The organism is Streptomyces sp. NPDC002640, assembly GCF_053592575.1.
On the sequence record NZ_JBSFVZ010000027.1, the window covers coordinates 1 to 56,907 of the forward strand.

The following is a 56,907-nucleotide window of genomic DNA, read 5'->3' on the forward strand; positions in this document are numbered from 1 at the left end:
GGGACCCGCTCCGCGGGTCCCACATCGCTTCGCGATGTGCAAGCGAACACCCCTGCTTCGCAGGGGTGTTGCGCTCCTCGCTCCGCGAGGAGCGCTGGTTGGCCGCTGCGCGGCCAACTCAATCCCCCCGCTTCGCGGGGGGATTGATACTCCGTCCGCTGCGCTCCCGGAGTGGCGGGACTGCGTCCCGCGGCCGGCCTTCCGCTGCGCTCCAGGCCGGCAAGGGCGGGTCCGCTGCGCTCCCCCGCCCCGCGGTCCTTCCGGCTGCGCCTTCAGGACCGTGGCGCCTGTCACCGGGACTGCAAAGGCTGCCGATAGCGGGGTGGTCTGGGTGTGCGTGGAATTCGCTGCCCGTCAACCCTGGTCCTGGGGCCCCTGCCCCGCTCCTCGAAGTCGCGTCGTACTCCACCGCCTTCGTCTTCGACCAGGCCCGCATCGTCGGGGAAGTCCAGGACGGTGCCGCAGTGCCGGCACAGTTTCCCGTCCTCGGCCGGTGTCCCGCACGCCTTGCAGAACCGGTTGCCCGTCTCGTTCTCGGTCTGGTGCATCATGGACCTCCACTGCGGTCGGACAATGAGAGGCCGGGGTACCCGTCGGGTCGGTGCTGATTCACGTGCCGAGCATGCTTCTTTTTGCTGTCGCGATAGACTTTGGACGTATGGGGGCCACCTCTTTTTCAGGGTCACAGGGCGGTTTCAGCCTGATCCGGCGTCCTGATTTCGGAGACCGGTCCCCGTGCCCCGAAACTCGGCCCCTCAGCCAAGGTGGCTCGCAGCGGCAGGTGTTGCCGCGGTGTGTCGAGACACCTCTTCGTACGGCCTGCGGGAGAAGGAGACGGAATGACGACGAAGCAGCTTCGCCCTCACCAGCGGGAAGCGGTCGACGCCGTACTCCGGGCACTCGAACTCCCTGCACAATCCACCGCGCCGGGGCGGGGACTGCGCACCCAGGTGATCATGGCGACAGGATCAGGCAAAACCCTCGTCGCCGTGCGCAGCGCGGAGGAGCTTCGTGCGGGGCGCGTGCTCGTCCTCCTCCCCTCGCTGGACCTGCTCACCCAGACCGCGACCGCATGGCGTCAGGGCGGCCGCGGCGGACCGATGATCGGGATCTCCTCCCTGCGGGAAAAGGACGTGTCCTTCCCCAACACCACGAGCGTGGAGGAGCTGGTCGGCTGGGTGCGGCCGTTCGAGAAGGTCACGGTGTTCGCCACGTACGCCTCCCTGGGGCTCGGCACACTGGAGCGCGCGCACCAGGCTGGCCTACCGGGCTGGGACCTGATCGTGGTCGACGAGGCACACCGGACGTCCGGGCGGATCGGGAAACCGTGGGCGGTCGTCCACGACAACACCCGCATCCCGTCCCTGCGCCGCCTCTACATGACCGCCACCCCACGCCTGTGGCAACCGGACGACGACACCGACCAGGAACAGCGGAATGCGCCGGGCGAGCTGGTCGCATCGATGGACGACGATCCGGACGGGCCGTTCGGGGCCCGCTGCTTCACACTGACCTTGTCCGAGGCAATCGACCGGGGAATCTGCGCGCCGTACCAGGTGGTGTGCGTCGACATCACCGACACCCAGCTCCAGGCCGCACAGCTCCTGGGCGTTGAGGGTCGCTCCGACGAAGTTCGTGGGGCCCGGCTCGCCGCGCTCCAGACCGCGCTGCTCAAAGCGTCCTCGGAGGAAGGCTTCCGCAGGACGCTCGTCTTCCACCATGTGGTGAAGGAGGCCGAGGCGTTCGCGGCCGGCCTCCCCGACGTCGCCACACAGCTGCACACCACCGAACCCGAGCTCTACCCCAAGACGATCTGGGCCGAATGGCTGTGCGGCGACCACAAACCCGACCACCGGCACCGCGTACTCGGCCAATTCGCGTCCGGGACCACCACCGACGGCACCGTCGTGGAAAAAGGCTTCCTCGGCTCGGTGAAAGTCCTCGCGGAAGGCATCGACACCAAAAACTGCGACTCCGTCTACTGGGCCGACGTCCGCGGCTCCATGCCCGACCTCGTCCAAGCCGTCGGCCGCGCCCTGCGCATGCAACCAGGCGAGGGCAAGACCGCCTCCCTCGTCGTGCCCGTCCTCCTCGGACCCGGCGAAACCCCCGACAACATGCTCACCAGCCGGGCCTACAACGGCCTCGCGAAACTCCTGGAAGCCCTCAGGGCACACGACACCCGAGTAGTGGAACAACTCGCCGAACAACAGACCCAGAGCCGTGTCAGAGGCGTCCAGACCCGCAGCGGAGACCAGGACAGCCGGGGCGAGGCGAACGGGTCCGGGGGCCCGTCGGCACCGGCCCGGCAGCTGCTGAAGTTCAGCACGCCGCGCGACCCGGCGCAGCTGGCCGCATTCATCAACCTGCGCGTCCTCAACCCCGAACACACGCACTGGCGACGCGGCATCGAAGCCGCCGCCCTCTACCACCGGCTCCACAGCGACCTCAAAGTGCCCTACACCTACCGCGTACCCAACCACGACAACCAGGCGGTGGAGGGCGAAAGCGAGGGTGAGGGGTGGCCGGCCTCGCTCGCGAACTTCCCGTTGGGCCAGTGGATCGCCGACAACCGGCGCTTCCACGCCCGCGGTGACATGGACGAAGACCGCATCGCCCAGCTGGAGAAGCTGGGCATGGTGTGGTCGCACTACGACGTCGCCTGGGAGGAAGGCCTCGCCGCGGCACGCGGATGGGCCGAGACGAACGGCCACCTCCTGGCCCCGCTCGACGCCACCTTCCAGGGCTACAAGGTAGGCATCTGGCTCAAGAACCAGCGCGCCGCCGCCCGCAAGGCAGCCGACATCGAGCAGCGGCGTGCCGAGGGACAGCCCGCGCCCGCGGCCGGGGCACTCACCGACACACGACGCGAACAGCTCGACGACATCGACCCGTCATGGTGCCCCGCCTGGCCCGTCGAATGGCAGCGGTGCTTCCACCTCGTCCGCCAGCACCTCAAGGCCGGCCACCCACTGCCCACGGTGCCCGGCGAGGCCGTCCACCAAGGCGAAGACCTCGGACGATGGGTACGGGCGCAGCGGCTCGGCTGGGACAAAATCACCACCGTACAGCAATGGCTATGCGAACACGCCCTCGGCATCACACCCGCCACCGAAGACGAGAAACCACCCCCACGCCGCACACAAGCCGACAAATGGATGCTGAACTACCAAGCCGCCCAGCAGTACTACAAACGCGAAGGACACCTGCGCGTACCACGCAAACACACCGAGCGCCTTACCGTCCACGGCAACGACGGCCAGGAAGAGGAACGGGAGCTCAAGCTCGGCGCCTGGATCAACAACCAACGCTCCCGAGCAGCAACACTGACACCACAACGCACGGAACTGCTATCCACCATCAGCATGCGATGGACATGACGGCCGTGGCCATCACCACGGCCGCAGCGCTCCCGGCCGGCTGCCTGCTCGGGCGACTGCGCCCACGACAACGGGCAGGCGACTAGGCGGCCGATCAGGTCCACTTCACCGGAACGTGGGTCCGGAGCGGTGCCGGCCGTCAGGCCGTCGTCGTCCCGGTCCACGCCGTCACCGCGCCGAGCGCCAGCCGGCGCATCCTGCGCGCCCCGGCCCTCGAGGCGCAGGCGCCCATGCCCGTGCGCGATCCGGACTGGGCCGCCAACCGCGTCCGAGGACAGCACGAGCAGACACAAGGTCGCTGACTCCCTTACTGGCGGATAGAGGTTCGACAGGGCAAGACCCGGGCCAGGCGTCCGGGCCTTCGCCATGCCCCGGGAACTCTCTTCCCGGCCGCTGCTGTCCGGGGCCGGGCTTGCCGCCCTACGAGGTGGAGGGGGCCGTGCCCGGCACGACGAGACGCAAGCACCCGAGTCCTGTCACTGTCCCGCCCGTCATGTCGAACTCACGCCGGAGGCAGTAACGATGGCGACCCAACAGGCGCCGGGGGAACACCCACGCCGTTCTCCGCTACTCCGGACAACACGCCCACCCTGGGGCGGGCCGAGGCCCCACAGAGACGCTCTCAGGCACAGAGCCGCAGCAGGACCGCCGACCGCGCGGCGTACACCCCGCGGACGACCCCTACATGGGTGTCCACCAACCCTGACCTCTCTGCCCAGGAAGACGACATCATGACCCGGGACAACGATCCCGCGCGCGTTCACCCCGTCCAGCCGTCTGACACGGCCCCAGTCCCTCAGCAGCCCGCTGCCGCTACCGGCCTGCCCTCAGCCATGGCACGGGGGCCGCCCAGGGCGCCGCCCGGTCCATCACCGACCGGTTGGTGGACAAGGTCCTCACCGACCCGCCCGACTGGCTGGCTCAGAGGCCTGTGGCACGCACTGTCGTGCCTCTGGCAGCAGCCACCGGCGGCCGGCCGGGCAGGGAGAGTCTGCCCGGCCAAGGCCCCGGACACCGGCCTCCCGGACGTCAGGCTGCGCTGAACTCATGAGCAGGGCCACTGCGCCACTCCACCCACTGCGGGTCATCCCAGAGGGCTTCGGGTTCGGTGACGCCGGCGGCATCGAGGAACACGGCCACGTCGTCTTCGCCGCAGGCGACGCCGAGAACCTCATCCCGGCCGTGGCGGTGCACGGTGACTCTCCGGCCGCCCGTGGGGGAAGGCCGGTGCACAACGATCGGCGCGGTCGACGGCGAACCCGACCCCGGACCTGACCTCGGATCAGCTCCCGTAATCGAGCTCGATCGGCGTCCGTCCGGACACGGCGAAAGACCTCAGAGTGGCCCGGTTCCCTCTTCACACGGCGTGTGAAGGACGCGCGCGGCGAGTGAGTCCGCGGGTCAGAGTGCACACCGGCCCATTGGTGCTATGGCGTGGCACGGATGCCCGGAGCAAGGTGGTGGCCCAGGCAGCACCACCCCTGCGCGTCCCACGCACAAGGAGTCGTCATGCGCCGTAGTCCGGTTGTCCTTTCATCCTTGGTCCTCACCACCGTCGTCGGCGTCATGGGCGCAGCGCCCGCGTCCGCCGCAGGCGCGTCCTCGTTGGTGGACGTGACGTGCCCGCTGGGCACGCAGATCAGCACGTATCAGCCTGGCCTGACCTACACGCCGCGCCAGACGACGTTCACCGCTGAGGGGAGCCTGGCGCCCTGCGTGTCGCTCAGCCACCCGGAGATCGTTGGTGCGGAGTTCACCGCGGTGGGCCAGGGTGAGGCCAGTTGTACCGGCGCGGACTTCTCCGACGTCAGCATCTACCGCTGGAACACCGGGCAGACAAGCAGGGTTGAGGGACGGCTGACCATCAACCTGAAGCCCAGCGGCCAGACGGTTCTGGTCCGCGTCGGTGAAGTGACCAGCGGCCTTTTCGAAGGTGCGACCGTCACACAGACCAAGGTGCTCCCCGCGTTGAACCTGCTGGACTGCCTCACGGCCGACGGTCTGCAGAACGACAGCGGTGCGCTGAGTCTCACGGTCGCGCTGTGATCCGGCCCGAGCGACGAAGCAACGACTGCGAACAGGCTCCTGCCCTTCCGAGGGCCCGTCCAGGAAGGCACGTGATGACAAAATTCCACCGCCTCCTGGCCCCGTTGGCACTCTCCCTGGTCGCCCTCACCGTGCCGGCATCCTCCGCCGGCGCGGCCGAAGCGGCGGACCCACTGGTCATCAACTGCACCGCCGGTGCGACCCAGTACTACAGCCCGGGTCTGACCCTCATCGACAAGCCGACGCACATCACCGCGAGTGCCACCTACACCTGCGTCGGCGGCGGCGCGGTCAACTCGGCTCAGCTCAGCTTCGACTACACGGTGGAAGCCGGCTGCCTCCCCACCACGTCGCCCGTGACGACCGGCATCACGAGGCTGGACTGGAACGAGGGGCCGGACTCGGAGATCACATCGACCTTCGTGGTCACACGCCCCGTGGGACAGACCGTCGCCACCACGATCGGCACGGTCACATCGGGACAGTTCGACGGGTACATCGTCAACCAGACCGGGACCTACCCCGCGCTGGACCTCCTGCAATGTGCCACCCCGGCCGGCGTCACGTCGAGTCAGGGGCTGCTCGTCCTCACGCTGACCCAACCCTTCTGAGCAGGTCTCGTGCCAGTGTGCCAATCGTCCTGGCCGCGACCGGTGACAAGGCCTCTCGGCACGCCCGAGACGCATCGAGCGCCCGCCTGTGCACAGTCCTCTCCCTCGAGACAGGAGAACCAGTACCGTATGCGTTACCGACAGTTGCCTGCAGGAGCGGCACTCATCGCTGCTCTTGCGGTCGCCAACGCACCCTCCGCCTCCGCCCACTCCTGGACGTTTGCCGCTCCCGCCGCGGAGCCGGCACTCTTCGTGACGTGTGCGGGGCAGGAGACCACCGCCTTCACGCCAGGTCTGACGCTCGTGCCCCGGCAGACCGGCATTCACGCAGACGCCGGCTACCTGTGCGCGGGCGTTCCGGCGGGTTGGGAGGCCGCGACCAGCTCGACGAATGGGACGGCCGTCGCCTCGTGCCTGACGCTGAGCCTGCCGCAGGTGAGGGAAGTCGTACGGTTCGGCGGTGACGGAGCCGCCACGATCTTCTACGACATCGCGGTCGCCGGGCGGGTGGGCGGCGTCAACGTCGTCGTCCTCACCGGAGAGGTGCAGGACGGCCCGTACGCAGGCCGTACGGCGGTGAAAACCGTACAGCTCATCCCTGGAGAACCGACGACCCGGTGCGCGACCCAGGACGGCCTCAACATCAGCACCGGCCTGGCCGAGCTGCAGATTCTGCTCTGAGGCCCCACAGCGCGACCACGTGCCTGCCGACGACGGAACCCGTCCTCGGCAGGCACGTCCGGCTTTCGGCGCCCAAGGCGTACTGCCGCCGATCCTCAGCCTACGCCGACAGCACGGGAAGTGGCTCGCGAGCCGGCCGAGGGTGCCTGTCCCGCGCGCACCCTGCGTGCGGTCCTGCTCGTGATGCACACCGGCGTCCGGACAAGCGCGGACGGCCAGGCAGTTCGACCGGTCACAAGCGGTGCAGGGCACCAGCCAACTCAGGGCTGCTCAACTTCGACCGGCCGCTCCGGCACAGCCACACCCTCAGGCGCTGACCGAGCCGTCAGGCGGGTAACGGCGCGACGTCCAGGGCCGGGGACCATACGACACTGCACCAGCACCTGGTCGTGACAGCGGCGGATGCCGGGGGCCGCTCGTGCCGGCGGGCATCAGACCGAGACGAGGCTGAAGACGTCAACCCCGGTCAGCGACGTGAGTCCCTGAGGAGTCTCGCAGGCCAGAAGCGCGAGCGAGACGTTGGTGATGGTCCACACGACCGTCGCCCCCTGGAAGGTACCTGCGGTGACCGAACCGGTGAAGGTGTTGATGAGCTGTCCGTTGACCTTGGTCGCGGTCCGGACGACCTGCAGAGTGCTGGTGGAACCGTCCGACCAGTGAATCACGTTGGTCACCGAGGAGGAGCCGAGGAGTTCCTGGCAGGAGTACGTACCGGTCGAGGAGAACGTGATCGTTCCGGACGTGATGGACGTGTTGGGCGCGACGCACGGGCCCAGCTGGTTGGTCCCTGAAGCTGTCACGGTGGCGGGGGTGTTGGTGAGCCCGGGACTGTACTGGATGGTCTGCGTGCCGGAACACGTCACCAGGGTGACCGCCGCCGCGGACTGTGCTCCGGCGAGGACCGCTGCAAAGGCGAGAAGAAGAGTGGAGAGCGCGGCCAGACAACGGCGACCGGGCCTGAAGGACGAGAAGAGAGTCAAGGAACCTCCTCGGGCCGGGAACGGCTTGCGGAAGGCCGCTCCGACGGATGTGTTGCGCACTTGACTACTGCGGCTGCCGTTCCGGCGGCACGGGCCGCCAACGCGACTGAAAGGCGAGGCGGGCTGAAGCGAAGCGGAACACCTCGGCGTTGCCGGACTCATCACCCATTCCGGGAGTGCTCCCCTCACACTGCGGCACAGGCGCGCGTATGACAACACACGATGTGATGGCGGAGGTGGCTGGGGCGGCAGAGCGCGAAAGAGGCTGAGTGCCAGCCAATGCGCAGGCGCGTTAGCACCACCTGCAGGTCGTTACGGTCGTTGTCAGACCGTTGGCGGACTACGGTGTCTTCTGCCCCGTTCGGCCTGCATACGTCGCCGTCAAGACGGCTATGTCGGCGCAGCGATCAACAGGGTGCCACAGGCCCTGGCCTGGAGGTCGCGGATCGTGCTGGCGGGCTCGCACGGTGATACGGCACCGGACATGACCGGTCCGGCCGGGCGGGCGGCGCAAAGGCTGGATACGGTTGCCGACCCGACGGCAGGCCTTCTCGGGCCGGACAGCGTGACGGGGCGGCGGACTTGGGCGCCGCCCCGTCACGCTGTCCGCTGCGGGGACACTTCTTGGGGAACTCCAAGAGGTCCTGGTTGCACTACTCCTTGTCACCCGGCACCATGGCGATGCCGTGGGAGCCCTTGCCGTACACCTTGAGCTCGGCGTCCGGGATGATCGCGGCGGACTTGCGCCCCGTGGCGTCGATGGGGACGACCTGGTCGTCGTCGTGGACGACGAGGGTCGGGACGTCGAACTTCTCGAGGTCCGCGTGGAAGTCCGTGGAGGCGAACGCGTCGACGCAGTCCACGCCGCCCTCGATGGTCTGCGCCATGGCCATGTACCAGAAGGCATCCTTGTTCCCCTGGGTCACCGCGTTGCCCTCCCGGTTGGCCGAGAAGAAGCCGACCGCCGTGTCCTTCCAGAACTGCGAGCGCTCCTTCAGGATGCCCGCCTTGATGTCGTCGAAGACGGACTGCGGGACGCCCTCGGGGTTGTCCGGGGTCTGCAGCATCAGCGGCGGCACCGCGGACAGCAGCACGGCGGAGCGGATGCGCCCGGTGCTGCGGCGCAGGGCTGCCGCAGGCACGGTGGGGATGCCGTCGGGGAAGCCCTGCCCGAGGACGCGTCGGCCGGGCGCCGGCGGTCACACGGAGGTGATCTCCAGAGTGACGATGGAGTAGATGCTGGAGACGGTGCCCAGACCGAGGGTGCACAAGGGGACGTCGGTGGCCGGGCCGGTGATGGTGTGCAGGACGGTGTCGCCGGTGAACAGGCCGCTGGTGACGGTGCCGGTGAAGGTGACCCGGTTTCCCGGACCGACCCGTCGATCTCCTGTCGACCCGTCGTGCTGCCGGGCCTTGACCCCCGCGGACCTGAAACGTGCTGACGTTCGATTATTGGCACTCCACTGCGCGACGCGCCATGGCTCGTATGGACCAGCGCACACTGGCTCGTTTACGCACACCCCTTTCGCGCTGAAATGTGATGAAGCGACCCTGAGGCAGAACAGCCGCTACCGCCGGCCGTTGTGCCGTTGCCCCTCGCACCGAACCCGCCTTCACGCAAGACTCATGGTCACGTCTCCGCTCCAAGTGCCTGCACGAGATTGGATCCATACAGGCCGGTCCGCTGTTCTGGCTGGTCTTCACTCTTTCGTGCGGGACGGGCATCCGCACCCGTATGGGCAACGAATCTTGCTGTGGAGGTCCATGAACCGCTCCGGTCGCAGGCCTGCAAGCTGTCCACGGACTGAACCGCTCCGGGATCGGTGGAGGCTCTATGCGTCGGCTCCAGCCGCCGGTTGGGGCTGGTGTCGAGCGTGGTAGCTGGTTCGTGCTCGTGGGGCGGGATGCTCCCGATCGCGGTGTGGAGACGCTGGTCGGTGAACCAGTCGACCCGTTCGGCAGTCGCGAGGTCGACGTCGGGCAGGCCGTGCCAGGGCTTGCAGGCTTGATCAGCTCGGTCTTGTGAAGGCCGAGCTGGGACTCCATCAGGGCATTGTCCAGGGCGTCGCCGACGGTGCCGATCGAGGCGACGATGCCGGCTTCGACGAGGTGGGCGGTGAAGGCGAACGACGTGTACTGGCTGCCCGCACCGGAATGACGTATCAGCCCAGGTCCGGCCGGGTTCCCGGCTCGGTCGCGGCGCCATAACGCCATGTCGAGAGCGTCCAGGACAAGCTTGGCCCGCTTGCTGGTGGCCGCGGACCAGCCGACGATCGCCCGGGAGAACACGTCGACGACGAAAGCGACGTAGACGATTCCGGACCAGGAGGCCACCTAGGTGAAGTCGGCGACCCACCGCTCGTTCGGACGCCAGTCGGTGAGATCCCGTTGCAGCAGGTCATCGGCCCTGTCATGGCCGTCGTCGCGGACGGTGGTGTGGACGCCACGGCCGCGTCGGACGCCCTGGAGGCCGAGGTCGCGCATCAGCCGGGCGACGGTGCAGCGGGCCACCGGTATGCCTTCACGGCGCGGCTGTCTCCAGACCTTCCGCACCCCGTAAACGCTGAAATTGCCGGCGTGGACCCGGCTGATCTGCGTCTTCGGCTCCGCGTCCCGCACCGACCGTGCACTGGGCGCCCGCTTCCCGGCGGCGTAGTAGGTGCTCGTCGCGATCTCGAATCCGTGGCTGGTGAGGACTCTGCAGACCGGCTCCACCCCGAACACCTGCCGGTGCTCGTCGATGAACGCTACGAGCGCTTCGACGGCCGGTCCGGCTCGGCCGCGAAGAAAGCCGAGGCCGCCCTGAGGATCTCGTTGGCCCCCCGCAGCTCGGCGTTCTCGGCCTGCAGCCGCTTGATCTCCGCGGCTACCACCGAGGTCGCACCGGGGCGACGGCCGGCGTCGACCTGGGCCTTGCGGACCCAGGTCCGCACCGTCTCGGCGGCCCCGATGCCCAGCTTCACGGCGACCGCCTTCATCACGGCCCACTCGGTCGGGTAGTCGGGGCGGATCTCCGCGACCATACGCACCCCACACTCACGAAGCTCGGCAGGGTAAGGGGAAGGACAGGCCATGAGCTCGATCCTCTCTCACGGAATCGACCCTCCAACAGGCCCAGAGCGGTTCACTTCCTGGTACGCCCGGAGCGTCGGGCCTCACCGTGCCCCGGCGCGCTCCCGCTCGGCCGTGGCGGCTCCGGCAGGATGAGGAACGCATCGCCCGCGGCAGTTTCACGGTTCGCTGGAGCTTCCGCTCGGATAAGACCAAACCTCGGTCAGGTACTGGGGCGCTTGTGTCGGCCCACCTGATGAGAGCACCGCACTGCGGAGCCGGTTCGAGCCCACACGGACAACGACAAACAGCAGCTCAGGACACGAAATCCGACTGGAGCACTGGCGTACCAGGCGCTCCCCGCGCCTGCGAGCTCACTGGTGCACGTGCGCGCGCTGTCCGTCCCGGTCGAAGACCATGAGCAGCTCGGCGGGAGCGTCCAGGGCCGTGATCGCGTGCGGGACCATCGTCGCGAACTCCGCCGCCTCGCCCGTGCCGACGTCGATCTGCCGCTCGCCCAGCCACAGACGCACGCGTCCCTCCAGCACGAGGAACCAGTCGTGGCCCGGGTGTATCCGCTGGCACGGCGCGGCGTCGGACGGCTCGAGGCGCATCTTCACCGCGACCGTGCGCCCGTCTGGACGGCTCAGCGGCCAGGTCGTCCGTGTGCCGCTGCTGTGCGCGACCGGACGGATGACCACGTCGTCGTCCGTAGGGGCCTCGAACAGCACGTCCAGACTCATCTGCAGCGCGTTGGCCAGCAGCACCAGCACGTCGAGGCTCAGCGTGCGCTTGCCCGTCTCGACGCGGCTGATGGTCGACGCGCTGAGGTTCGTGCGCTCGGCCAGTTCGTCCAGGGAGTACCCCAGGGTGGTGCGCATGCTCCGCAGGCGGGACCGGGCCAGAGCTTCGACGTCGGCGACTCCGTTCATACGACCATCATGGAAGCGTCTTGCAGATTGTGCAAGTCTGTTTGCAGAAAACGCCGCGCCGCGTACCGTCGATCGCATGAACGAGCACCCCACCCACGGTCAGGAACAGACGACCCCGTCCGTGCCCACCGGGCAGGCCGGCCACACTCCGCACCCCACCATCGAGCGGCACTGCGACATCGCCGTGATCGGCGGCTCGGCTGCCGGTCTCGCCGCCGCCCTGCAACTCTCCCGCCAGCGGCGCGGCGTCGTCGTGGTCGACGACGGCACCCCGCGCAACGCTCCCGCCGCACACATGCACGGCTACCTGGGGCACGAGGGCGCCCCGCCCGGCGAGCTGATGGAGACCGGGCGTGCGGAGGTGCGCGCCCACGGCGGGGAGGTGCTCTCCGGCCGGGTCGTAGGGGTGCGTCGTCGCGACGACGGCCGGTTCCGACTCGACCTCACCGGTGGACACACGCTGGTGGCCCGTCGCGTCCTCGCCGCGACCGGCCTGTCCGACGACCTCCCGGCGATCGAGGGCATCGTCGAAGGGTGGGGACGCGGCGTGGTCCACTGCCCGTTCTGTCACGGCTTCGAGGTGCGCGACCAACGCCTGGTGCAGATCGTCACGCATCCCCTGGGTCTCCACCCGACCCCGCTCTTCCGGCACCTGACCGACCGGCTGACCGTCGTGCTGCACGACCCGGCCGGGCTCGACGAGGGCACCCTCGAAGCCCTTGCCACCTCCGGCGTCACCGTGGAGCGCAACGAGGTCCGCCGCGTCCTCACCGGGCCGGACGGCGAGGTCTCCGGGGTCGAACTCGGCGACGGCCGCGTCCTGGAGGCCGACGCCGTCGTGGTCGGCGCGCGCTTCCGGGCACGCGCCGACGTGCTGGCCGGGTGCGGACTCACCACCACCCCGCACCCGACCGGCGCCGGCGACGTCCTCGCCGTCGACGCGCGCGGTGAGACCGCCGTGCCGGGGATCTACGCGGCCGGCAACGTCACCGACCCGAGCCTGCAGGTGCTGCCGTCGGCCGCCCAGGGCAGCCAGGTCGGCGCCATGATCGCGTTCAGCCTCGCCGAGGAGGATCTGCGCGCCGCCGGCCGGTATTCGGGCGAGGAGTCCGACTGGGATCACCGGTACGGGGGTCCCGACCGGGCGTGGAGCGGCAACCCCAACGGCACCCTCGTCCGCGAGGCCACCTCCCTGGCCCCGGGCAGCGCGCTCGACGTCGGTGCCGGTGAGGGAGCCGACGCCCTCTGGCTCGCCGAGCGCGGCTGGAAGGTGACCGCCACCGACATCTCCGGCAACGCGCTCGCCCGGATCCGCACCGAGGCCGAACGCCGCGGGCTCGCCGTCACCCTCGTCCGCGGCGACGTCAACGATCCCGCCCCCTTCGGCACCAGGACCTTCGACCTCGTCTCCCTGCAGTACGGCTCGTTCAAGCGCACACCCGACCAGCGCGGCCTGAGCAGCCTGCTCGCCGCTGTCGCCCCCGGCGGCACGCTCCTGGTCGTGCACCACGACCTCACCGCCCTGGGCGATCCGGTGGACGGGGCGACCGGGACTCGGATGTACGACCCGGAGGCGTTCGTCGGCGTCGGCGAGATCGCCGCCGCGCTCGCCGCGGACCCCGGTACCTGGCACGTCGAAACGCACGAGACGCGCCGACGCCCCCCAGGCGCGGCCAGCACCCACCACGTCAGCGACGTCGTGCTGCGCGCGGTCCGACGCACGGCCTGAGGGTGAGGGCCCGGACGTGCGGCGGGTTCCACACGGACGAGTGATCCCGCCCCAGCCGGCATCGAACGTGCCGACCTCGACAGTCGGGCCAGAACAGGCCTCGGAGTATGCGAGCGGGTCCGCAGGGCGGCATCGGACAAGGGGGCCGCGCAGCGATGCGGCGGGGTGCAGATCGCACTGCGAGAACGTAGGCGCCCTGTCGGCGTCCGACGCGGCAGCCCGAGTGTTGCTCCGGCATGTTCGCCCCTGTGGGCAGGCTCAAGCGGTGTCGTGAGCTACTTGAGCTACTCCGGCTTCGGGAGCCTGATCGCCGCAGCCCTGTCGATCTGCTGGGCAGATCCGATCTCCTGGATGAGCGGGCAGCGACATCGGGCTGCGCTTCGGCGGCTCGACGTACCGCCGACTTGTCGATCCTGGCCACCTGCCGCCGCACGTCGTGACGCCGGCCAGAAGGTCACCGCTGTTCGACCTCGTCCACGGGCCCGGCCCCCGCTTCCCGGTCATCGGGGTCTCGTGCGTCCCGGCCGCCCTCGTCGACGGCCAGAGCTGAGCGCCGGCACTCTGGCTCAATCCCTCGCAGCCCGTGTTCCGCCGGTCAGCTCACCCAGCAGGTCGGAGCACGACGACGTGGGGGCGACGAGGCTCCTCAAAGGCCGAGTTGCACCGTCAGATCAGCACAGGACCCGCACGTGAACACAAGCAGCAGTGCGACAGGAGGGCACCTGCCGCACTGCTGCTTGCCCGGATCCTGTGCCACTCTTCTCTCGGGAAGGGATGTTCGGTGCGGCTCCACCGCACCGAAGCCTTCGCTACAGGCTTGTGTCGAACCCGGTTACTTGCGCCTCTTCGACGCCGCTACAGCGGCCCATGCCAGTCCCAGGACGAGGAGGCCGATCACGACCCACATCGGGGCTCCGCCCAGGCCCTTGTATGCCAGTACCGTCCAGTCGCCGGTCTGTCCCATCGGAGTCACTCCGCTCCTTCAGTGCTGCTCGGCTGCGCCTGCTGACTACTTCGTGGCTTCGTCGTACGCGTACCCGGTCACCTCGCCCGCTGCCATCCCCGCCAGGGCGCAACCGCCGGAACCGGCTCCCGCGGTCAGGTAGAGGCACCCGGCGGTCACGCCCTTGTCGACGGCGAAACTCAGCGCCGTTCCGAAGGCCTCCTGGTACTGGCCGTCCGCCATCTGTGCTCCGAACTCGCCGATCGCGGCGGCGTCGGTGATGGTGCCCAGCCCGTCGACCGCCTGGTTGAGCGCCGTTCCGACGGACAACAGACCGCTCGGGTCGATGCGGTTGACGGGGTCGCCCTCGGCGTAGAGGTAGGGGTTCTTCTCCTGGCCGGAGGGGTCGGGGCTGGTGAAGCGGCCGATGTTGGGGTCGTAGTAGCGGGCCTCGTAGTGGTAGAGGCCGGTGGGGTCCTGGTAGCCGCCGGCGAACCGGTAGGGCTGGGGGACCTGTTCGGTGGTGGCCCGCGTGACACCTCGGGGGCTGTAGCTGTAGGAGTCGACCTTGGTGCCGGTGTCGTCCGTGAGCGCGACGACGGAGCCGATGGCGTCGGTGAGGTAGTAGTAGCTCTTGCCCCCGGTCGTCATGGAGTTGAGGGTGCCCCCGGGTTCCCGGTTGAAGCCCATGTCGACGCCGCCGGTGGTCTTCGCGGACAGGCCCAGGGGGCCGTTGTGGAAGAAGGTGTCGCCGAGGCGGATCCGCTCGCTCTGGTCGGTCGAGCCGTACTGGCCGGCGTAGGCCGTGCCGCCGACGGTGAGCGAGGTGAGCTGGGAGTAGTCCGACCACTTCTCGGCGGTGCGGGTGCCCTCCGGGGTGGAGGCGCCGGCGGTCTCGTTGCCGAGCCTGTCGTAGGACCAGTTGGTGGTGTCGCCGTTCTTCGCGGTGATCTGCTGTGCGTCGTTGACCGTGTAGGTGGTGCCGCGGGGGCAGCCGGGGTCGACGCCCTGGGAGGTGAGGTTGCCGGCGAGGTCGTAGCAGTACTGCCAGGAGGAGTTGAGGGTGGTGCCCTTCTCCTCCTTGGCGTAGGAGAAGCGGCCGGCGCCGTCGTAGGTGTAGCTGGTCCTCATGCCGGTGACGGCGTTGGTGCTGGTGCGGATCTTGCTGCCGTCGCCGCCCGCGGTGGCGCCGGAGTAGGCGTAGGAGTAGGTGAGGTCGACCAGCGTGCCCTTCGGTGAGGTCGCCTTGATGCGCTCCGGCCGCGACGACTCGTCCAGCGTGACCTCCTGGACGGTGCCGCCGGGGTAGACGGTCTTCTTGCGGACGTCGTTGTTGTCGTACTCGTACGTGGTGATCTTGCCGGCCGGCGTCTTCAGTTCGACGAGGTTGTTGACGGCGTCCCAGGTGTAGTCGGTGAGACCGGCGGGGTCCTCGTAGGTGTCGACGTTGCCGGCCGGGGTGTACGTGAGGATGGTCCGGGACCCGTCCTGCAGGGTGCGGATCGTCTCCCGGTTCAGCGGGTCGAAGTCGTAGCCGACCACACCGGTCCTGTCGGAGCGCTGCACGAGGTTGCCGTCGCCGTCGTAGTGGTAGGTGACGGTGAGGTAGTTGGAGGAGTCCACCTTGACCACGCGGTCGCGCTCGTCGTAGTCGTACGTGACGGTCACCCCGCGCCCGTCGAGGGCGGTGCGGATCCGGCCGAGGTCGTCGTAGGTGTAGGTGGTGACGCCGAGGGGTGCGGGCGGGGTGACCTTGCGCAGGTCGCCCTTGGCGTCGTAGGTGAAGGCGGTGGACACCGACTTCGTGGAAGTCATCTTCGTGGTGGCCTTGCAGCGCTGGCCCTCGAAGCCGCCGCAGGTGGGAGTGGCCGAGTTGTAGTCGAAGGTCCGCGTGCCTCCGCCGGTTCCGGTCACGGCGACGGACTTGGTGTTGCCCGCGGTGTCGTAGCCGTACTGGGTCTTGTCGCCGTCCGGGGTGGTCAGTGTGCCGGGAAGATCGGCCCCCGAGATCGTCTGGTAGCCCGCGGCGGACGCCGTCGCCCCGGTGGGGAGCTCCGCGGAGGTGGGGTTGTTGCGGGCGTCCCAGCCGTACTTGGTGACGTTGCTGCCGACGCCCCCGGTGCCCATCGCGTCGGCGGCCTCGCTGACGTTGTTGTTGGCGTCGTACTTCTTGGAGCGTTCGTGGCCGAGGGCGTCGGTCACCTTGGTGACCCGGCCGTCGCCGTCGTGCTCGTAGCGTGTGTCGTGGTTCTCGGGGTCGGTGACCGTCGTGGTGCCCGCGTCGGACGCCCATTCGCCCGAGTAGTCGTAGGTGTAGGTCGGGCCGGTGTGCCCGGAGGCGTCGAACTCGGTTGCCCGCAGCATGGAGGTGACGCGGTTGCGGTCGTCGTAGGTGAAGACCGTGACCCGGCCCTCCGGTGTGATGATCTTCGTGAGCCGGCGGGAGGAGTCGTACCGGAACTCGGTCGTCTTGCCCTCGGTGTCCGCCGTCCGCGTCAGGTTGCCTTCGGCGTCCAGGTCGAACACGGCGGTACGGCCGGTGTGGTCCTTGGCCTGCCACTGGCTCGGGTAGGTCTTGACCAGGTCGACCCACCGGCCCGAGCGGGTCTCCGTGACCTTGAAGCCCTTGTGTTCCTCACCCTCGTCGTGCTGATCGACGGTGACGGCGCCCTTGTTGCGGTCGGTGACCTTGGTCAGGGTGCCGTTCGCGTCGTAGGTGTCCTTCGACCCCGACTTGCGGTGGGTCAGCGTGTAGGTGCCGTCGCTGTTCTTCCTCAGGTCCTTGGAGTAGCCCTTCGGCGTGGTGAAGGTGCCGTCCGGGTTCTTGGTGTACCTGACGGTGGCGCCGGTGGCGTCGTAGAAGATCGCCTCGGACGTGTAGAAGAGGTCGAGGTAGCGCTCGTACTCCTGCCACCACGGATCAGAGACCTTGCCCCAGGGGGCGTCGAAGGAGTTGTACGTGCGGGCCAGGCGCAGCTTCTGCCCGACGCCCGCGATCTCGAAGTCGGTCGCGGCGAGCATCAGGTTGCCGTTGGACAGGTTGATGCGCGCGACCAGCGAGTCGGTGATCCTGAAGTCGGAGATCTGGTGCCAGGGGACGTCGCCCTGGCCGTCCGGCACGTAGCTGAGAGGCGTGATGCCGGTGGAGGGCGAAGCGGCCCTCGAGCCGTCCGCCTTCTTTCCGGCGTGGGCCCGTTCCTTCTGCACCGCCTCCCAGGCCGCCTCACTCTTGGTGGGCTTCGCCTCGGCCTGCGAGTCCACCGGCTTGTTCGGGCCTACCTTCACCGGCGGCATCTCCGGCCGGTCCGTCTTCTTCCCCCACACCGACTCCGCCGCCGCTTCGTTCGCGACGGGCGGGGCGGCGACGGCCGGCAGCCCCGCCACCCCCACCGTGAGCACCGTCAGCGCGGCGACGACACCACGTCTCATGTTCTTGCGGGCACGCCGGAACGGCGTACCCGTGGCACGCGAATGCATGAACATCCCCCACAGAGACTCCGGTCGGTCCCAGCGACCGCCGGACGCCCCAGAAGCTGTCACGGGTTCCGCACATGCCACCGGTCCGTGCCCGCGAATTGCTCAAACTCACGGGCGAATCCAAGACTCTGTGAAACTCCCGGGGAATCGGGGGAGAGAGTGATTTCAGCGAAGAAAGGACCGATATGCCCGTGACAACGAGTAGTGCGAAGTGACCGGATGTCGACGCCATGAGTCACGCAGTCGTCACTCATGACCGGCGTCATCGTCATGGCGTCGGTGTCTTCTCGAGCCCGGCCTGCCGGTGGAGCGGGGCGTGGGCGAGGTGATGCTGGAGGTGGATGTGACGGAACTGGTAGACCGCGCCGGTCCGCCGCAGGACGCCTCGGTGGTACGCGTCCTTCAGGAACGCGTCGGTGTTCCAGGGCAGCCGGCCCCTGAGGGGCAGCAGGACGCGGACGAAGATCAGCCACTGTCCCCATGCGGTGAAGCACAGGGCGTACGACAGGCCGCCGCCGATGCCGCCCACCGTGCCGATGACGACCGCGTCCTGCGGCAGCCACACCAGAGGGCCGAGGAGCGGGTCCAGCACAGAGGTGATCAGCTGCCCGCCGAAGGCGATGGCCAGGGCGAGGGCGGGAGCGATGACGGTCAACTGGCTCCGTACCGCCCTGCGGTTGGCGTCCAGGAGGCTGTCGGGTGTGGCCGCGGAGGACACGTCCAGGGGGGCTTCCAGCATGGCGGTCAGTCCGAAGACCGTGCCGAAGGCGAGGCCGAAGATCAGCCCGAGCAGCAACGCGTCGGTCGCCAGGACCTGGAGCACCTTGGACGATGTGAGCGCCCAGTCGAGGTAGAGGACCCGCTGCAGTGTCGTGGTGCTGGAGACGCCGACGCCGAGGGCGAGCCCGGCCAGCAGCATGGCGCCGAAACGGGCGGCGAACGTGCGGGCGAGGGAGCGCCCGGTGCCGAGTCCGCCGGGTGGGCGCAGGCGCAGTCGCGTGCGCGAGGGGGCGAAGGCGCTGCCGCCCAAGGTGGTCATTCCCGCGTACAGGGCGCCGCAGGTGATCCCGGCGCCGAGTCCCAGGGCGGCCCCTTGGGTCATCGCCGGCACGAAGGTGACCTCCTCGACGAACACGGAGATGAGCGCGTTGGTCAGCCAGACCGTCAGGGCGACGCACAGCGCGGACACGGCCGCCACCGCCAGCGCACGGGTCGAGGTACGCAGCGACTGGCCGATCTGCCACCAGGCGATGTCCTGCCGCTGCCGGCCGGTGCGGGCCAGGTGGCGGGCGAGGTGGCCGAACCAGTGCCGGGCGCGCTCGGGCGTCCATTGCCGGAGCCGGTCGCCGCGGGCGTGCCCCTCCGACGCGCGGGGGCGGTAGACCGTCGGTACGAAGGCGGCGAGCAGGTGGCGCCGCAGGGAGTCCTCGGTCGGGAAGCGTGACACGTTAGTCAGTTCCCTCGGGTCCCCGGTCTCTCCCTCGCCGTACACCGTGCGGGCCAGGAACACCATCAGCGGGGTGCTGAGGACCTGACGCAGCCGCAGTTCCGGGTCGGTACGCCCTGCCAGGAGGCGGCACCACGAACCCTCGCCGGACGAGGCGGAGCGGGTGGCGCGTGGCATGTAGTCGAGGAGGTCGGCCGGCGTGATGTCGGCCAGTTCCACCGCGGCGGCCCACTTCAGAGGCGTCGCCGCCTTGCCGGGCGCGGGCCGTACGGCCGTCGCGTACTCGTCCGGGCGGCTGGTCAGGACGAGCGGCAGCGACGTCCGGTTGAGTTCCCCGAGCGCCGTGCGCCGCAGGCCCTCGGCCATCTCGTCGAAGCCGTCCAGGACCGGAAGCACGTGCCCGTCGTCGACCAGTGCGGCGGCCAGTGTCCCGCCGGGGGAGGAACGGCGGTGCAGGTACGGGTGGTCACGCAGCAGGCGGTCGGTGAGCCAGCCGCGCAGGGTGTGGACGGTGGGGTCCCAGGAACCGATGTCGAAGATCAGCGGTACGGGGTCGGTTCCGGAGCGGGCGCCGTCCTGGAGGAGGTCGAGGACGAGCCGGACGGCGATCACCGACTTGCCCGAGCCCGCCTGGCCGAGGACGACCAGCCGCCCCGAGCCGATACTCCGGTACAGGTCGCCGATGCCGTGCTGATCGCCGCTCAGGTCCAGCGGCTCGGCGTCGGCGCCGGGGGGAAGGCGCCGGATGTTCGCGTCCAGGTCGGTGATCGCGGTGGACCCGGACACGGGACGCCAGCGCACCGGGAGCGGATACGGGTCGAGGACCAGGCGCTGTTCTTCCTCCCGCTGTAAACGGCGACGCGTTTCCGTGGCCAGTTCTGCGGCGGCTTCGGACAGCCGGCTGTTCACCACCGGCCGGGGGAATTCGCGCCGCATTCCCGGTGGTGAAGGTGTTTCCGTGGCCGGTTCGGCTGGGGCCTCGTCCTGAAGTGCGGTGAGTACGGCCGCCATTCTGCGGCGGTCGTCGGCGTCCAGTTCCATGGCGTCGAGGAGCTGGTTCACGGTGTCCCTGCGGACGTTGCGTGCCTTCCCGGTCTCGATCCGGCTGATGTGGGTCGCGCTGATTCCCGAGCGTTCCTCCAGCTTCAGCTGGCTCAGGCCCGCCTTCGCCCGGAGCTCTCTCAGCAAGGGACCGAGCTCGTCCGTCATTTCGACGCCCCTCCCACCTGCGCTTCCACGTCCCCGTGGCCCGGTGATCCTGGCGCCGCAGTCTACCGGGACGACCTTGACATATATGTCCAGGCCCATGTCATGGCCTCGTTCCCGGTCGGGCACCACGCTGGGAGCCACCTGAAGCGCCCGTGCCGCAGGGGGACAGAAGGCAGGAAAGGCAGGAATCGACATGGCCTATCGCTACTGGTGCGGTGAATGCCGCCACCGGACCTTGTGGCTGCGTCAGTCCGAGGCCGAGCAGAAACACCTCGACCATTACGTGGCCGAGCACCCGCGCATCGCGCCAGGAGGACGGATCGAAATCGACGACAAGGACCCTGAGGGCATTTCAGGATGCTGGCTGATTCTGATCGCTCTCGCGCTTCTCCTGATTCTCCCCGCCGCCTGCCAGCGGTGACGGGGAGCGGTGGAAAGAGCCGCCGACACAGCAATGCCGATGCACAACCCACGACCCACGACCCACAACCCACAACCCACAACCCACGACCCACGACCGCCAGGAGAAGGAACGCGATTCATGATGACTCCTCCCACGTCCCGTGTCCGGCACCCCATCCGCCGGTCCGTATCCGCCGCCGCGGCGGTGGTCGCCGTGCTGGGTGGCCTGTCGGCGCAGCCGGCCCACGCCACCGCGTCGCAGGTCCCCGTTTTCCGGGACGGATTCGGACTCACCCAGGTCGCCGGCGGGTCCGTCGCCCACAGCGACACGGACTTCACCCTCACCGTCACCACCGCCGAGGTCGCCGGTCCCCATCGGATTCGGGTGTTCCTGCCCTCCGGATACGCCGCGGACCCCGACCGGCGCTGGCCCGTCACCTACTTCCTGCACGGCGGCCCCGGCACCGTCGACGACGCGGCGGCGGTGCCCGCCCTGCGCTCCGACGACATGATCACCGTGGTACCCGACGGCGGACGCAAGGGCTGGTACGCCGACTGGGTCATGCAGAACACCGCGCTGGGCGCCGCCAACTGGGAGACCTTCCACCTCGAGCAGGTCGTCCCGTTCATCGACGCCAACCTGCGCACCCTGCCGGACCGCGCCCACCGCGCCGTGTCCGGGCTGTCCATGGGCGGCAGCGGCGCACTGCACTACGCCGAGGCGCGGCCCGACCTGTTCGGTCACGTGGCCGCCCTGTCCGGCGGTCTCGATTTCGGCATGGCGGAGGTCCGCGCCGCCGTCCTGGCCACGGAGCTGAACCTGCCGGGCGTCTGGTGCGCCGTCAGCTCCGCCCCCGCCGGCAGCTGCGCGGACTACGGCCCGTACGTCGACAGCGACGCGATCTTCGGCTCGCCGTACCCGATCTTCGACGACCGGGTCTGGAAGGCGTACGACCCCGCCTCCCCCACCAACCTGGCCCGCCTCGCCGACACCGGAGTCACCCTCTACACCGGTGACAACGACCTCGTCGAGAGCTACACCGCCAGGGCCTCGCACACCGTCAAGTCCCGTCTCGACCGGCTCGGCATCGAGAACCGCCTCGTCGACTACGGGAACGGCGCCTCCCTGGCCCCCGCCTGCGAGGGCACGCACAGCTACACCTGCTGGGCGCCCGCGTTCGCGGACTGGGTCCCCCGCGTGACGGCGGCCTTCGAGGCCGCCTCCTGACGGGCGTCCGTCGACGGCTGACCCCCTTGACGGCCCCGTGCCCACCACCGACTCATCGAGGAGAACCCCATGACCATCCGCCGCAGCAGAACCAAGCTGTCCGCCGTCGTCGGCGCCGTGTGCGCGTTGGCGATGACGCTCACGGCGCACAGCGGGACGGCGTACGCCGGGACCGACGACCACGCCGCGACCCTCGCGGCGCTCCGGACGCTCCAGGCCGCCGCCGGCCCGGGAGCCGCCGTCCATGCCGGTGCGGACGGCACCGACTGGTCCTTGTCCGTCGGCACCGGCACGTACGGCGCCGACCGGCCGATCCGGCAGGACGAGCACTTCCTCGTCGGCAGCCAGACCAAGACGTTCACGGCCACCGTGGTGCTGCAACTGGTGGACGAGGGAAGGATCTCCCTCGACGCGCCCATCGAGACGTACCTGCCCGGCGTCGTCACCGGCAACGGCTACGACGGCGCCCGCATCACGGTGCGGCACCTCCTGCAGCACACCAGCGGCATCGCGGCGTACAGCCCGGGCCTGCCTCTCGATGTGCTGACGGTCCAGCCCCCGCGCAGGTCCGACGGCACGTACGATCCGCGGGAGGTCGTGCGGACGGGGCTGCGCCTCGATCCCGTCTCGGTGCCGGGCGCGGGTTTCACGTACTCCAACACCAACTACGTGATCCTGGGCCTGCTCGTCGAAGCGGTCACCGGAGCACCGGCGCGCGAGGCGGTCCACAGCCGCGTCATCGAGCCGCTGGGCCTCACCAGGACCTTCTTCCCCGCCCCCGGGGACCGCGCACTGCCCCTCCCGGCCGTCACCGGCCACCACGGCGTCCGGATCGGCGGCTTCTACGCCTGGACCCGGGCCCAGGTCATCGACCCGTCCCTGTACAGCAGCGCCGGCGCGATGGTGTCCACCCTGGAGGACGTGACGGCCTTCTACCAGGCGCTTCTCGGCGGTGAGCTCATCTCCTCGGCGTCCCTGGCCGAGATGCGGGACGTCGTGGACGCGGGCGAGCTGAGCGTGGGCCTGGGAATCGCGGCGTGGCAGTTGCCCTGCGGTGTCACGGCGTGGGGTCACAGCGGCGCCATGCCGGGTCACCACTCGTACACGCTGGTCACGGAGGACGGCCGGCACGCCTCCGCCATGACCAACGTGATGTTCCAGTTCGGCACGCCCACTCCGCAGATGCGCGCGGTCGTGGAGACGGCCATCTGCGAGAGCTGACCCGTGCGTCCCGGTGGCCGCCTCCCCCAGGAGATCTACAGGGGGGGGAGGCGGCCACCGGCGGGACGCGAGGGGGTGGTCGCCCCGATGGACCAGCGGCCCATCCGTCGAACGTCTTCACGGAATCCGTACAACCAACCCCACCCGTCACACGTCTGACCACTGCCGACCACTCACGCTCGGCCCAGTTCTTCCCCGGGGACCCGGCACGACGCCTCACCCCGCACGGCATTTGAGAGAGCCGCATGCACAGAAAGACCCGCACCACCCTCGCGACCGTCGCCGCCGCCGCAGTGACCGGCGGGCTGCTCACCTTCGCCGCCTCGACCACCGCCGTCGCCGTCGACGGCACCGTCGCCTCGCAGGCCGACTTCGACAACGACGGGGTCGCGGACATCGCGTCCTCGGCGATCTCCACCGTCGCCGGCAAGGCGGAGGCGGGCCAGGTCGTCGTCGCCTACGGCGTCCAGGGCACCGGCCTCACCTCCACCCGGCGCACGCTGATCAGCCAGGACACCTCCGGTGTCCCCGGCAGCGCCGAGACCGGCGACGGGTTCAGCGAGGAGACCGCCTACGCCGACTTCGACGGCGACGGTTACGACGACCTCGCCGTCGGCGCGCCCGGAGAGGACCTCGGCACCGACAAGGACGCCGGCATGGTCACCATCCTCTGGGGCTCCGCCAAGGGCATCACCGGCACCGGCGCAGTCCAGATCAACGACCCGGCCTCCACCTCGCACGACGGGTGGGGCCGCCTGCTCGCCGCCGGCGACTTCGACGGCGACGGCAAGCAGGACCTGACCGTCGGCACCAGCAAGAGCAAGGTGTACGTCTTCAAGGGCGGCATCAAGCGCAACGGCACCTACGGCAGCCGCCAGACCGTCCAGACGCCGATCAGGACGACTGCGACGCCGTTCAACCTCACCGCCGGCAACATCGACGGCGGCGCCACCGACCTGCTGGTCAGCGGCTACGAGCCCGAAGAGGGCTGGACCCGCAACTTCCTGCTGTTCGGCACCGGCTCGGGCCTGGACGCCCGCGGCCCCCAGGAGCTGCGCCCCGGCATCATCAGCGGCATCGGCGACATCGACCGCGACGGTTTCGGCGACGTCGTCAGCGGCGCCCAGTGGAACGCGGTCGACGAGAACGGCACCACCGTTCCCTACTCCGCCAAGGGCGGCAAGGTCTGGATCACCTACGGCAGCGAGTACGGCGTGGGCACCGTCCAGGGCATCACCCAGGACACCTCCGGCGTCCCCGGCACCGCCGAGACCAACGACATGTTCGGCCACGAGCTGGACCTCGGCGACGTCAACGGTGACGGCTTCCTCGACCTGGCGGTCGGCGTGGCCGGCGAGAACGTGGACGGCGTCACCGACACCGGCTCGGTCCTGGTCCTGTACGGCACCGCCTCCGGCATCACCGGCACCGGCGCGCAGTACATCGACCAGAACACCGCGGGCGTCCCCGGCTCGAACGAGAAGTACGACATGTTCGGCATCGACGTGAAGCTCGACGACGTCAACGGCGACGCCAGGGCAGACCTGGTGGTCGGCAGCGTCGAGAACGACCACAACGGCGCCATCACCTACATGCCGTCCACCGGCGGCAAGATCGGTGGCACCGGCCGTTCGCTCTCCCCGTCCGCGCTCGGCGTCTCCACGGCGGGCCGACCGGGGGTCGGCGTGAACTTCGCCGACTGACGCGTCGCATCCGTTCACCGGCCGGAGCCGGGGCGCCCCGGTGGCGTCCCGGCTCCGGCCGTTCCCCTGCCTGCCGGGAGCCGCTCGTCGTGGAGGTCGGCCTCTCGGTTGACCGGAGAGGCGACCGCGTCTCGCGGCGGGGGGCCGCGGTGCCGCTGCTGCGGCAGGATGGAGGTATGGGCGGTCCTCCGGCGCCGGTTCTGGTCTTCGACGGCGACTGCGGTTTCTGCACCTCCTCGGTGCGCGTCATCGAGCGGTGGGTGCGGCCGCGGTGCTTGTCCGTGCCCTGGCAGCGCGCGGACCTCGCCGCCCTCGGCGTCTCGGGTGACCGCGCGCGGCGCGAGGCGCTCTGGGTGACACCGGAGGGGACGGTCCACGGAGGCGCGGAGGCCGTGGCGCGGATCCTCCGGAGCGCGGGCGGCGGGTGGGCGCTGTGCGGGGCGGCGATGGCCCGGCCGCCGCTGAGCTGGGTGGCCCGTGCGGCCTATCGGGTCGTCGCGGCGAACCGGCGGCGCCTCCCCGGCGGCACCCCCGCCTGTGCCCTGCCGCCGCCCCTGCCACCGGCGGACGGCCCGCAGCGGTGAGCGTCCCTCGGGGGGATGTCGACAGCTCTACGGGCAGGGGTGAACCGTCCAGGGCGTGATGCCGGAGGGCGTGTCCGGCATCAGACGGGTGAGGTCGAACGAAACGGGGTCCGTCTCGGCGGCCAGGACCAGCAGGCGCAGTGGCTGGGGGTGCAGGTTGACGACGGTGGTGCGGAGGCCGCGGTGGTGGGGGGTGGTGTCGAAGAGGAGGTGGAGACCGGCGATGTCCATGAAGGGGGTGTGGTGCATGTCCCACTGCAGGTCGGTCACGCGCGGGGGCAGGGCGTGGGCTGCGGACATGAGCGGGGGGAGGCTGTCGTGGTCGATGTCGCCGCGCGGGGTGATGCGGGCGCGGGTGCCGTCGGTGGTGACGATGGGGTTCATGCCGGGCAGGCCCCCTTTCCGGGGGTTGTGAGCCCAAAGGCGGAGCTCCCTTTCTTCCGAAGAGAAGAGGGGCTGCGACGGTGGCCGGTGCCGGGTGCCCTGGGTGGGGGCAACGCCCGGCGTACCGAAGACCGTCCCCCCGAGTTCGGGGTCCGGCCTGTCTCGTTGTCCGTCCACCGTCGCACATCACCGCTGCCCACCGCGACACTCCCTCCGCTGTCGGGCCGCCGTGCCTGCCGCTATGCGGTGTCGGGGCTGTCCGGGCGGGCGGTGTGGGCGGGGTGGCCTGCGGTGCGCCGGGCCTCCTTCATCTCCGCCTCGTACAGGTGGTCCCTGCCGTCGGCCAGCTCCCGCAGTGCCTGCCGTTCCACCTGCTGGAACGGCTGGTAGTAGGTGCGGTTGTAGTCCTCGACGATCTGGAAGGTCCACCGTCCGGGGATGACGTTGCGGCCCAGGATCTCCTGCTGCACCCGGTCGGCCCAGTGTTCGTGGCCGGCCTCGCGCAGCAGGCGCACCGCCCGGTCCAGCTCCAGGTCGGCGCTTCCGGTCAGCTGGTGGAAGGAGTACAGGTGGCCGCGGGCCCGCTCGGTCGTCTCCAGCGCCTTCGACAGGGCTCCCAGGGCCTCGACCGTGACGTCGGTGACCCCGTCGGGTCGCTGATGCCGTGAGTCCGGTCCGTCATTCCGCGCGTTCATCGGCGACCGTCCCTTTCGCGTGGGCTCGTGGGCACGTGGTTCGGGCGGGCGTCCGGGTTCCCCGATTCGGCGGTGCAGACCTCACGCCTTCCCTCGTGGGAGGTGTGCGGGTCAGCGGGACGGCGGGGAGGTCGTCGGGGACGCGCAGTGACTGTCGGCGGGCGGCTCGGATCGCTCCGAGGGCCAGGGGTCGCTCGCGCAGATCACGCCGGTGATGCCGCGTTGCAGGAGTTGGGTGGCTGCGGCCTGTCCGCCTTCGAGGGAGACCATGGCGCGTGCGATGTTCTCGTCGGGGAGGCTGGTGCCCGCGGCGGCGGCGTCCTTGGCGGCCTGGAGCTTGCGCCGGGACGGCATGTGGTCGGCGGGGCCGAGCTCGAGGAGGACCGGTACTACCGCTGGTGCACGTACCTGTACCTGCCGCTGCAGTACGCCGGTCTGCTGTACGCGTGCGTGCTGTGGTCCGGCGGCATGAGCGTGCCGGACGCGCTGGGGCCGGCCGCCACGGTGGGTGTCGTCGCCGGTGTCGCCATCAACACCGCGCACGAGCTCGGGCACAAGCGGGAGGCGGTGGAGCGGCGGCTGGCCCGGCTCGCGCTCGCCCAGTCCGCCTACGGCCACTTCTCCGTCGAGCACAACCACGGCCACCACATCCGGGTGGCGACCCCCGAGGACCCCGCCAGTTCGCGGCTCGGTGAGAGCGTGTGGGCGTTCCTGCCGCGCACGGTCGCCGGCAGCGTACGCTCCGCCTGGCATCTGGAGGCGCGCCGCCTCGACCGCCGCGGGCACCGCGTCTGGTCGTACCGCAACGACGTGCTGACCGCGTGGGGCCTGACAGTGCTGCTGTTCGCCACGCTCGCCGCCCTCTTCGGCCCCGTCGTCCTCCCCTACCTGCTGGTGCAGGCGGCGTGCGGCGTCCTCCTGCTGGAGACGGTCAACTACCTGGAGCACTACGGCTTGTTGCGCGAGCGGCGCCCGGACGGTCGCCGGGTGCGGGTCGCCCCGCGCCACAGCTGGAACAGCAACAACGTCACCAGCAACATCTTCCTGTACCAGCTGCAGCGCCACTCCGACCACCACGCCGACCCGCTGCGGCGCTACCAGACTTTGCGCCACTTCGACGAGGCCCCGCAGCTCCCCTCCGGCTACGCCTCCATGATCGTCCTGGCCTGGGTGACCCCGCTGTGGCGCCGGGTGATGGACCCCAGGGTGCTGGCGCACTACGACGGCGACCCGCGGCGCGCCAACCTGCACCACCGGCGGGCGAGCCGCTACGGCGCGCCGTCCGGCCTCTTCCCGGCCCGGTGACCGTCAGTCCGTCAGTCCGCCAGCACGGGAAGGACGGCGAGGACGGCACCGCTGCCCAGCAGCGGCAGCGCGCCGAGGGCAAGGGGGACCGCCTTGAGCAGGGTTTTCCTGCCCGACAGGTCGAAGGAGTAGTCCCGGGGGTCCTCCGGGTCGTAGACGACGCGGGTCACCGGTCCGCTGTGCTTGCCCCGGCCGCTGCGCTCGACGCCGTCGATGTCGGTGAACCTGTACCAGGCCGCTCCGCCCTTGGTCCTGAAGTCCAGGGAGGCGGGTACGGTGATCCCGCGCCGCGTCAGGGCGAGGTGGACCAGCGTCATGGTCACCGCGAGGGACAGCAGGAGCGCGCCGAGGGCGAGCGGGATCGTGGCGGCGAGGGGGCCCACGGCGGTCGCGGCGCCGCGTGCGAAGCCGACCCAGACCGTGTAGCCGGCGTGGGCGAGGAGGAGTCCGAGCGCGATCATCTGCCGCCGCCGGTACTTGGGGTGGGATGCTGCCTCCTCCGCCTCCTGTGCCTCCTCCGGTGGAGCCAGCGGAGTGACCGTGACGCGGGCGCCGCCGGCCGGGTCGCGCCGCGCGGGGAGTGCGGGGGTCAGTGCGGCGACGAAGGCGGTGGCGGCCGTCGGGTTGCCGCCGTCCACGCGGTGCACGGCGCCGTCGGTGAGCACGATCTCGACGTGGTGCCCGTCGTCGACCCGGACCTCCCGCACCACGACGAGGGGGATCTCCGTCCGGGTGCGCCGGTCGGTGATCCGCAGACCACCGCCGTCGAGCGAGGTCTCGGTACCGTCGGCCCCGATCAGTATCGGTATCTGTGCGGAGATCACCGCGTCGCCCCCCCTGTCGTCACGCCACGGCGCCGTCCGCCGTCGCGCAACCGGAAACCTACCGCGAAAGGATCAGGGCCCATGGGGATCAGGGCCCATGCCGACGTGCCCTCATGCCTTCATGCTGACCGCGCGCACGACCGCGGCGACGTCCTCGCGGCTCATGGGTTCGGCGTCCATGGAGTTGTGGATGCTCAGTCCCTCCACCAGTGCGTCCAGGGCCCGGGCGGTGTGCGCGTCGAAGTGCCGGCTCAACGAGGCGCGGCTGGCCGCCATCCAGGACCGCGTCACGTGGAGCAGCGCCGGGCAGCGCGAGGCGAAGGCGTACAGCTCGTAGCTGAGGACCAGCTCCCGTGGACTGCCCGAGAGCGTGCCGCAGATGATCTCCACCACGGCGGCCCGTGCTTCCTCGACGTTCTCGGCCGCCTCCAGCGGTTCCCGGTAGCGGGCGGACATCGATTCCGCGAGCCGGGTGAACGCCTCGACGAGCAACTCGTGCCGGCCCTCGAAGTAGTACGTCATCGACCCCAGGGACACGCCCGCCGCCTCCGCGATGCGTCGCTGCGTGGCCCCGGTGACGCCGTGCTCGGCGATGACGTCGAGGGCCGAGTCGACGATGCGGTCCCGGCGTCCCGGGTCGTTGGGGCCACGCGAGCTGCCCGACATGATCTTCTCCCTTCCGACGCCGCCCGCAAGCATGTACGTTTGTACATACTTGCTCCGTAGGCGGCTACGCCCGCGGCACCTCACGTCTGGATCGAGTCCGCAGTGATAGACCTGGCCACACGCCGCCGCCGTACGGCATTGTTCCTCTTCTTCCTCATGCCGGGCTTGTCGATCTCCTCCTGGGTGACACGGACACCCGACATCAGGGATCAACTCGGCGCTTCCACGGCTCAGATGGGGATCGTCCTGTTCGGCCTGTCGGTCGGCTCGATGCTGGGCGTGCTCGGCTCCGGTGCACTGGTGGCGAGGTTCGGCACCCGGCCGGTCATCGGCGTGGGAACCGCCCTCGTCATCCTCAGCATGGCGGTGATCGGGTGCGGCGCTCTGTGGTCGTCCGCGCCCACCGTCATGGCGGGGCTGTTCCTCTTCGGCGCCGGCATGGGCGGCGGTGAGGTCGCCGTGAACGTCGACGGCGCCGAGGTGGAGCGGATCACCGACCGCACCGTCCTGCCCACCATGCACGGATTCTTCAGCCTCGGCACGGTCGCCGGGGCCTCGCTCGGCATCCTGTGCACCGCTGTCGGCTTCCCCGTGCACTGGCATCTGGTGGCCGTCGCCGTCGTCACGACCGCGGCCTTCGTCCACGCCCTGCGCGCCATCCCCGACGGCGTCGGCCGCACTCGCTCCGACAAGCGGACCGACCTCGCAGGGAAGCGGCGTCGGCCCGCGGTCTGGAAGGACCGGCGCCTGCTCCTGATCGGCGGCATCGTCCTGACCATGGCCCTGGCCGAGGGAGCGGCCAACGACTGGCTGCCCCTGCTCATGGTCGACGGGCACGACATGGATCCCGCCCTGGGATCGGCCGTCTACGCCGGCTTCGCCGCGGCCATGGCGGCCGGCCGCTTCGGCGGCGGCTTCTTCATCGACCGTTTCGGCCGTGCACCCGTCGTCCGCGCCAGCGCGGTCTTCGCCTCGCTCGGCCTGTCCGTGGTCGTCTTCTCCGACAACGCCGTCCTCGCCGGAGTCGCCGTCCTCCTGTGGGGGCTGGGGGCATCGCTCGGCTTCCCGCTGGCGCTGTCGGCCGCCGGCGACTCCGGCCCCGACTCGGCCTCCCGGGTCAGCCTGGTCGCGATGATCGGCTACGTCGCCTTCCTCGTGGGGCCCCCGGGCCTGGGCTTCCTCGGTGAGCACTACGGCCTGCGTGCCGCGATGACCGTCGTCCTCGCGTGCGTTGCCCTGGCCGTCTTCCTCGCCCCCGCCGTCGACACCCGCCGCGTCGCGCCGGCGCCGTCTGCCGGCGCACCGCACGGACCGATGCCGGAAGCGATGCCGGAACCGCACGGCCGCACCGACCACTGATCACGTGCGTTCCTCCGCCTCGGTCCGCGGCTGACAGAAAGGTGCCAGCGACGGGTCCGCGGTGGCGAGAGCGGCGTAGCCGAACAGGTGCTGCTGGGCCGTTTGCCGGGTCATGAAGGTCTGCGCGATGACGTGGTAGCCGTAGGCGTCCTCGAGGGCGAACGAGGTTCGCCGCGATCTCGGTCGCCGGCCGTTGCAGCCGGAACCGTCCTGCCCGGGCTCCCGCCGTCAGGACGTGCGTGTACAGCTGGACCTGGCGTCCGTAGAGCTCGCGGCGCAGCACGGCGTCCGAGGCGCGCCTGCGGGCCTGAGGGGAGAACTCGTAGAGCAGGCAGCACAGTTCGTCGTCCGGGCCGGCGGGCAGCCCCGAGCTCAGCAGGGCCGCGAGCTGGTCACGCGGGTCCGAGCAGCGTTGGACGTCTCGTTCGCGAGCGGTGCAGAACCGTTCCACGGCTTCGGCGAAGACCAGGTCGAACAGCTCAACTACTGGCTCCAGGGCCAGATCGACCAGGGGCGCCGCACCACCACCCCGCGCCCCGGCGACCTCATCTTCTGGGACACCGACCCGGGCGACGGCATCCGGTACGGCGGCGACCTGGACCACACCGGCGTCTACATCGGAAACGGGCAGGCCATCGACGCCAACGCCTACTACGGGCGCGTGAAGTACGACTCCGTGACCCTCGGCGGCACCGAACCGGACCCGATCTACGTCGACGTCCTGACGCCCAACGGCTACTGAGCCCGCCGGGTCCGGGCGGCGACGCTGCGGCGCACGGCCGTGCGCCGCAGCGTCGTCGCCGGGCTCAGCCGGGGGCCTGGCGGCTGAGGTGCTCCCAGGAGCGGTACAGCTCGGTTCGCTCCTGGTCCATCTCCAGGACGTGGTCGAAGGACTGGCCGCCGACGATCAGTCGCCGGGGCGGGTCCGGGAGCGCGGCCAGGCGCATGACGACCGGGGCGGCGGTCTCCGGCCGCGGGCCCGTGGTGTCACCCCACATCTCCTCCATCTCGGTGCGCAGGGCCTGGTACTGCGGCAGGGGTTCGGTCGTGGTGGTGCCGGTGGTGAACAGGCCGGTGTCGTAGCCGCCCATCTGCACGTTGGTGACCTTGACGCCGAAGCGCTCGACCTCCATCGCGAGGGCCTCGCCGACCGAGTCCAGCGCCGCCTTGCCCGCGCCGTAGTAGCCGACGGTCGCCATGCCACCGCCGCTGCCCATCGAGGTGACCTGGAGGAGCCGCCCGTCGCCGTGGGCGCGCAAGTAGGGCAGGGCCGCCTGGGACACCCACACGGCGCCGAAGAAGTTCACGTCGAAGTGGGCGCGGACCTGCTCCTCCGTGGCTTCCTCCACCATGCCGTAGAGCATTCCGCCGGCGTTGTTGACGACGACGTCGAGCCTGCCGAACGCGGCGGCCGCCCGCTCCACCCCGTCGAATACGCCTTGCCGGTCGGCGACGTCCATCGCGAGCGGGATCAGCCGGTCGGGGTACTTCCGGGCGAGTTCCTCCAGGGGTTCGACGTTGCGGGCGGCGCCCACCACCCGGTGGCCGTCCGCCAGGGCGGCCTCGGCGAAGGCTCGGCCCAGGCCCCGGGACGCGCCGGTGATGAGCCAGACCTGCGGATCCGTCACGGAATCTCACCTTCAGTAAAGGAGACGGCTCGTCTCGTTTCGTTTCGTTCAGGCTAGAGGGCGACCGGAGCTTGCGCAATACGGACCGTCTCGTTTTACCTTCGGGCTAGGCTGCACCCATGTCCATGGAGAAGGGGCCGGACCACTCCCGGCGCAAGGAACGGTCGCGGCAGGCGATCCTCACGGCGACCCGTGAGCTGATCGCGGAGGAGCCGTACGAGAAGGTCACGGTCGAGGCCATCGCCGCCCGCGCCGGCGTCGGCAAGCAGACGATCTACCGGCGGTGGCCCTCGAAGAGCACGGTGGTCTTCGCCGCGCTGCTGGCCCTGAGCGAGAACGCCGACGGGCAGTCGATCGCGCTGCCGGACACCGGCGACCTGGAGACGGATCTCAAGCACGTCATGCGCGCGACCGCGCTGGAGTTCGCCGATCCGGCCTTCGACCGGCTCATCCGCGCGCTCAACACGGAGATCGCCAACGACGCGGAGCTGGCGGCCGAGTACCGCCAGAAGCTGGCCCTGCCGCTGGACGAGGCGAAGAAGGCACGCCTGCGCAGCGCCCAGGAAGCGGGCCAGCTCGACGCCGCAGCCGATCTCGACCTAGTCCTCGAAGTGCTCTACGCACCCCTCTTCCAGCGGTGGCTGCACCGCAGCGCCCCCCTCACCACCGCGTACGCCGACGCACTCGTCGAGGCCACCCTCAGAGCGTTCGCCCCCACCGCCGCGCAGGGGCGGGACGGCGTCAGGTGAGCAGGCGGCGGCGGTAGCCCTCGGCCACCGCGGAGGCCCGGTCACGGACGCCGAGCTTGTCGTAGATGTGCTGCAGATGGGTCTTGATGCTCGCTTCGCCGATGAACAGGGCCGCCGCGGCCTCCCGGTTCGAGCTGCCGTTCGCGACCAGTTGCAGCACCTGCTTCTCCCGGTCGGTCAGGGTGCCGGCCCCGGGCCTGCGTACCTGCCCCATGAGGTGCTGCGTCACCGAGGGCGCGAGCACCGACTCCCCTCGTGCCGCTGCCCGGACGGCTCGCGTCAGTTCGTCGGGCAGGGCGTCCTTCAGGAGGTAGCCGATCGCGCCGGCCTCGATCGCCGGCAGCACGTCGCTCTCGCTGTCGAAGGTGGTGAGGATCAGCACGCGAGCGCGCGGGACCCGCTCGCTCAGGGCCGCGGTCGCGGCGACGCCGTCCATCCGGGGCATCCGGAGGTCCATGAGCACGACATCCGCCGCCAGCGTCTCCACCCGTTCGACGCCCTCGGCACCGTCCGCGGCCTCACCGACCACGACGATGTCCTCGGCGTCCGCGAAGGTGTCGCGAAGGCCGCCCCTCACGATCGGATGGTCATCGACGACGACCAGTCGAATCATCGGTCGGCCTTCCCCTTCTCCGCGGTCCCCCCGGGGGCGATCGCCGGAACACGCGCGCTGACCGAGGTGCCTTCCCCCGGCGTGCTCTGCACTTCCACCTGACCACCGACGCCCCTGATGCGCTGGCGCATGCTCGTCAGGCCGAAGCCGGTGCCGGCAGCTTCCGCGAAGCCGCGTCCGTCGTCGCGCACGTCGAGCAGCACCTCGCAGCCCGTGTACGACAGCGTGACGCCGACGCGGGAGGCCTTCGCGTGCTTCGCCACGTTGGTCAGCGCCTCCTGCGCGACGCGGAAGAGCGACACCTCGATCGCCGGGCTCAGCGGCTCCCGCGTCCCGGTGACCTCCACCTGGGCGCTGACGCCTTCGTCCTCGCACCACCGCTCGGTCAACGTGCGCAGCGCGTCGGGGAGGTGGGCTCGCCCGAGTTCCTGGGGGGCGAGCGCCTGCACGGACCGTCTGGCCTCGGTCAGACTGCTGCGGGCGAGCCGTAGTGCCCGGGCGACGTGCTCGTCGGACTCACCCCGCGCAGGGGCGGAACGCTGGGCCGCCTGGAGCTGCGTGATGATGCCGGCGAGGCCCTGTGCGAGCGTGTCGTGGATTTCCCCGGCCAGTCGCTGCCGCTCGTCCTGCGCTCCGGATTCACGGGCCTGTGCGACCAGTTGAGCGTGGAGTCCGGCGTTCTCGTGCAGTGCCGCCTCGAGTCGCTCGACGAGCGCCTCCCGCTTGCGTTCCTCCGGTTCGGTGCGTGCCGTGAGCAGGATGCCCACCCCGATCGCCGCGGTCTGCACGGCGACGACGAGGACGAACTCCGCGAGCACGTCCGGTGTCGGGCGGGTCCACACGCTCATCGCCGAGCCGTTGAGGGCGACGGATGTGGCCAGGACCGCGAGCACCCCGAGCGGCCACGGCCTGAGCAGGTACGCGTGGAAGAAGCCCGCGACGGTGAAGACGAGGAAGACGTCGGAGTACGTCATGAGGGTGACGCACAGCGCCAGCAGCCCGACGAAGAAGATCCCCGCCGGAACCGGCCGGAGCGTCCTCCTCGCGAGGGGCAGGGTGTGGCCGAGCAGCACCCACAGCACCGAGACGACGACCAGGCCGAGGACGGGAGCGGCCTCGGGCCAGAGGCGTTCACCGGAGTGGGGCAGCACCCACGAGCAGTGGATCGCCGTCGAGATCGCCAGCAGCAGCCAGGGCGTGGTCAGTTGCAGGACGTCCCAGACCCGTAGCTGCTGCTCCTTCCAGGCCAGGCGGGAGCGGTGCGCGATCTCCGCCTCCTCCACGACGGCGGATCCGCGTGTCCCAAGGCTCGGGCGCTCACCGGCCGCCCGGGTGTCCCGCGTCATCGGCATCTACTCCCAGCGGAAGAGCTTAGCGGCGATGGTGCCGGCGATCACCGCGATCACCGCCATGACGGCGATCTGCGTCCAGAAGGGCTGCGCACCGGCGGTGGCGGTGATCCCGCCCGCTTCGGGGGACCACGCCGCGGTGAGGGCCTGCAGCCCGGGAGGGATGAACTCGCCGACCTCGCGCAGCGCGTCGGGCATGACGGCGCGCGGCAGGAAGGCTCCGCCGAGGAACATCAGCGCGACGAACAGGAGGGTACCGATCTGGTTCGCGGCACTGCTCGTGCGGGCCACGGCCGCGGAGATCATGCCGAGCCCGAGCAGGGCGGCGTAGCCGGCGACGAAGGCGACGACGAACCGCAGGGGCCGCTCGGGCGGGGCGATGTCCAGCACCACCCGCGCGAGGAGGATCATGAGCACCGCGGAGACGACCACCGAGGCGAACGCGACGATCATCTGCGCGAGGAGGACGCTCCCGGGATGCGCGGGCGTCGTCGACAGTCTGCGGAGGATGCCGCGCTCACGACACGTCGTGATCACCGCCGGGATGTGCTGCACCGCGATCATCACCATCCCGAACACCAGCGCGGTCGGTGCCCAGATGTCGATGTCCCGGAGACCGCCATTGTCCGGCGACGGCTCGCCGAGCGCCGGGACGGCGCCCAGCCCGAGCAGGAGACCCGTCGGGAACAGCACACCGAGGACCACGGTGGTGGAGTCCCGCAGGAAGAGGCGCGTCTCGACCTTGACCATCTTCAGCAGCGCGCGCGTCACTCGCTCCTCCGCTCGGGGAGCTCATGGGCACCGGGGGCGTGTCCCGTGAGGGCCGCGAACGCGTCGTCGAGGCTGCGCCGGTCGACGCGGAGGTCCTCCGCGACGATCCGCGCCCTGGCGAGGGCTCCTGCGACGCTGCTCAGGAGCTGTCCGGTGCCGGTGACCAGCCAGCGGCCGCCGGTGACCCGGACGCCGGTCACGTCGGGCAGGTCGGTCAGGACGCTTTCGTCCAGCGGTTGACTCACGCGGAAGCGGACCTGCTGCAGCGCGCTCGAGCGGTCGATCAGCCCCGCGGGCGTGTCCACGGCGGCGACCCGGCCCTTGTCGATGACGGCGATCCGGTCGCTGAGGCGCTCCGCCTCGTCCATGAAGTGCGTGACGAGGAGGATCGTGACGCCCGCGTCGCGGACCCGCTCGATGAGGCTCCAGGTGTCGCGCCTCGCCTGCGGGTCCAGGCCCGTGGTGAGCTCGTCCAGAGTCGCGACTCTCGGGTTGCCGACCAGGGCGAGCGCGATCGACAGCCGCTGTTTCTGCCCGCCTGAGAGGGCCTTGTACCGTGTGCCGCGCTGCGCGGTGAGCCCGAGGAGTTCCATGAGTTCACGCCGGTCGGCGGGGTTCCGGTAGAACGAGCCGTACAGCTCGAGGGCCTCGGCGACGGTGATGGCGTCGGGGAGGCTGCTCTCCTGCAGCTGCACGCCGAGTCGCTGCCGCACCTCCGCCCGGTCCCTGACCGGGTCGAGTCCCAGCACGGAGATCGAGCCCGCGTCGGGGGTGCGCAGGCCGGCGATGCTCTCGACGGTGGTCGTCTTGCCTGCGCCGTTGGGCCCGATGATGCCGAAGACCTCCCCCTCCTCGACGCCGAACGAGACGTCGTCGACGGCCACGTGGCGCCCGTAGCGCTTGCGCAGGTTCCGTACTTCCAGTGCGGTCATGCACCTGAGTCTGGGACGCCGCGCACCCTGCCACATCGACCGTGGCGTGCGGGCTCCGGTTGATACGGGCATCCACCGTTCGGTGGATACGCGGCGGCACCGGCTACACGCAACCCGGCTCACCGGTGGTGACAAAGCGTGTCAAGGAGCGTTCCAGAAGTTCGAGGAACTGCCGCAGGTCGTCAGCTACCCGGTCGAGCTCTGGTTCGTCCGGCGACGCCGTTCGCGTCCGGTGGATCGCTCCGTCGGTATCGGCGACATAGGAGAGGCCACCACCGTTCGTGCCGATGACCAGACCGCCGGCCTGGTGGCCCCCACCGACATCAACAGCACCGTACTGCTGGAACTGCAGCAGAACCTCAGCCGCGGGGGCGACGAAATAGCCGTTGCCGACGTCTTCCCAGGTGATGCCGCCGATGCTGTCGTAGAAGGTGACCAGGTCGGCGGGAACGACGACGGCTTGGGCGAGCGCGCGAGCAGCGGTCTGGTGGGTGTGGTCGGCCGACCACACCTCGTTGACGCCCGGAGGAAAGCCGTGCCGGCGCTCGAAGTCGTCCGTCATGGCCTTCAGGGTCCGGGAGATCCTGTTGGTCCACGCGGCCAGCCAGGCGGGTGAAAGCGAACGGTCACGCATGGGGCCGGATCATGGCATGAGCCGCGGACATCCACGGTGCGCCCAGCAGACCTGCGCCCAAGGTCGGTACCACGTCCTGAGCTGTCGGTGGGCAGGCTGCGGAGTGCCGTTCGTGGCGCGTTGCATAGGGTGAGTCGCCAGTGTGCAGGGAGGGCGGCATGGGGCTGAGACCGTCGATCGACGAGGCCGGGGGGCTACTCGAGGCCGAACTCGGTGCGAGGCAGCGGACGACGGCATGCCCCAGCGTGGGCGAGGTGTGGGAAGCCTTCCTGCGCTTCGGTCGACAGCTGTTCGACGTCGCCGAGGTCCCGGACGGCGATGGGCTCCTTTTCCAGTACGGGACCTACGCGTTCGACGGTCCTCCAACGTTCATGGTGGACCTTGTGCGTCAGTTCGAGGTCCTCGATCCCGAGGGTCATCACGATCACTGTCTGCAGCTGCACTGCGAGATCCGCTTCGGTCCCGAGCCCGCCCTGGAAGCCCTGAGGCACGTCGACTCGTGGTTCTTCCACGGCGCCGGTGACGATCTCGAGGAGTGGGCCCGGGAAGTGACCGAGCAGTCAGCATGGGCCACGGTCCTGGCCCATACACCCACGGGGGTCAGGGTGTTCCAGGAGCGGGTGTAGGTGCTCAGGCAACGGGTCGCGCCATGCTTCGGGGGTGACTGCACCGACAGGGCCCGTGATCCTCTTCGATGACGACTTCTACATGTACGTCCTCCCGGATCGGGCGGCTGCGGAGGCCTGGTGGGAGATGCCCGACGAGTACGCCTGTGGGTTCGACGCGCTGGCCAGGCCGTTGCGCATGACGGGTGAGCCGCACCGGGTCACGCTCGAGCTCAGTGGCGCCGAACCGGACGAGGCCGAACTGCGTCGTCTCGTCGCCGACCACTACGAGCGGTTCCTGCGAGGGCGGACGCCGCCCCGGGGGTCCGCCCTCGCGGAGTTCGTCGCGGGACTGCCTGTCGAGAGTGCGTAGCGCGCGTCGGTTCGTCGGTCAGGACGAGCACGTCCTGCCGGGTCCGGGAGCGGCTACGCCCTCGTGGCGGCGGGGGTGACGTTCAGTTCAGCACCTCGTGCAGCGACTCCGCCCGCCATCGCCGGAGCAGTTCGTGGAAGGCGGGGGCGCCGTGCGGGTAGGCGCCGGGGCCGTTCGGGCGTCCCCCGCCCTCGCGGTTGTAGTACCCGGGCGTGCACTCCGCGTGGAACCACTCGTGGTCGGGCGCGCCCTCGGCCAGCACGGCGATCCAGGCGTCCTCCGCCTCGCGGGTGGGCTCGATCAGCGCGCCCCGGCTCTCCGCCGCGGCGACGAGCGCGGCGGCGTGGACGGCGTGTTCGTCCAGCACATGCGTGTAGTTGACGCTGTTGGCGCTCTGCATGCCGCCGAGCTGGATCAGGTTCGGGAAGCCGTTGCTGGTGAAGCCGTGCAGGGTGCGCGGCCCTCGCTGGGCCCAGGCGTGCAGCAGTTGGACGCCGCCGCGGCCGTGCACGGGGAGCCGGCCGGAGAGGATGCCGGAGACGCCGACGGAGAAGCCGGTGGCGAAGATCAGGCAGTCGAGTTCGTACTCCGTGCCGCCGACCACGACCGCGTTCTCGGTCATCCGCTCGATGCCGTGGGTGTCCGCGGTGTCGACCAGGGTGACGTTGTCCCGGTTGAACGCCTTCAGGTACAGGTCGGAGAAGGTCGGGCGCTTGCACGCGTACCGGTACCAGGGCTTGAGCTTCTCCGCCGTCTCCGGGTCGGTGACCACCTGCTCGACGCGGGCGCGCAGTTCGTTCATCTTGGCGGCGTCGGCGATCTCGTAGGCCGCCTCGAAGGCCGTCCGGTCGCCCTGGCGGCGGAAGCTGGGCAGGAGCTTCTCCAGCAGTCCCGCCGAGGAGGTCCAGCGGTCCGCCACGAGGTCCTGCTCGGCGCTCTCGCCGGAGACGATCCGCAGGAAGTTCTCGCGGCGCTCGCGCGCCCAGCCGGGGCGGTCCGCGCCGACGTCCTCGGCGGTGGTGCGGCGGTTGGCGCGCACGTCGACGGTGGAGGGGGTGCGCTGGAAGACGTAGACGTGCCCGGCGTCCTCCGCCACCTTCGGCACGACCTGGATGCCGGTGGCGCCGGTGCCCACGATACCGACCCGCTTGTCCGCGAGGCCGGTGAGCCCGCCGTCCGGGCTGCCGCCGGTGTAGCCGTAGTCCCAGCGCGAGGTGTGGAAGGTGTGGCCCCGGAACGTCTCGATACCGGGGATGCCGGGGAGCTTCAGCTCGGACAGGGTGCCGGTGGCCGTGACGACGTACGTGGCGCGGAAGCGGTCGCCGCGGTCGGTGGTGACGATCCAGGTCCGCTCGGAGTCGTCCCAGCTCAGGGAGGTCACCGAGGTGGAGAACAGGGCGTCGGCGTAGAGGTCGAACTTCTCCGCGATCCTTCGCGCGTGCAGGCGGATCTCCTCGCCGGGCGCGTACTTCCACTCCGGCACGTACCCGGTCTCGTCGAGCAGCGGCAGGTACACGTGCGACTCGATGTCGCAGTGGATGCCCGGGTAGCGGTTCCAGTACCAGGTGCCGCCGAAGTCGCCGCCCTTCTCGACGATCCGCACGCGCCCGACGCCCTGCTCGCGCAGCCGGGCCCCGGCGAGGATGCCGCCGAAGCCGCCGCCGACGACCGCCACGTCCACCCGGTCCGCCAGCGGCTCGCGCTCGGTGGGCTCCCCCGCGTAGGGGTCGGCCGCGTAGTAGCCGAACTCGGCCTCGGCGCCGAGGTACTGGCGGGTGCCGTCGGGGCGGACGCGCCGCTCGCGTTCGATCCGGTAGCGCTCCCTGAGCTCGGCGAGCGTCTCGGCGGACACCGCTTCGTCCTGGGTCATGTGGGGGGACCTCATTCCTTCGCTGTCACGGTCGTGAGGCCGCGTCGCCCATCAACGGGTGCACCGGCCAACGGACTTGAGCGACCATGCACTACCGTAGCAACTACCGGACAGCGTTGTCCGGTCAGTGTCCCGCGCACGCGTCCCCGGCACACGAGTCCTCCACGCACGCGTCCCCACGCACGCGTCCCCCACGGACGCATCCCCCCACCGACAGGAAGAGGGACAGACATGCGACGACCCCCCGTCCGGCCGCTCGCCGGCCTCGCCGCGATCGGCCTCCTGGCGCTCACCGGGTGCGGCACGCAGACGTCCGGTGCGGCCGCCGACGACCGCGTCCCGGCCGCGGCCTCCGGCCCGGAGCGGACGACGATCCGTGCCCAGCAGGTCATGCGACTGACCCAGCCGCACGAGCAGACCGGCATGACCCTGCTGGAGGGCCCGGTCTTCGACGACGGCGGCAGGCTGATCGTCGTGGACGTCACCGCGCCGCCCGGCGAGGCGAAGGTGCTGCGGGTGGACCTGGACCGGAGGACGTCGCAGCGGTTCCACACCGACGACCGGGGGGTCTACACCTCGGCCCAGTTCAGCCCGTACGACGGGCGGCTGTATCTGACCGACTTCTCCCACGGCGAGATCGTCAGCCTGGCCCCGGGCGGCGGCGACCGGCGGGTCTTCTTCTCCGGCGAGGTGGACGGGGCGCCGATGAACCCCGACGACCTGGCCTTCGACCGGCAGGGCAACCTGTACGTGAGCGACTCGCGCGGCATGTCGGAGGGCGAGGCGAAGGGCCGCGTGGTGCGGATCGACCGGGAGGGCGGCGGTGCCACCGTCCTGGCGGACGGGCTCGCCGCCCCGAACGGCATCTCCTTCGACGCGGACCACCGGGGTCTGTGGTTCAGCGAGCTGACCGAGAACCGGATCTCCTACCTGCTGCTCGACGCGGAGGGGAAGGTGGCGTCGCGGCACACCGCCGTCCGGGTCGACGGCGGGCTCGCGCAGACCGACTCGATCGCCGTGGACGCGGCCGGCAACCTCTACCAGGGGCTGCACGGGCGGCCCGCGATGGTCGTGTACGACCGGTTCGGCGAGCGGCTGGCGACGGTGGAGGTGCCGGCCCGCGCCGCGTCGGGGCTCGAGTCGGCGACCAACGTGGCCATCACCCCGGGCGGTACCGAGGCGTACATGACCGTCAGTGGGCCGTCCGGGGGGTATCTGTTCCGGTTCGAGGCGCTGGCGGAGGGGGTGCGTCAGTCGAACGGCGGCTGACGTCCCGGCCCGCCCCGCTCCGTCCCGTCCCTCAGGCCTCGCCGCCGGTGCCGGTGCCGGTGCCGGTGCCGGTGCCGGGGTAGGTGTCCCCGTCCGTCTCGAACGGCCGTACCGGTCCCACCTCGACGCCCAGCAGCCGCCAGGCGGCGAGCGCGCGGCGCTCGCGCTGCTCGCGCGTGGGGCCGGTGACGGCGCCGGAGACCATGCCGACGGCGAGCATCAGGTCGTCGGTGTCCGCGGCGAGTCGGTGATCGGCCGGCAGGTGTCCGCGCAGGGCTCGCTCGACCCGCCGGGACAGCTCCCGGGCGTAGGCCGGCACGTCGGCGTGACCGTCCGGGTCGCCGCCGTGCAGGACCGCCACGAAGGCGTTCGACTGGCTCTGGTGCCAGGTCAGGACGCCGAGGACCCCGGCCAGGTCCGCGCCGTCGGTCTCCGCCGCCCGCTCGATCTGCCGGACGTTCTCCTCCAGCACGGCGAGCGCCAGCGCGGCACGGTCGGGGAAGTGCCGGTACAGGACGCCCTGCCCGACCCCGGCCCGGCGCGCGATCGCGGAGAGCGGGGCGCGCAGTCCGGACTCCGCGTAGATGTCCCGCGCGGCGGCGACGAGCGCGGCCCGGTTGCGGGCGGCCGCCCTGGGCCCTTCGTTCGCGGGCCGCCGTTCGGCGGACGCAGGTCGCTTCGTCACGCCCGGAGGATATACGGGCCCGACGCGCACCTTGGAGGTTGTCCCGTCGCTGCTGGTCAGGGGTGGGATGCCTCTCTCCCCGTGCAACTGGTGGTGGCGTGGCCCGGAAGAGTCGCAAGCCCCGCTGGTTGCCCGGCGGGGCTTGGGCGGTGCGGGCCCCTTCCCGGGCGCTTCAGCTCCGCACGCAGATGGTCCAGACGGCCACGGAGACGTCCTCCACGCTGGTGTTGTCCCAGTACACGATCCCCGTGTTGGCGGCCGGGTCCAGCCTGGTGCCCACGAGGTTCGTGACGGACGCGGGGATGCCGGGCGGCTCCGTCACGTAGCCGCCCACGCTCGCGGCGGTGTAGTCGCCCGCCGGGCAGGGCGGTGTTTCGGTCGGGTAGTTCTGCGTGGTCCCGGTCGTCTGGGGAACGACCGCCTCGGCGGTCACCACCTCGAACCGCGCGGGCTCACCCGGTCCAGGCGGTCCCGTCTCGCCCTGCGGGCCCTGGGGGCCCGTCTCACCCTGGGGACCCTGAGGGCCCGTCTCGCCCTGCGGGCCTTGGGGACCCGTGTCGCCCTGCGGACCCTGGGGCCCGATCTCACCCTGGGGACCCTGGGGACCCGTCTCGCCCTCGGGGCCCTGTTCGCCCTGGGGGCCTGCGGGGCCCGCCGCTCCTGCTGGGCCCGCGGGCCCGGACACGCCGGGGTCTCCCTGCGGTCCGGCGGGCCCCGCAGGTCCCGCCGGGCCGGCGGGACCTGGAGGTCCCGCCGGCCCCGTGCCGCCGCCGCATTCGCGGTCACAGTGCTGGTACCCGCCCTCGGAACCGTCCGGGTCACCATGACCGGCGAGACGAGGCTGGCACGTTCGGCCGACTGCGTGACGACGGCCTGCGCAGGCCAGGCCATCGCCAGGACACACGGCACCGCGGCGCCCATGAGCAGCGCCCTACGCCTGCCCGTCGCTTGCCCGACGGTACGTTTCACGTGCGGCTCCTTCCACGACCGGATCGAAGCGGGCAGCGGCAGGAGGGCCGGGGGCCGACCGTCGCACGGAGCGGCGGGACGTCCCGGCGTGCCGCCGTGCCGTTGTCCGCGGGTTCAGCCTCATGCTGCGGCATGTCGGGGCGACGGGCGACCGCACAGTCGCCCGGGCCGGTCCGGAAGGGCTCGCCACAGGGCTGCCCCTCGCGGACACGGGATTGGCCCGGACGGGGGCGGGGCGCTTCTCCCTTCCGTCCGGGCCGACCCCACGTCCGCCCGGCTCGGAACTCGTGGCGGTGTCAAGGGTGTTCGGCCCTGACGCGCCGAACTAGGCTCCCGCCATGGAGATCATCAAGGGCGCGGGTGTGTGGGCGCAGCCTGGAGAAGCGGGTAACGACTGGGTCGAGCAGCTGCGGACGTCGGACCTTTCGGTGGGGACGTACTGCATCCCCGCTGGTGGGCGCGACTCCCAGAGTCCGCACACCGAGGACGAGATCTACGTCGTCACCGCCGGGCGTGCCAGGATCACGACACCGGGCCGAACGGACGAGGTCGGGCCCGGCACGGTGATCTTCGTGCCCGCGGGCGAGGAGCATCGCTTCGTGGACGTCACGGAGGACCTGGTGCTGCTCGTGGTGTTCGGGCCTGCCTTCGGCTCACGCTCGCCGAAGTCCTAGCGGCCGGGGCGGGACGGGCCTCTGTGCCGCTTCGGCCCGCCCGTACCGCGAGGTGACGGGGTGAGCCGTCACCTCGCGGGGTGGGTCGTCAGTTCCACTTGTAGGCGTCGAAGTTCCGGCTGAACTCCCAGTTGTTGAAGCGGTCCCAGTTGATCGACCAGGTCATCAGGCCGCGCAGGGACGACCAGGTGCCGTGGGTCTGGTAGGAGCCGCAGTTCTGCTTCTTGGTGAGGCAGTCCAGGGCCTTGTTCACCTCGGCGGGGCTGGTGTGACCGTTGCCCGCCTGGGTGGAGGCGGGGAGGCCGATGGCGACCTGGTCGGGGCGGAGGCCGGGGAAGAAGCGCTCGGTGTTGCCGGCGACCGGGAAGCCGGTGAGCAGCATGTCGGTCATGGCGATGTGGAAGTCGGCGCTGCCCATCGTGTGGTACTGGTTGTCGAGGCCCATGATGGGGCCGGAGTTGTAGTCCTGGACGTGCAGCAGGGTGAGGTCGTCGCGCAGCGCGTGGATGACCGGCAGGTAGGCGCCGGCGCGCGGGTCCTGACCGCCCCAGGGACCGGAGCCGTAGTACTGGTAGCCGAGCTGGACGAAGAAGGTCTCCGGGGCCATCGTCAGGACGAACTTCTCGCCGTACTTCGCCTTGAGGGCCTTGATCGCCTGGATGAGGTTGACGACGACCGGGCTGGTGGGGTTGCGGAAGTCGGTGTCGCCGTTCTGGAGCGAGAGCGAGTGGCCCTCGAAGTCGATGTCGAGGCCGTCGAGCCCGTACTCGTCGATGATCTTCGAGACGGAGGAGACGAAGGCGTCACGGGCGGCCGGGGTGGCGAGCTGGACCTGCCCGTTCTGGCCGCCGATGGAGATGAGGACCTTCTTGCCGGCGGCCTGCTTGGCCTTGATGGCGGCCTTGAAGTCGGCGGGCGACTCGACGCCGGGGCATTCGGCGGCCGGGCAGAGGCTGAAGCGGATGTCGCCGGAGGTCACCGAGGTGGGCTCGCCGAAGGCGAGGTTGATGACGTCCCAGGAGTCGGGTACGTCGGCCATGCGGGTGTAGCCGGAGCCGTTGGCGAAGCTGGCGTGGAGGTAGCCGACGAGGGCACGGGCGGGCAGTTCGCCACCGCCCCCGCCGCCTCCGGAGGCCGTGGTGGCGGTGACGACCGCGGACTTCGCGGACTCGCCCGCACTATTGGCCGCCGAGACCTGGAAGGAGTACGCGGTGCTCGGGCTGAGACCGGTGGCGGTGTACGAGGTGCCGGTCGCGGTGCCGAGCAGGGTCCCGCCCCGGTAGACCTTGTACGAGGTGGCTCCCGCGACGGCGGGCCAGCTGAGCGGCACCGAGGTGGCGGTCGGGGTGCCGGCGGTGAGGCCTGTCGGGGCGGCGGGGATCTGGACCGGGTCGCCGCCGGGTCCGAGGAGGGAGAGGTCGTCGGCCTGGTAGGCGGGGGTGCCGTACCAGCCGTGGGTGTAGATGGTGACCGAGGTGGCGTTCGCGCCGGTGGTGAAGGTCCTGGTGAGCTTCTGCCAGTCGGGGGCGGACTGGGTCCAGGCGTACCCGTCGGAGCTGCCGGTTCCGGTGACGCCGAGGTACACGTAGCTGCCGCGGACCCAGCCGCTGAGGGTGTAGGTCGCGTTCGGCTTCACGGTGACGGTCTGGGAGCACTTGGCGTTGTCGCTGCCGGCCGGTGTGGCCTGCAGCGCCTTCGTGCCGCTGCGGACGGGGGTGGTGACGGCGGCGCCGCTGCCCGCCGTGCAGCTCCATCCGTCCAGACCGGCCTCGAAGCCGCCGTTGCGGGCGAGTTCGGAGTCGGCGGCCTGGGCGGCCGGGGTGAGCGCGGCGAGCCCGCCGGCGGCGAGCGCGCCCACCAGCAGCAGGGTCAGGGGTCTGGTGCGGTCCACGACTGCCTCCGGGGGGTGGGGGATCCGAGTGGAGCGCGCCACAGCATGGTCCAGACCAATCGAGTGGTCAAGACCTCTGTACGGGACTTGAGGGGCCGGGCAGCGCCGGCGATGCTGCGGGTACCGTGCAGCGGGGTGGCGCCGATGACAGGCACCGCGGAGCCGCGCGGCTTTCCCCTTGTCCGGCGGGCCGTCACGCCGACCTTCCGGGCGATTTCCGCCGGCACGACCCGCACTTCCGGACCGGCTACGACCGCTGGCAGGCGTACGGCCAGGCCAAGACCGCCAACGTCCTGTTCGCCGTCCACTTCGCCGCTCCTGGCCGGGTGCGGTGGGCTCTACCTGGAGAACTGCGAGGTGGCGCGGGTCACCGACGAGGACGGGCCGATGGAGAACGGCCGGGTCCGCGGTCACGCCGTCGACCGGGCCTCGGCCGCGCGGCTGTGGGAGCTTTCCTTCGCGGCCACGGGGGCCGGGCCGGTCGGCTGACGCGTGCGCGTGCCGGCCGACGGCCTCGACAGCGCCCGGCACAGTGCGCGGTGCGGGGGTGGCGGCCTGCGGGGAAGAGACGGCCGGCGGCCCGAGTTGGCTCTACCGGCATCGCATTCCGAGAGACTGGGGTAATCGTCATGGCTGGAGTGTTCGTGATCGGGGCCGGGCCGGGGATCGGACAGGCGGTGGCGCGGAGGTTCGCCAGGGAAGGGCTACCGGTCGCTCTGATCGCGCGGACACGGCGGACGGCGGCAGCCGGGGCGGATTCCGTCGGTTCGCTCGGCGTGCGGGCTCTCCCCCTCGTCGCCGATGCCGCCGACGAGGCCGCCCTGTCCTCGGCCCTCGGCACCGCCACGGCCGAACTGGGCGAGCCCGACGTCGTGGTCTACAACGCCGCCGTCATCCGGCCCGACGCGGTGGGCGAGCTCCCGCTCCGCGACCACCTGGGCACCTATGCGGTCAACGTCCTCGGCGCCGTCACCGCCGCCGCGCGCACTCTGCCCGCGATGGCCCGGCGCGGACGGGGGACGTTCGTCGTCACCGGCGGGATGCCCGAGATGAAGCCGCAGTACGTGAGTCTGTCGCTGGGCAAGGCCGGGGTGCGGGCCCTGGTGGAGCTGCTCGACGCCGAGTACGGGCCGTCCGGCGTGCACGTGTCCACGGTCACGGTCACCGGGGTGGTCGCGCCCGGCACGGCGTTCGATCCCGACGACATCGCCGAGCACTACTGGCGTCTGCACACCCAGCCACGGGGGCAGTGGGAGCGTGAAGTCCTCCACTGAGCGGCGTGGCCCCGGTCGAGCTCGGTGGTCGCCGGGTACTCCGGCTACCCGGCGACCTCGCAGGCGACTTCGGCCGGCAGGGAGCGCAGGAGGGCGGTGTCGGGTGTGTCGGCGACGGTCGCGTCGAGGGCCGCGTCCATGTCGCGTTCCCACGCCGCGGGCAGGGACAGGCCCGGGCGGTGGCCCGACCAGGCCAGGTCGGGCACCGCCGGCCCGGCGCGGACCAGGCGCAGATGAACCAGGCCGTCGAGGACGAGGGGCCGGACGAAGGTGCGGGCGGCCTCTCCGGTCGGCGGCGAGTTCCTGTTCACGGCCCACGGCTTGCGAGGTGCGCAGGTACAGGGGGGCGTAGTTGACGTAGAGCGTGCCGACCGCCTGGTGGAACCAGGTGGGGCTCCGCCCGAGGACGGCCACCGTGTGCGGCACGGCCGCACGGCCCCGCATGACGACGCCCCCGAGCCGGGTGTCGACCGGACTCGTGCGCGAGTACGCCGCGCAGCTGGGCCATCGACGCCCGGGCCGGCGGCCCGTGTCACCGGCAGCCAGCCCCGCACGCCGAGGGCGGCGAGAAGGACGAACCCCGGCAGGAAGAAGCCTGCCGGCAGCGCGAAAGCGCGCAGCACCCGCAGACGTCGCATCGTCGCAGCCCTTCCAGCTGTAGCCGTCACCCAGGGAAGGTCAGGCCAGGAGGAGGGGCATGTCCCAGGGGGTGGTGGTGTGGTGGTGGGCGTAGGCGTCGAGGGCCAGTGCCGTGCCGGTGGCGCCTTCGAGGAAGGCGGGGACGTCGGTGCCCTGGGGGGCGGCTGTCAGGGGGGAACGGAAGCCGAAGCGGTGGGTGGGGTCGAAGTGGCCGAGGGTGCGGGCCGCCATGTCGTCGACGAGGTCGGTGAGGCGGGGGTCGCCGATGGGCTCGTTCAGGACGGCGAACAGGTGCATCAGGCCGGCCCACCCGTGGCACACCGTCGGGTTGTCCACGCGCCAGGTGTCCGGGTCGGTGGCCAGGAAGGGGAGCAGCGAGCGGTGGGCCAGGTCCAGCCAGTCGGGCCGGTCGAGGGCGAGGCCCGCGAGCTGGACCGCGCGGGAGATGCCGGGGGCTCCGTAGCACCATGACGGGCGGCTGAGGGGCGGCCTGCCGGACGGTCCCGCCGCCCAGTGGGCGAGGGTGAGGTGGGTGGGCCAGAGCGGGCCGTCCCCGGAGTCGTACGCCCACTCCTCCAGGAGGGCGACCAGCCGCTCGACGGCCTCCTGCTGGCCGTCGACGGTCACTCCCTGCTGCCGGGCCAGGGAGAGCAGGGCGAGGGGGCCCGCCACGCCGTGCGACAGGCCGAGGTTCAGATGCCCGTCCGGCATCTCGACCTCCTGCCCCAGCTTGGGCGCCGCCCAGGTCCACCAGCGGGGCACCCGATGGCCCCGGTGGGTGATGTCGCCGTGTGCCATGCGGGACAGGTAGGTGAGGACGAGCCGCAGTTCCTCCTCGCACTGCTCCCGGCGGGCCAGCAGGTAGCGGCCGATGCCGCTCATGCCGCGGACCACTTCGAACGCGCCGTTGGTGGGGAGCGGGGTGTCACGCACGTCGGGCAGCGAGTTCCGGACGAGGCGGCGCTGGTGGTCGTCGAGGCGTTCGAGGGCGGAGCGGTAGCCGCCGGTGGCGCGGTGGGCGAGCAGGACGGCGACGGCGACGGCGCCGGGCCCGGTGTAGATGCCCTGGGGCGGGTGGGCGGAGGCGGCCGTGGCCCGCATGGCGCGCACGAGGTGGGCGTGCCCGCGGGCCAGGTCCTCGGGGCCGGGGGCGACGCGGCCGGTGAAGGCCAGGGACACTCCCGGATAGCCGCTGGCCAGGGCCAGGTCCTGCCAGAGGGGCTCGCGCAGGACGATGTGTCCGGCGTCGCCCGGGATGCGGGTGTCGGCGGGGACGGAGTCCGGGTCGGCGAGCCGGTCGAAGACCTGCGCGGCGACCTCGCGGGCGCGTTCCGCGTGGCGCGGGGTGGCCGCGGGCGGCGTGACCCGGGACGACGTGGCCGGGGACGGGGCGGTCGACGGCGCGGCGGTCACGGACTCGGCGTTGCTCATCGGGACTCCTCCTCGACCTGGGCGGGGCCCTGGGCCTGGGCCTGGGCGGGGTTCTCGGCCTGGGCGTGCGCGAGGCGGCCCTGGTGGGCGCGGGCCACGCCTCGCAGGACGGCGTAGCCGGTGTCCTCGCCGGCCCGGTCGATGCCGAGCAGGCGGTTGTGCTGCATGTGCAGCAGCGAGAGGACGGCTTCGGCGTGCTGGTCGCTGCCCGGTGCCCGGCCCGCGTCGGACAGCAGCAGCGCGCCGTAGGCCCGGGTCTCCGGCGTGGTGGTCCACGCGGCGGTGAGGGCTTCGCCCAGTACGGGGGCCGCGCTGTGGGCCGTACGGCCGGGCACGATCAGGGCGGTGGCCTGGTCCTCGTACTTCCGGAAGGTCGCGTGGGCGGGTCCCTTGGGCAGGACCTCGCCGATCCAGGCCGTCCAGTCCCAGTCGCCCAGGGACTCCAGCAGCAGCGCGTGGTTGACGGCCGCGAGGACGGGGGCGGGCACGGTCAGGGCGCCCCGCGTCCGCATCCGGAGCTGGGCCAGCGCGGACTGGCTGTCCAGGCAGAACATCCGCTCGGCGTGGGCGAGGGCCTCGGGCCCGCCGTAGCGGTCGGTCTCCGGACGGTAGGTGTCGAGCACCATGCCGCGGATCAGCCCTGCCTCCTCCCAGGCGCGGCTCAGCTCGGCGAGCCGGGGCAGGACCAGGGTGCGCAGGTCCTCGGCGTCACCGTGCAGGCGGAGCCGGACGTGGGGTTCGGGGTCGCGGTACCGGAGGAAGTGCCAGTGGCGCAGGTGGGTTCCGGTCTCGCGGACGAGGGCGGGGACGGCTGCCTGCAGCAATTCGTCCTGGGTGTCCTCGTCCGCGGAGAACTTCGCGTAGAGCCAGTCCTCCCCGGGAAGGTGCCGGGTGCTGTGGTCCGTGGGCCGCGGAGCGGGGGTGCGGGAGCCCGGCCGCGGGCGGCGCTCGTCCTCCTGCCGTTCCGCCGGGGTGGACCGGGTGAGGGGGACGACGACTTCGGCGCTGTGCCCGGCGGACCAGCCGAGGCGGCGTCCGCCGTCGGTGAGGTCCTCCAGGACGGCCAGGGAACCGCCGCCGCGGACCTCCTGCCGGAACACCTCCCGCTGCCAGGGGTCGGTGAGGTCCACCCGGTACATGCGGTCCCACCGGGCGAGGTTCACCTCGTCGGGCACGCGGTAGCGGTCCCGCCATGCCGTGACGGCCTGGTCCCAGCGGGAGGGGTCCTCCATCGCCTCCCGCAGGTGCCGGTCGGGTATCCAGCGGCGCGGGGAGAGCGTGACCCGTCCGTACGTGACGCGGGGAAGGTAGGGCAGTCCCTCCAGCCCGCACCAGTTCCAGCCCGTCCAGGTCCGGGCCCTGCCGTAGGCGAGTTCCACCAGGAGCCGGGCGACCGGCGGGGCCTCCCGGTCCAGGGCCAGCATGTGCGGCACGACGGGCAGGACGTCACGTCCGTCCTCCGGCAGCACCAGCCGTAGGCCGAAGGGGCCCGGGGTGACGAGGAGTCGGCGCCAGTCCAGGGTGCCCGGCTCCGACCGGTCGGCGTAGACGCCGACCGGGATCCGGTGCGGCAACAGGCGCGGCACCTGCGCCATGTTGAGTCCCCGCACGGTGTGCGGCCGGTACACCACCTGGGCGGGTACCGTCCGCTCGTCGCCGAGCCCGGCGAGGAGCGAGCTCAGTTCGTCCTCCATGCCGAGCAGTCCGGCGAAGCGTCCGGCGGTCGCCCCGGCCGTCCAGGAGCCCAGGTACGGCGGGGACAGCAGCCGGAACTCCCCCCGGTCGACGGCCTGTTGGCTCTCGGCCAGCAGGTGGAAGCAGAGTTCCAGCGACCTCGGCGGGGGGACGGGTGTCTCGTCGGTGCGGCCGGCGGCGGCCAGCAGGTCGATGACGCGGGGGCTGAGCCGCACCTCGTCCTCGCCGCTCGACAGGGCTTCCTGCACCAGGTCGTAGGTGAGGGCGCGGCGTTCCTTGGGCAGCGGGTCCGCCTCCTGGCCCGGCGTGGGCCCGGCGCCGGTGTGCTCGGCACCGGCGCGCTCGGCGCTCCGGCCGTACCCGGGCGGGAGGCCGATGCCCCGGTGCGGGTCGACAAGGCGACCCAGGGGGACGACGCCGGTGGTGCCGTACGCCTCCAGGAACCGGTTCTGGTACGTGCGCATGTGGGCGTGGGTCTGCCAGGTGCCGGAGATCTCCCACATGGCGGAGGCGTAGCGGGCGGCCTCGTCGGTCACCTCGCGCGGGAGGTGGACGTCGGCCCGCATGCGCAGGTCGACGTGGACCGGCGGCCTGGTGGCGGTGCCCTGGGGGTCGGTCAGCCGCATCAGGTCGCGCCACGCCGCCTGTCCCTGTCCGGGCGTGGTCGCGGCGTAGGCGTCGAGCGCGGCGCGGATACGTTCGAGTTCGGTGCGCGCCTCGGGAACCGGGGAGAGTGCGGAGGCCAGGCGGTCGTACAGCGCTTCGTCGAGGTCCTGGGGGGTGATGGAGGTCAGCAGGACCCGTGCGCGGACGAGTTGCGACAGGACGGCGTCGACCTGTACGGAGGTGAGGCGGGGGAAGGCGGCGCGGGCCTGCTCCAGGAGTTCGGCGTAGCGGACGGGGTGTTCCGTGCGGGCGCGCACCCAGGCGACCAGGGGTGTGGCGCGGACGGAGGTCTCCTTGCCCTTGCCGGTGAGGACGAGCCGGTCGCCCCGCTCGCGGCAGAGGTCGTTGAGCACGACGTCGACTCCGTGCCGGACCTCGGGCCGTTCGAGCCAGGCGGCGACGCGGTCGGTCAGCCAGGCGGCGTCGAGGCGCACCGTCCTGCTGCCGGGGCCCGTGACGTCGACCTTGGTGGCGGCCGCGACGTGTGCGGGTGCGACTCCGGCGAAGAGTCCGAAGGGGGTCGGCCTGGTCCCGGCCCGCAGTGCGTACCGGGAGAGGGCGAGTGCCGTGCGGCGCAGGCGTTTCGCGCCGAGGTCGACGCCCGCGTCGAGCTTGTCGAGGGAGGCGGCGAGGCTGCCGCTGGCGACGTTCAGCGCCTCGCGGAAGAGCGGGTCGGCGGCGGCCTGGCGGACCTGCTCGGCCGACGCGCCGAGGGTGCTGCCGTCGGTGCCGCCGCCCGGACCGCTGCGTGGCAGGGCCGTGACGCGTACGAACAGAGAGTCCTGGGCCGTGTAGTGGTCGTCCCGCACGTCTTGCCGCTCCCCCTTCGATCCCGACCGGGATGCCTTGACGCCGCGTGGGGCGGGGCGAAGGCCCCGCCCCACGTGGTTGTCACCCGACGGTCACCAGCAGCAGAGCTGACAGGGCGATCCGTAGGTGCTCGGCGAGGTGGCGCCGCCCCGGGCGAACTCGGGGCCCTCGCTCGCGGTCTCGGAGATCTGGATGTCCAGATCCAGGTCGGTCAGCTCGGTGGTGTCTTCCAGCAGAAGGTTGGTGCTCATCAGACTCCTCCCGTCAGTGATACGCCGGCGTCCGACGGACAGCGGCGTAAACGTTTTGGCCCCTGTCGGAACCAGACGGGAGCATATGCAGGCGACGAGTCGAACATCATCAGCGTGACGAGAGGTTGACCGAAAGTCATGTCCCTGGGAAACGCCTCGACAGGGGTTTCTGTCGTGCGGTCGCCCCATGATCTACGGGCCTCCAGGGGCGGTGCGGCGGCTTCGAGCGGCTCCTGGGGCATGGGCGTGATCCGGTCATGCGGGAAGCGCCGCGGTGCCGGGGGCGGCCCCCGGAAGGCCCGGTTCCGGGCATCCCGGCGCCGGCCGCCGTTCCGGTGACCGGGGTGGGCGGGCCGGACCCCGGGGTGCTGGGTCTTCGGAACCATCGTCCGAGGTCGGGCGTTGGAGGGGTGTACGTGCGTGAGCGGGTGCACCCCCGACGAATACCGAGGTGACAGCGATGGCAGTGTGGGACCGGCTCAAGGACCAGGCCAAGGCCCTGCAGCAGGGTCAGGCGGGGCGTGGTCCGACCGGCGGACACGGCCCGACCGGTGGGCACGGCGCGACCGGTGGACACGGCCCGGCCGGCGGACACGTCGGTGGGACGGGGTCCGGCGGGGGCGGCAAGGCGCAGCTGATCGGACTGTTCAAGTCGCAGCTCGGTTCGCTGAAGAACGAGCTGAAGAGCGGGGCCTACCGCGACGCGAGCATGGCCGTGTGCGCCCTGGTCGCGGCGGCCGACGGACACGTGGACGCGGCCGAGCGCCAGCAGGTCGAGTCGATGATCCTGAGCAACGACGTGCTGCAGAACTTCCCGCCGGAGCAGCTGCGCCAGCGCTTCGGCAAGCACGTGGACCAGCTCACGATGAACTTCCAGCACGGCAAGGCGGAGGCGCTGCAGGAGATCGCCAAGGCCGCGAAGAAGCCCACGGAGGCCCGGGCGGTCATCCAGACCGGCATGGTCGTCGCCGGGGCGGACGGTCACTTCTCCCAGGCCGAGGCGCAGGTCCTGCGCGAGGCCTGCGCGGCGCTGGGGCTGTCCCCCGCCGAGTTCCAGCTCTGATCCCGGGGGCCTTGCGCCGGTCGGCGACCCGGGCCGGCGCGGCCTCCGGCCCGGACCTTGGGCCGGGCGCGTCCCAGCGGCTGGGCACGTCCCAGCGGCTGGGCGCGGGTCTGCCGCGGCGGCCTGGCGGCTCCGGGTAACTGCGGCCGGATCGGACTGGGTAATCCGTAGCGGAACGCGGGGTGGATTGGTCCCGCGGTCTGTTTTCACCTGATCGGGTGCAGGACCAATCCACCCCGCGCGCGGAACCGGATTCCCTGCGTGCGGGAAGAAGAGAAGGATCGGCGAGTACGGCCCCGGTGGCCGCGTCCGGCGCTGGGTGCGCTGAGCGGCGCGCTGGCCGCCTTCGCGTCGCTGGCGGTGGCCGAACTCGTCGCCGCCGCGGGGCGGCCTCGGTCCGGTCCGTTGGTCGCGGTGGGCGGGGCGTCCGTCGACGCGACACCCGCCCCGGTCAAGGACTGGGCGATCCGTCAGTTCGGCACCGCCGACAAACTGGTGCTGCAACTGGGCATCCTGGCCTCGCTGGCCGCGCTGGCACTGCTCCTGGGTGTGCTGGCCGTGCGGTTCCGGCGGGTCGGGACCGCAGGGGTCCTTCTCTTCGGAGCCGTGGGAGCCGCGGCCGCCGTGAGCCGCCCCGACTCCGTGGGCCTCACCGACGCGCTGCCGTCCGTGGTGGGAGCCGCCGCCGGAGCGCTGCTCCTGTGCCTGCTGGTGCGCCGCCTGACCCAGGTGCGGACGTCGTCGGCGCCGACATCCGGCTCCGCGGCGGAGGAGACGGGAGACCGTCCGCCCGCGCCCACGGGCTGGGACCGGCGGGGTTTCATGCTCACGGCCGCGTCAGCGGCGGCGGCCTCCGCCACGGTGGGCGCGGTCGGCAGGTCGCTGAACGCCTCGCACGGTCGGGACGCCGTCGCCGGCCGCCTCAGGACCGTGCTGCCCGCTCCCGGGTCACCGGCACGGCCGGTCCCCCGGTCGGCCCGGCTGCGCGTCCCGGGGATCAGCCCCTTCGTCACCCCCACCTCGGACTTCTACCGGGTGGACACCGCCCTGGTGGTGCCCAAGGTGGACGTGACCGCCTGGCGGCTGCGCGTCCACGGCACGGGCGTACGACGCCCCGGTTCCTACTCCTTCGACGACCTGCTGCGCCGTGAGCTGATCGAACGGAACATCACCCTGACCTGCGTCTCGAACGAGGTGGGTGGCCCGTACGTGGGCAACGCCCGCTGGATCGGCGTACGGCTGGCCGACCTGCTCGCCGAGTGCGGGGTGGAGCCTCCGTCACGGGGCGGGCCGGCCGATCAGCTGGTGTCCAGGTCGGTGGACGGCATGACGATCGGGACCCCCGTCGAGGACGTCATGGACGGCCGTGACGCCCTGCTGGCGCTGGGGATGAACGGCGAGCCGCTGCCCTTCGAACACGGCTTCCCGGTCCGGATGGTCGTCCCGGGCCTGTACGGCTTCGTCTCGGCCTGCAAGTGGATCAGGGACCTCGAACTCACCACGTTCGACGCCTACGACCCGTACTGGGTCAAGCGGGGCTGGGCCCGCAGGGCCCCGGTCAAGACCGCCGCGCGGATCGACACCCCCAAGCCGTTCGCCCGCCCCCGGGCCGGCACGGTGATGATCGCCGGGGTCGCCTGGGCCCAGCACCGGGGCATCGAGCGGGTCGAGGTCCGCGTCGACGACGGCCCCTGGCGGGAGGCCGATCTGGCCGCCGAGGACACCCGCGACACCTGGCGCCAGTGGTCGCTGCCCTGGCGGGCCACCCCGGGCGGCCACACCCTCACCGTCCGCGCCACCGACCGCACCGGCGCGCTGCAGACCGAACGACGCACCCGCACCGTCCCCGACGGCGCCGACGGGTGGCACTCCGTCGTGGTGACCGTCGACCGGTCACCACCACCAGGGCCCGGTGCCCTCCCCTCGACCACCTGACCGCAACGACGCACGACCGAACACAGCGGCAGTACGCCGCACCTACCAACAGGAGATCAAGATGAGCACCCGTTTCCTCCGCACCGCCGGGCTCCTCGCCGCGGCCGCCGCACTCCCCCTGGCCCTGACCGCCTGCTCCGACACCGGCGACGGATCCAGCACGTCCGACGCGTCGAGCACGGCCTCGGCCCCGGCGTCCGGGAGCGGTGAGGACATGGGCAGCGGCGGGGAGAGCATGGCGCAGCCGTTCGGTCCGGCCTGTTCCTCCGTGCCCGAGGACGGTGCCGGCTCCTTCGACGGCATGGCCAAGGACCCGGTCGCCACCGCCGCCTCCAACAACCCGGCCCTGTCCACCCTGGTGACCGCCGTGAAGAAGGCCGGACTGGTCGACACCCTGAACAACGCCGACGGCATCACCGTGTTCGCGCCGACCAACGACGCCTTCGCGAAGATCCCGAAGGACACCCTGGACGCGGTTCTCGCCGACAAGGAGAAGCTGACGCAGATCCTCACCTACCACGTCGTCGGCCAGAAGCTCACCCCGGAGGCCCTGGAGAACGGCTCCTTCGAGACCCTGGAGACCTCGAAGGTCACGACCTCCGGGTCGGGCGAGTCGTACACGGTCGACGACTCCGCGAAGGTCGTCTGCGGCAACGTCAGGACCGCCAACGCCAACGTCTACATCATCGACACCGTGCTGATGCCCAAGAGCTGACGCCACAGCCAACGCCACCGTCACCACCTCCGCCTCCGCCTCCGCCTCCGCCGAGCGGAGCTGACAGCCGTGTGGGGGCCCCGCCCGTCGGGCGGGGCCCCCACACGGGCCGTCACACCGGCAGATCGAGCACGGCGACCGGCGGCGAGGTCGGCTGCTTCGAACCACCGGCCGGCTCCACCGTGACACCGACCCCTGACGCGCCGTCGACCGCGCCCTCCATGAGCATGGCCTGGCTGTCACGGTCGGGGTCCATCAGGCCGGCCGAGCGCATCCCCTCCCCCTCGGCGAACCACAGTTGATACACCTTGCCCGGCGGCGGGGCGGGCATCTCCGAGGCGACGAACACGGCCCGGTCCCGGCTGGGGGAGGTCACGAGCGTGGCCGCGCCGCCCGCCACCTTCGCCGAGCGCGACCTGGCGTCGGGAGCGGTCAGCACCCCGGCCAGGTCCTCGACGTGCCGCTGCGCCTGGGCGGCCTCGTACCGAGCGTCCTGGGCACGCTCGTACTGCCACGCCGCGGTCCCCGCGAACGCGGCCGCCGCGGCCACACTGGCGGC

48 protein-coding genes and 4 pseudogenes (1 of these 52 only partly in view) are annotated in these 56,907 nt (G+C 71.2%); 23 read left to right on the forward strand and 29 right to left on the reverse strand.

From position 1 onward, the window contains the following. The first annotated feature begins 839 nt into the window (after positions 1 to 839). The gene (locus tag ACWD3O_RS28520) at positions 840 to 3,380 is read left to right on the forward strand and encodes a Helicase associated domain protein (RefSeq protein ID WP_451417900.1); all 2,541 of its coding nucleotides are present in this window, start codon (positions 840 to 842) and stop codon (positions 3,378 to 3,380) included. 1,029 nt (positions 3,381 to 4,409) lie between these two features. Here the strand turns inward: ACWD3O_RS28520 and ACWD3O_RS28525 are convergent. Further along, complete coding sequence (locus ACWD3O_RS28525) at positions 4,410 to 4,676, reverse strand: hypothetical protein (RefSeq protein WP_451417947.1); 267 nt, start codon at positions 4,674 to 4,676, stop codon at positions 4,410 to 4,412. A gap of 243 nt (positions 4,677 to 4,919) precedes the next feature. Between ACWD3O_RS28525 and ACWD3O_RS28530 the strand changes: the two genes are divergently transcribed. The 3 genes from ACWD3O_RS28530 (at position 4,920) to ACWD3O_RS28540 (ending at position 6,718) form a co-directional block, all read left to right on the forward strand. Further along, a complete protein-coding gene (locus tag ACWD3O_RS28530; RefSeq protein WP_451417901.1) occupies positions 4,920 to 5,426 on the forward strand; it encodes a hypothetical protein in 507 nt (168 codons plus the stop codon). A gap of 74 nt (positions 5,427 to 5,500) precedes the next feature. Continuing rightward, positions 5,501 to 6,037: a hypothetical protein gene (locus ACWD3O_RS28535; protein ID WP_451417902.1), complete on the forward strand. Its 537-nt coding sequence runs from the start codon at positions 5,501 to 5,503 to the stop codon at positions 6,035 to 6,037. Positions 6,038 to 6,472: 435 nt separating this feature from the next. Continuing rightward, positions 6,473 to 6,718 (forward strand): hypothetical protein, encoded by a 246-nt coding sequence (locus ACWD3O_RS28540; protein ID WP_451417903.1) that lies wholly within the window; start codon positions 6,473 to 6,475, stop codon positions 6,716 to 6,718. A gap of 431 nt (positions 6,719 to 7,149) precedes the next feature. On the opposite strand, the gene ACWD3O_RS28545 is transcribed toward ACWD3O_RS28540, so the two are convergent. The 5 genes and pseudogenes from ACWD3O_RS28545 to ACWD3O_RS28565 form a co-directional block, all read right to left on the reverse strand. Beyond that, the gene (locus ACWD3O_RS28545; protein WP_451412973.1) at positions 7,150 to 7,698 is read right to left on the reverse strand and encodes a hypothetical protein; all 549 of its coding nucleotides are present in this window, start codon (positions 7,696 to 7,698) and stop codon (positions 7,150 to 7,152) included. A gap of 653 nt (positions 7,699 to 8,351) precedes the next feature. After that, a pseudogene (locus tag ACWD3O_RS28550) lies at positions 8,352 to 8,822 on the reverse strand (alpha/beta fold hydrolase); the annotation flags it as partial. Positions 8,823 to 8,897: 75 nt separating this feature from the next. After that, positions 8,898 to 9,200, reverse strand: a complete 303-nt coding sequence (locus tag ACWD3O_RS28555; RefSeq protein WP_451412972.1) for a hypothetical protein — start codon at positions 9,198 to 9,200, stop codon at positions 8,898 to 8,900. 330 nt (positions 9,201 to 9,530) lie between these two features. Continuing rightward, positions 9,531 to 10,772: pseudogene (locus ACWD3O_RS28560) on the reverse strand (IS3 family transposase). Positions 10,773 to 11,123: 351 nt separating this feature from the next. After that, complete coding sequence (locus tag ACWD3O_RS28565; protein WP_451412971.1) at positions 11,124 to 11,681, reverse strand: XRE family transcriptional regulator; 558 nt, start codon at positions 11,679 to 11,681, stop codon at positions 11,124 to 11,126. A gap of 76 nt (positions 11,682 to 11,757) precedes the next feature. Here ACWD3O_RS28565 and ACWD3O_RS28570 point away from each other — a divergent pair, with 76 nt between their 5' ends. Continuing rightward, positions 11,758 to 13,410, forward strand: a complete 1,653-nt coding sequence (locus tag ACWD3O_RS28570; RefSeq protein ID WP_451417904.1) for an FAD-dependent oxidoreductase — start codon at positions 11,758 to 11,760, stop codon at positions 13,408 to 13,410. 832 nt (positions 13,411 to 14,242) lie between these two features. On the opposite strand, the gene ACWD3O_RS28575 is transcribed toward ACWD3O_RS28570, so the two are convergent. The 3 genes from ACWD3O_RS28575 to ACWD3O_RS28585 form a co-directional block, all read right to left on the reverse strand. Then, positions 14,243 to 14,383: a hypothetical protein gene (locus ACWD3O_RS28575; RefSeq protein ID WP_451417905.1), complete on the reverse strand. Its 141-nt coding sequence runs from the start codon at positions 14,381 to 14,383 to the stop codon at positions 14,243 to 14,245. Between the two features lie 36 nt (positions 14,384 to 14,419). Then, positions 14,420 to 17,782 (reverse strand): RHS repeat-associated core domain-containing protein, encoded by a 3,363-nt coding sequence (locus ACWD3O_RS28580; RefSeq protein ID WP_451417906.1) that lies wholly within the window; start codon positions 17,780 to 17,782, stop codon positions 14,420 to 14,422. Positions 17,783 to 18,098: 316 nt separating this feature from the next. Continuing rightward, positions 18,099 to 20,486 carry a helix-turn-helix domain-containing protein gene (locus ACWD3O_RS28585; RefSeq protein WP_451417907.1) on the reverse strand — a complete coding sequence of 796 codons (2,388 nt, stop codon included), beginning with the start codon at positions 20,484 to 20,486 and terminating at the stop codon, positions 18,099 to 18,101. 193 nt (positions 20,487 to 20,679) lie between these two features. Between ACWD3O_RS28585 and ACWD3O_RS28590 the strand changes: the two genes are divergently transcribed. From ACWD3O_RS28590 to ACWD3O_RS28610, 5 genes are all read left to right on the forward strand, one after another. Continuing rightward, on the forward strand, positions 20,680 to 20,907 hold the full coding sequence (locus ACWD3O_RS28590) for a hypothetical protein (RefSeq protein WP_451412967.1): 228 nt from the start codon (positions 20,680 to 20,682) through the stop codon (positions 20,905 to 20,907). Positions 20,908 to 21,027: 120 nt separating this feature from the next. Next, positions 21,028 to 22,116, forward strand: a complete 1,089-nt coding sequence (locus tag ACWD3O_RS28595) for an alpha/beta hydrolase (protein WP_451417908.1) — start codon at positions 21,028 to 21,030, stop codon at positions 22,114 to 22,116. Positions 22,117 to 22,185: 69 nt separating this feature from the next. After that, a complete protein-coding gene (locus tag ACWD3O_RS28600) occupies positions 22,186 to 23,337 on the forward strand; it encodes a serine hydrolase domain-containing protein (RefSeq protein ID WP_451412965.1) in 1,152 nt (383 codons plus the stop codon). Between the two features lie 245 nt (positions 23,338 to 23,582). Continuing rightward, positions 23,583 to 25,040 carry an FG-GAP and VCBS repeat-containing protein gene (locus tag ACWD3O_RS28605; protein ID WP_451412964.1) on the forward strand — a complete coding sequence of 486 codons (1,458 nt, stop codon included), beginning with the start codon at positions 23,583 to 23,585 and terminating at the stop codon, positions 25,038 to 25,040. Between the two features lie 176 nt (positions 25,041 to 25,216). Continuing rightward, positions 25,217 to 25,624 (forward strand): thiol-disulfide oxidoreductase DCC family protein, encoded by a 408-nt coding sequence (locus ACWD3O_RS28610; RefSeq protein ID WP_451417909.1) that lies wholly within the window; start codon positions 25,217 to 25,219, stop codon positions 25,622 to 25,624. A gap of 27 nt (positions 25,625 to 25,651) precedes the next feature. On the opposite strand, the gene ACWD3O_RS28615 is transcribed toward ACWD3O_RS28610, so the two are convergent. The 3 genes and pseudogenes from ACWD3O_RS28615 to ACWD3O_RS28625 all read right to left on the reverse strand — a co-directional run. Further along, the gene (locus ACWD3O_RS28615; RefSeq protein WP_451412962.1) at positions 25,652 to 26,008 is read right to left on the reverse strand and encodes an STAS domain-containing protein; all 357 of its coding nucleotides are present in this window, start codon (positions 26,006 to 26,008) and stop codon (positions 25,652 to 25,654) included. A gap of 239 nt (positions 26,009 to 26,247) precedes the next feature. Beyond that, positions 26,248 to 26,703 carry a hypothetical protein gene (locus tag ACWD3O_RS28620; RefSeq protein WP_451412961.1) on the reverse strand — a complete coding sequence of 152 codons (456 nt, stop codon included), beginning with the start codon at positions 26,701 to 26,703 and terminating at the stop codon, positions 26,248 to 26,250. Positions 26,704 to 26,821: 118 nt separating this feature from the next. Then, positions 26,822 to 27,081, reverse strand: a pseudogene (locus tag ACWD3O_RS28625) (substrate-binding domain-containing protein); the annotation flags it as partial. 90 nt (positions 27,082 to 27,171) lie between these two features. On the opposite strand from ACWD3O_RS28625, the gene ACWD3O_RS28630 reads away from it, so the two are divergent. Further along, a complete protein-coding gene (locus tag ACWD3O_RS28630) occupies positions 27,172 to 28,008 on the forward strand; it encodes an alkane 1-monooxygenase (protein ID WP_451417910.1) in 837 nt (278 codons plus the stop codon). 11 nt (positions 28,009 to 28,019) lie between these two features. Here the strand turns inward: ACWD3O_RS28630 and ACWD3O_RS28635 are convergent, their stop codons facing one another. Then, positions 28,020 to 28,832 (reverse strand): hypothetical protein, encoded by an 813-nt coding sequence (locus ACWD3O_RS28635; RefSeq protein ID WP_451417911.1) that lies wholly within the window; start codon positions 28,830 to 28,832, stop codon positions 28,020 to 28,022. Between the two features lie 111 nt (positions 28,833 to 28,943). After that, on the reverse strand, positions 28,944 to 29,498 hold the full coding sequence (locus ACWD3O_RS28640) for a TetR/AcrR family transcriptional regulator (RefSeq protein ID WP_451417912.1): 555 nt from the start codon (positions 29,496 to 29,498) through the stop codon (positions 28,944 to 28,946). A gap of 105 nt (positions 29,499 to 29,603) precedes the next feature. Here ACWD3O_RS28640 and ACWD3O_RS28645 point away from each other — a divergent pair, with 105 nt between their 5' ends. Both ACWD3O_RS28645 and ACWD3O_RS28650 read left to right on the forward strand, forming a co-directional pair. Next, on the forward strand, positions 29,604 to 30,857 hold the full coding sequence (locus ACWD3O_RS28645; protein ID WP_451417948.1) for an MFS transporter: 1,254 nt from the start codon (positions 29,604 to 29,606) through the stop codon (positions 30,855 to 30,857). A gap of 235 nt (positions 30,858 to 31,092) precedes the next feature. After that, positions 31,093 to 31,599: an NlpC/P60 family protein gene (locus ACWD3O_RS28650; protein WP_451417913.1), complete on the forward strand. Its 507-nt coding sequence runs from the start codon at positions 31,093 to 31,095 to the stop codon at positions 31,597 to 31,599. Positions 31,600 to 31,663: 64 nt separating this feature from the next. Here ACWD3O_RS28650 and ACWD3O_RS28655 read toward each other — a convergent pair whose 3' ends face one another. After that, positions 31,664 to 32,485: an SDR family NAD(P)-dependent oxidoreductase gene (locus ACWD3O_RS28655; RefSeq protein ID WP_451412956.1), complete on the reverse strand. Its 822-nt coding sequence runs from the start codon at positions 32,483 to 32,485 to the stop codon at positions 31,664 to 31,666. Between the two features lie 119 nt (positions 32,486 to 32,604). On the opposite strand from ACWD3O_RS28655, the gene ACWD3O_RS28660 reads away from it, so the two are divergent. Beyond that, positions 32,605 to 33,234 (forward strand): TetR/AcrR family transcriptional regulator, encoded by a 630-nt coding sequence (locus ACWD3O_RS28660; RefSeq protein ID WP_451412955.1) that lies wholly within the window; start codon positions 32,605 to 32,607, stop codon positions 33,232 to 33,234. Here ACWD3O_RS28660 and ACWD3O_RS28665 read toward each other — a convergent pair. From ACWD3O_RS28665 to ACWD3O_RS28685, 5 genes are all read right to left on the reverse strand, one after another. After that, a complete protein-coding gene (locus ACWD3O_RS28665; RefSeq protein WP_451417914.1) occupies positions 33,227 to 33,847 on the reverse strand; it encodes a response regulator in 621 nt (206 codons plus the stop codon). The genes ACWD3O_RS28660 and ACWD3O_RS28665 overlap by 8 nt on opposite strands. Beyond that, complete coding sequence (locus ACWD3O_RS28670; protein WP_451417915.1) at positions 33,844 to 35,193, reverse strand: sensor histidine kinase; 1,350 nt, start codon at positions 35,191 to 35,193, stop codon at positions 33,844 to 33,846. Before ACWD3O_RS28670 ends, ACWD3O_RS28665 begins: the two co-directional genes overlap by 4 nt. A 6-nt stretch (positions 35,194 to 35,199) precedes the next feature. After that, positions 35,200 to 35,967 (reverse strand): ABC transporter permease, encoded by a 768-nt coding sequence (locus ACWD3O_RS28675; protein WP_451417916.1) that lies wholly within the window; start codon positions 35,965 to 35,967, stop codon positions 35,200 to 35,202. Beyond that, on the reverse strand, positions 35,964 to 36,899 hold the full coding sequence (locus ACWD3O_RS28680; RefSeq protein ID WP_451417917.1) for an ABC transporter ATP-binding protein: 936 nt from the start codon (positions 36,897 to 36,899) through the stop codon (positions 35,964 to 35,966). The genes ACWD3O_RS28675 and ACWD3O_RS28680 overlap by 4 nt, the downstream gene beginning before the upstream one ends. 103 nt (positions 36,900 to 37,002) lie before the next feature. Beyond that, entirely contained in the window at positions 37,003 to 37,533 is a 531-nt protein-coding gene (locus ACWD3O_RS28685; protein ID WP_451417918.1) for an SMI1/KNR4 family protein, read from the reverse strand. 158 nt (positions 37,534 to 37,691) lie between these two features. On the opposite strand from ACWD3O_RS28685, the gene ACWD3O_RS28690 reads away from it, so the two are divergent. After that, the gene (locus tag ACWD3O_RS28690; protein WP_451417919.1) at positions 37,692 to 38,159 is read left to right on the forward strand and encodes a hypothetical protein; all 468 of its coding nucleotides are present in this window, start codon (positions 37,692 to 37,694) and stop codon (positions 38,157 to 38,159) included. Between the two features lie 34 nt (positions 38,160 to 38,193). Then, the gene (locus tag ACWD3O_RS28695) at positions 38,194 to 38,511 is read left to right on the forward strand and encodes a hypothetical protein (protein ID WP_451412950.1); all 318 of its coding nucleotides are present in this window, start codon (positions 38,194 to 38,196) and stop codon (positions 38,509 to 38,511) included. A gap of 82 nt (positions 38,512 to 38,593) precedes the next feature. On the opposite strand, the gene ACWD3O_RS28700 is transcribed toward ACWD3O_RS28695, so the two are convergent. Beyond that, positions 38,594 to 40,381, reverse strand: a complete 1,788-nt coding sequence (locus tag ACWD3O_RS28700) for a flavin-containing monooxygenase (protein ID WP_451417920.1) — start codon at positions 40,379 to 40,381, stop codon at positions 38,594 to 38,596. 231 nt (positions 40,382 to 40,612) lie between these two features. On the opposite strand from ACWD3O_RS28700, the gene ACWD3O_RS28705 reads away from it, so the two are divergent. Next, complete coding sequence (locus ACWD3O_RS28705) at positions 40,613 to 41,650, forward strand: SMP-30/gluconolactonase/LRE family protein (RefSeq protein ID WP_451417921.1); 1,038 nt, start codon at positions 40,613 to 40,615, stop codon at positions 41,648 to 41,650. A gap of 31 nt (positions 41,651 to 41,681) precedes the next feature. Here ACWD3O_RS28705 and ACWD3O_RS28710 read toward each other — a convergent pair whose 3' ends face one another. After that, positions 41,682 to 42,335, reverse strand: coding sequence for a TetR/AcrR family transcriptional regulator (locus tag ACWD3O_RS28710; protein WP_451417922.1), 654 nt, complete (start codon positions 42,333 to 42,335; stop codon positions 41,682 to 41,684). Positions 42,336 to 42,507: 172 nt separating this feature from the next. After that, positions 42,508 to 42,768 carry a hypothetical protein gene (locus tag ACWD3O_RS28715; protein ID WP_451412946.1) on the reverse strand — a complete coding sequence of 87 codons (261 nt, stop codon included), beginning with the start codon at positions 42,766 to 42,768 and terminating at the stop codon, positions 42,508 to 42,510. Positions 42,769 to 43,642: 874 nt separating this feature from the next. On the opposite strand from ACWD3O_RS28715, the gene ACWD3O_RS28720 reads away from it, so the two are divergent. Further along, complete coding sequence (locus ACWD3O_RS28720) at positions 43,643 to 43,978, forward strand: cupin domain-containing protein (protein ID WP_451412945.1); 336 nt, start codon at positions 43,643 to 43,645, stop codon at positions 43,976 to 43,978. Positions 43,979 to 44,066: 88 nt separating this feature from the next. Here the strand turns inward: ACWD3O_RS28720 and ACWD3O_RS28725 are convergent, their stop codons facing one another. Then, entirely contained in the window at positions 44,067 to 45,869 is a 1,803-nt protein-coding gene (locus ACWD3O_RS28725; RefSeq protein WP_451412944.1) for a chitinase, read from the reverse strand. A gap of 212 nt (positions 45,870 to 46,081) precedes the next feature. Between ACWD3O_RS28725 and ACWD3O_RS28730 the strand changes: the two are divergent. Both ACWD3O_RS28730 and ACWD3O_RS28735 read left to right on the forward strand, forming a co-directional pair. Then, positions 46,082 to 46,358 (forward strand): annotated as a pseudogene (locus ACWD3O_RS28730) (oxidoreductase); the annotation flags it as partial. A gap of 140 nt (positions 46,359 to 46,498) precedes the next feature. Further along, a complete protein-coding gene (locus tag ACWD3O_RS28735) occupies positions 46,499 to 47,143 on the forward strand; it encodes an SDR family NAD(P)-dependent oxidoreductase (protein ID WP_451412943.1) in 645 nt (214 codons plus the stop codon). A gap of 44 nt (positions 47,144 to 47,187) precedes the next feature. On the opposite strand, the gene ACWD3O_RS28740 is transcribed toward ACWD3O_RS28735, so the two are convergent. The 4 genes from ACWD3O_RS28740 to ACWD3O_RS28755 form a co-directional block, all read right to left on the reverse strand. Next, positions 47,188 to 47,454 carry a hypothetical protein gene (locus tag ACWD3O_RS28740; protein ID WP_451412942.1) on the reverse strand — a complete coding sequence of 89 codons (267 nt, stop codon included), beginning with the start codon at positions 47,452 to 47,454 and terminating at the stop codon, positions 47,188 to 47,190. Positions 47,455 to 47,821: 367 nt separating this feature from the next. Next, a complete protein-coding gene (locus tag ACWD3O_RS28745; RefSeq protein WP_451417923.1) occupies positions 47,822 to 49,213 on the reverse strand; it encodes a lanthionine synthetase C family protein in 1,392 nt (463 codons plus the stop codon). Then, a complete protein-coding gene (locus ACWD3O_RS28750) occupies positions 49,210 to 52,383 on the reverse strand; it encodes a lantibiotic dehydratase (RefSeq protein WP_451417924.1) in 3,174 nt (1,057 codons plus the stop codon). Before ACWD3O_RS28750 ends, ACWD3O_RS28745 begins: the two co-directional genes overlap by 4 nt. 93 nt (positions 52,384 to 52,476) lie before the next feature. After that, positions 52,477 to 52,635 (reverse strand): SCO0268 family class II lanthipeptide, encoded by a 159-nt coding sequence (locus tag ACWD3O_RS28755; RefSeq protein ID WP_451412939.1) that lies wholly within the window; start codon positions 52,633 to 52,635, stop codon positions 52,477 to 52,479. 460 nt (positions 52,636 to 53,095) lie between these two features. On the opposite strand from ACWD3O_RS28755, the gene ACWD3O_RS28760 reads away from it, so the two are divergent. From ACWD3O_RS28760 to ACWD3O_RS28770, 3 genes are all read left to right on the forward strand, one after another. Continuing rightward, on the forward strand, positions 53,096 to 53,698 hold the full coding sequence (locus ACWD3O_RS28760; protein WP_451412938.1) for a tellurite resistance TerB family protein: 603 nt from the start codon (positions 53,096 to 53,098) through the stop codon (positions 53,696 to 53,698). A 261-nt stretch (positions 53,699 to 53,959) separates the two neighbouring features. Then, on the forward strand, positions 53,960 to 55,633 hold the full coding sequence (locus tag ACWD3O_RS28765; protein ID WP_451417925.1) for a molybdopterin-dependent oxidoreductase: 1,674 nt from the start codon (positions 53,960 to 53,962) through the stop codon (positions 55,631 to 55,633). Positions 55,634 to 55,694: 61 nt separating this feature from the next. Then, positions 55,695 to 56,348, forward strand: coding sequence for a fasciclin domain-containing protein (locus tag ACWD3O_RS28770; protein ID WP_451412936.1), 654 nt, complete (start codon positions 55,695 to 55,697; stop codon positions 56,346 to 56,348). Between the two features lie 112 nt (positions 56,349 to 56,460). Here the strand turns inward: ACWD3O_RS28770 and ACWD3O_RS28775 are convergent, their stop codons facing one another. Next, positions 56,461 to 56,907 carry the 3' portion of an anti-sigma factor gene (locus tag ACWD3O_RS28775; protein ID WP_451412935.1) on the reverse strand. It continues 306 nt past the right edge of the window, so only the last 447 of its 753 coding nucleotides appear in the window; the start codon falls outside the window, past its right edge; the stop codon is at positions 56,461 to 56,463.

Excerpts from the sequence above, each read along its gene's own strand:
- ACWD3O_RS28520 (WP_451417900.1), top strand. The coding sequence starts at position 840 with ATGACGACGAAGCAGCTTCGCCCTCACCAGCGGGAAGCGGTCGACGCC.
- ACWD3O_RS28535 (WP_451417902.1), top strand. The coding sequence starts at position 5,501 with ATGACAAAATTCCACCGCCTCCTGGCCCCGTTGGCACTCTCCCTGGTC.
- ACWD3O_RS28565 (WP_451412971.1), bottom strand. The coding sequence starts at position 11,681 with ATGAACGGAGTCGCCGACGTCGAAGCTCTGGCCCGGTCCCGCCTGCGG.
- ACWD3O_RS28570 (WP_451417904.1), top strand. The coding sequence starts at position 11,758 with ATGAACGAGCACCCCACCCACGGTCAGGAACAGACGACCCCGTCCGTG.
- ACWD3O_RS28580 (WP_451417906.1), bottom strand. The coding sequence starts at position 17,782 with ATGAGACGTGGTGTCGTCGCCGCGCTGACGGTGCTCACGGTGGGGGTG.
- ACWD3O_RS28585 (WP_451417907.1), bottom strand. The coding sequence starts at position 20,486 with ATGACGGACGAGCTCGGTCCCTTGCTGAGAGAGCTCCGGGCGAAGGCG.
- ACWD3O_RS28590 (WP_451412967.1), top strand. The coding sequence starts at position 20,680 with ATGGCCTATCGCTACTGGTGCGGTGAATGCCGCCACCGGACCTTGTGG.
- ACWD3O_RS28595 (WP_451417908.1), top strand. The coding sequence starts at position 21,028 with ATGATGACTCCTCCCACGTCCCGTGTCCGGCACCCCATCCGCCGGTCC.
- ACWD3O_RS28600 (WP_451412965.1), top strand. The coding sequence starts at position 22,186 with ATGACCATCCGCCGCAGCAGAACCAAGCTGTCCGCCGTCGTCGGCGCC.
- ACWD3O_RS28605 (WP_451412964.1), top strand. The coding sequence starts at position 23,583 with ATGCACAGAAAGACCCGCACCACCCTCGCGACCGTCGCCGCCGCCGCA.
- ACWD3O_RS28610 (WP_451417909.1), top strand. The coding sequence starts at position 25,217 with ATGGGCGGTCCTCCGGCGCCGGTTCTGGTCTTCGACGGCGACTGCGGT.
- ACWD3O_RS28615 (WP_451412962.1), bottom strand. The coding sequence starts at position 26,008 with ATGAACCCCATCGTCACCACCGACGGCACCCGCGCCCGCATCACCCCG.
- ACWD3O_RS28620 (WP_451412961.1), bottom strand. The coding sequence starts at position 26,703 with ATGAACGCGCGGAATGACGGACCGGACTCACGGCATCAGCGACCCGAC.
- ACWD3O_RS28630 (WP_451417910.1), top strand. The coding sequence starts at position 27,172 with ATGAGCGTGCCGGACGCGCTGGGGCCGGCCGCCACGGTGGGTGTCGTC.
- ACWD3O_RS28640 (WP_451417912.1), bottom strand. The coding sequence starts at position 29,498 with ATGTCGGGCAGCTCGCGTGGCCCCAACGACCCGGGACGCCGGGACCGC.
- ACWD3O_RS28660 (WP_451412955.1), top strand. The coding sequence starts at position 32,605 with ATGTCCATGGAGAAGGGGCCGGACCACTCCCGGCGCAAGGAACGGTCG.
- ACWD3O_RS28665 (WP_451417914.1), bottom strand. The coding sequence starts at position 33,847 with ATGATTCGACTGGTCGTCGTCGATGACCATCCGATCGTGAGGGGCGGC.
- ACWD3O_RS28670 (WP_451417915.1), bottom strand. The coding sequence starts at position 35,193 with ATGACGCGGGACACCCGGGCGGCCGGTGAGCGCCCGAGCCTTGGGACA.
- ACWD3O_RS28680 (WP_451417917.1), bottom strand. The coding sequence starts at position 36,899 with ATGACCGCACTGGAAGTACGGAACCTGCGCAAGCGCTACGGGCGCCAC.
- ACWD3O_RS28685 (WP_451417918.1), bottom strand. The coding sequence starts at position 37,533 with ATGCGTGACCGTTCGCTTTCACCCGCCTGGCTGGCCGCGTGGACCAAC.
- ACWD3O_RS28690 (WP_451417919.1), top strand. The coding sequence starts at position 37,692 with ATGGGGCTGAGACCGTCGATCGACGAGGCCGGGGGGCTACTCGAGGCC.
- ACWD3O_RS28700 (WP_451417920.1), bottom strand. The coding sequence starts at position 40,381 with ATGACCCAGGACGAAGCGGTGTCCGCCGAGACGCTCGCCGAGCTCAGG.
- ACWD3O_RS28705 (WP_451417921.1), top strand. The coding sequence starts at position 40,613 with ATGCGACGACCCCCCGTCCGGCCGCTCGCCGGCCTCGCCGCGATCGGC.
- ACWD3O_RS28720 (WP_451412945.1), top strand. The coding sequence starts at position 43,643 with ATGGAGATCATCAAGGGCGCGGGTGTGTGGGCGCAGCCTGGAGAAGCG.
- ACWD3O_RS28735 (WP_451412943.1), top strand. The coding sequence starts at position 46,499 with ATGGCTGGAGTGTTCGTGATCGGGGCCGGGCCGGGGATCGGACAGGCG.
- ACWD3O_RS28745 (WP_451417923.1), bottom strand. The coding sequence starts at position 49,213 with ATGAGCAACGCCGAGTCCGTGACCGCCGCGCCGTCGACCGCCCCGTCC.
- ACWD3O_RS28755 (WP_451412939.1), bottom strand. The coding sequence starts at position 52,635 with ATGAGCACCAACCTTCTGCTGGAAGACACCACCGAGCTGACCGACCTG.
- ACWD3O_RS28760 (WP_451412938.1), top strand. The coding sequence starts at position 53,096 with ATGGCAGTGTGGGACCGGCTCAAGGACCAGGCCAAGGCCCTGCAGCAG.
- ACWD3O_RS28770 (WP_451412936.1), top strand. The coding sequence starts at position 55,695 with ATGAGCACCCGTTTCCTCCGCACCGCCGGGCTCCTCGCCGCGGCCGCC.